The sequence below is a fragment of the Variovorax sp. MSC1_012 genome, assembly GCF_023667525.1.
GTDB lineage: Bacteria > Pseudomonadota > Gammaproteobacteria > Burkholderiales > Burkholderiaceae_C > Variovorax > Variovorax beijingensis_B.
Map to the genome: position 1 here is coordinate 901,843 of NZ_JAMOZJ020000002.1, position 56,831 is coordinate 958,673.

General features: G+C 67.2%; 49 protein-coding genes and 2 pseudogenes (2 of these 51 only partly in view). 20 read left to right on the top strand and 31 right to left on the bottom strand.

The genetic code is table 11. The features are described 5' to 3' along the window. On the top strand, window positions 1–823 hold the 3' portion of the coding sequence (locus L1081_RS29730; protein ID WP_489417075.1) for a hypothetical protein. 260 nt of this gene lie to the left of the window's left edge; only the last 823 of its 1,083 coding nucleotides appear in the window; its start codon lies off the left edge, out of view; its stop codon occupies window positions 821–823. 17 nt (window positions 824–840) lie between these two features. Here the strand turns inward: L1081_RS29730 and L1081_RS29735 are convergent, their stop codons facing one another. The 10 genes from L1081_RS29735 to L1081_RS29780 all read right to left on the bottom strand — a co-directional run bounded on the left by L1081_RS29735 (window position 841) and on the right by L1081_RS29780 (window position 15,354). After that, window positions 841–1,722: a CsgG/HfaB family protein gene (locus L1081_RS29735; protein ID WP_489418008.1), complete on the bottom strand. Its 882-nt coding sequence runs from the start codon at window positions 1,720–1,722 to the stop codon at window positions 841–843. A 193-nt stretch (window positions 1,723–1,915) separates the two neighbouring features. After that, window positions 1,916–3,085, bottom strand: a complete 1,170-nt coding sequence (locus L1081_RS29740; protein WP_489417076.1) for a cadherin-like domain-containing protein — start codon at window positions 3,083–3,085, stop codon at window positions 1,916–1,918. A 288-nt stretch (window positions 3,086–3,373) separates the two neighbouring features. After that, entirely contained in the window at window positions 3,374–5,197 is a 1,824-nt protein-coding gene (locus L1081_RS29745) for an ATP-binding protein (RefSeq protein ID WP_489417077.1), read from the bottom strand. 54 nt (window positions 5,198–5,251) lie between these two features. Next, on the bottom strand, window positions 5,252–5,965 hold the full coding sequence (locus L1081_RS29750; protein ID WP_489417078.1) for a response regulator: 714 nt from the start codon (window positions 5,963–5,965) through the stop codon (window positions 5,252–5,254). A 186-nt stretch (window positions 5,966–6,151) separates the two neighbouring features. Beyond that, a complete protein-coding gene (locus L1081_RS29755; protein WP_489417079.1) occupies window positions 6,152–7,999 on the bottom strand; it encodes an ATP-binding protein in 1,848 nt (615 codons plus the stop codon). Between the two features lie 230 nt (window positions 8,000–8,229). Beyond that, on the bottom strand, window positions 8,230–10,524 hold the full coding sequence (locus L1081_RS29760; protein WP_489417080.1) for a molybdopterin-dependent oxidoreductase: 2,295 nt from the start codon (window positions 10,522–10,524) through the stop codon (window positions 8,230–8,232). Between the two features lie 35 nt (window positions 10,525–10,559). Then, entirely contained in the window at window positions 10,560–11,429 is an 870-nt protein-coding gene (locus L1081_RS29765; protein ID WP_489417081.1) for a rhodanese-like domain-containing protein, read from the bottom strand. After that, window positions 11,426–12,430: a tripartite tricarboxylate transporter substrate-binding protein gene (locus L1081_RS29770; protein ID WP_489417082.1), complete on the bottom strand. Its 1,005-nt coding sequence runs from the start codon at window positions 12,428–12,430 to the stop codon at window positions 11,426–11,428. The genes L1081_RS29765 and L1081_RS29770 overlap by 4 nt, the downstream gene beginning before the upstream one ends. Before the next feature lie 71 nt (window positions 12,431–12,501). Then, on the bottom strand, window positions 12,502–13,860 hold the full coding sequence (gene purB, locus L1081_RS29775; RefSeq protein ID WP_489417083.1) for an adenylosuccinate lyase: 1,359 nt from the start codon (window positions 13,858–13,860) through the stop codon (window positions 12,502–12,504). A 15-nt stretch (window positions 13,861–13,875) separates the two neighbouring features. Continuing rightward, window positions 13,876–15,354: an FAD-linked oxidase C-terminal domain-containing protein gene (locus L1081_RS29780; protein ID WP_489417084.1), complete on the bottom strand. Its 1,479-nt coding sequence runs from the start codon at window positions 15,352–15,354 to the stop codon at window positions 13,876–13,878. Between the two features lie 173 nt (window positions 15,355–15,527). Here L1081_RS29780 and L1081_RS29785 point away from each other — a divergent pair, with 173 nt between their 5' ends. Next, a complete protein-coding gene (locus L1081_RS29785) occupies window positions 15,528–16,349 on the top strand; it encodes an IclR family transcriptional regulator domain-containing protein (protein WP_489417085.1) in 822 nt (273 codons plus the stop codon). Between the two features lie 12 nt (window positions 16,350–16,361). On the opposite strand, the gene L1081_RS29790 is transcribed toward L1081_RS29785, so the two are convergent. Next, the gene (locus L1081_RS29790) at window positions 16,362–17,234 is read right to left on the bottom strand and encodes an MBL fold metallo-hydrolase (RefSeq protein ID WP_489417086.1); all 873 of its coding nucleotides are present in this window, start codon (window positions 17,232–17,234) and stop codon (window positions 16,362–16,364) included. A gap of 74 nt (window positions 17,235–17,308) precedes the next feature. Here L1081_RS29790 and L1081_RS29795 point away from each other — a divergent pair, with 74 nt between their 5' ends. Further along, window positions 17,309–18,706 carry an MmgE/PrpD family protein gene (locus L1081_RS29795; protein ID WP_489417087.1) on the top strand — a complete coding sequence of 466 codons (1,398 nt, stop codon included), beginning with the start codon at window positions 17,309–17,311 and terminating at the stop codon, window positions 18,704–18,706. 137 nt (window positions 18,707–18,843) lie between these two features. Here L1081_RS29795 and L1081_RS29800 read toward each other — a convergent pair. The 7 genes and pseudogenes from L1081_RS29800 to L1081_RS29830 form a co-directional block, all read right to left on the bottom strand. Then, window positions 18,844–19,157 (bottom strand): annotated as a pseudogene (locus tag L1081_RS29800) (IS3 family transposase); the annotation flags it as partial. After that, entirely contained in the window at window positions 19,111–19,365 is a 255-nt protein-coding gene (locus L1081_RS29805; RefSeq protein ID WP_489417088.1) for a hypothetical protein, read from the bottom strand. The pseudogene L1081_RS29800 and the gene L1081_RS29805, both read right to left, overlap by 47 nt. A gap of 95 nt (window positions 19,366–19,460) precedes the next feature. Continuing rightward, the gene (locus tag L1081_RS29810; protein WP_489417089.1) at window positions 19,461–20,993 is read right to left on the bottom strand and encodes a GH25 family lysozyme; all 1,533 of its coding nucleotides are present in this window, start codon (window positions 20,991–20,993) and stop codon (window positions 19,461–19,463) included. Window positions 20,994–21,091: 98 nt separating this feature from the next. Next, window positions 21,092–21,460 carry a hypothetical protein gene (locus tag L1081_RS29815; protein ID WP_489417090.1) on the bottom strand — a complete coding sequence of 123 codons (369 nt, stop codon included), beginning with the start codon at window positions 21,458–21,460 and terminating at the stop codon, window positions 21,092–21,094. 174 nt (window positions 21,461–21,634) lie between these two features. After that, window positions 21,635–22,429, bottom strand: a complete 795-nt coding sequence (locus L1081_RS29820) for a hypothetical protein (protein ID WP_489417091.1) — start codon at window positions 22,427–22,429, stop codon at window positions 21,635–21,637. A 26-nt stretch (window positions 22,430–22,455) separates the two neighbouring features. After that, window positions 22,456–22,821: a hypothetical protein gene (locus tag L1081_RS29825; protein ID WP_489417092.1), complete on the bottom strand. Its 366-nt coding sequence runs from the start codon at window positions 22,819–22,821 to the stop codon at window positions 22,456–22,458. A 43-nt stretch (window positions 22,822–22,864) separates the two neighbouring features. Then, window positions 22,865–24,364: a hypothetical protein gene (locus L1081_RS29830; protein ID WP_489417093.1), complete on the bottom strand. Its 1,500-nt coding sequence runs from the start codon at window positions 24,362–24,364 to the stop codon at window positions 22,865–22,867. A 269-nt stretch (window positions 24,365–24,633) separates the two neighbouring features. Here L1081_RS29830 and L1081_RS29835 point away from each other — a divergent pair, with 269 nt between their 5' ends. After that, window positions 24,634–26,169: a metallophosphoesterase gene (locus L1081_RS29835; protein ID WP_489417094.1), complete on the top strand. Its 1,536-nt coding sequence runs from the start codon at window positions 24,634–24,636 to the stop codon at window positions 26,167–26,169. Then, window positions 26,166–29,921, top strand: a complete 3,756-nt coding sequence (locus L1081_RS29840) for an alpha/beta fold hydrolase (protein ID WP_489417095.1) — start codon at window positions 26,166–26,168, stop codon at window positions 29,919–29,921. The genes L1081_RS29835 and L1081_RS29840 overlap by 4 nt, the downstream gene beginning before the upstream one ends. On the opposite strand, the gene L1081_RS29845 is transcribed toward L1081_RS29840, so the two are convergent. Next, window positions 29,873–32,551, bottom strand: a complete 2,679-nt coding sequence (locus tag L1081_RS29845; RefSeq protein ID WP_489417096.1) for a winged helix-turn-helix domain-containing protein — start codon at window positions 32,549–32,551, stop codon at window positions 29,873–29,875. The two genes, L1081_RS29840 and L1081_RS29845, sit on opposite strands and share 49 nt — an antisense overlap. Before the next feature lie 339 nt (window positions 32,552–32,890). Here L1081_RS29845 and L1081_RS29850 point away from each other — a divergent pair. Together L1081_RS29850 and L1081_RS29855 are read left to right on the top strand one after the other, a co-directional pair. After that, window positions 32,891–33,080: pseudogene (locus L1081_RS29850) on the top strand (IS3 family transposase); the annotation flags it as partial. Window positions 33,081–33,639: 559 nt separating this feature from the next. Further along, window positions 33,640–33,858, top strand: a complete 219-nt coding sequence (locus L1081_RS29855) for a hypothetical protein (protein ID WP_489417097.1) — start codon at window positions 33,640–33,642, stop codon at window positions 33,856–33,858. Here the strand turns inward: L1081_RS29855 and L1081_RS29860 are convergent. Beyond that, window positions 33,799–34,740 carry a LysR substrate-binding domain-containing protein gene (locus L1081_RS29860; protein WP_489417098.1) on the bottom strand — a complete coding sequence of 314 codons (942 nt, stop codon included), beginning with the start codon at window positions 34,738–34,740 and terminating at the stop codon, window positions 33,799–33,801. The two genes, L1081_RS29855 and L1081_RS29860, sit on opposite strands and share 60 nt — an antisense overlap. A gap of 115 nt (window positions 34,741–34,855) precedes the next feature. On the opposite strand from L1081_RS29860, the gene L1081_RS29865 reads away from it, so the two are divergent. The 7 genes from L1081_RS29865 (at window position 34,856) to L1081_RS29895 (ending at window position 41,505) form a co-directional block, all read left to right on the top strand. Further along, window positions 34,856–35,830 (top strand): tripartite tricarboxylate transporter substrate-binding protein, encoded by a 975-nt coding sequence (locus L1081_RS29865; RefSeq protein WP_489417099.1) that lies wholly within the window; start codon window positions 34,856–34,858, stop codon window positions 35,828–35,830. 5 nt (window positions 35,831–35,835) lie between these two features. Then, window positions 35,836–37,080 carry a hypothetical protein gene (locus tag L1081_RS29870; RefSeq protein ID WP_489417100.1) on the top strand — a complete coding sequence of 415 codons (1,245 nt, stop codon included), beginning with the start codon at window positions 35,836–35,838 and terminating at the stop codon, window positions 37,078–37,080. Beyond that, a complete protein-coding gene (locus L1081_RS29875) occupies window positions 37,077–38,003 on the top strand; it encodes a hypothetical protein (protein WP_489417101.1) in 927 nt (308 codons plus the stop codon). The genes L1081_RS29870 and L1081_RS29875 overlap by 4 nt, the downstream gene beginning before the upstream one ends. Window positions 38,004–38,129: 126 nt before the next feature. Further along, window positions 38,130–39,098: a LysR substrate-binding domain-containing protein gene (locus tag L1081_RS29880; protein ID WP_489417102.1), complete on the top strand. Its 969-nt coding sequence runs from the start codon at window positions 38,130–38,132 to the stop codon at window positions 39,096–39,098. Window positions 39,099–39,215: 117 nt separating this feature from the next. Then, complete coding sequence (locus L1081_RS29885; protein ID WP_489417103.1) at window positions 39,216–40,094, top strand: alpha/beta fold hydrolase; 879 nt, start codon at window positions 39,216–39,218, stop codon at window positions 40,092–40,094. A gap of 26 nt (window positions 40,095–40,120) precedes the next feature. After that, the gene (locus tag L1081_RS29890) at window positions 40,121–40,696 is read left to right on the top strand and encodes a carboxymuconolactone decarboxylase family protein (RefSeq protein ID WP_489417104.1); all 576 of its coding nucleotides are present in this window, start codon (window positions 40,121–40,123) and stop codon (window positions 40,694–40,696) included. Further along, complete coding sequence (locus tag L1081_RS29895; RefSeq protein WP_489417105.1) at window positions 40,693–41,505, top strand: amidohydrolase family protein; 813 nt, start codon at window positions 40,693–40,695, stop codon at window positions 41,503–41,505. The genes L1081_RS29890 and L1081_RS29895 overlap by 4 nt, the downstream gene beginning before the upstream one ends. A 21-nt stretch (window positions 41,506–41,526) precedes the next feature. On the opposite strand, the gene L1081_RS29900 is transcribed toward L1081_RS29895, so the two are convergent. Together L1081_RS29900 and L1081_RS29905 are read right to left on the bottom strand one after the other, a co-directional pair. After that, window positions 41,527–42,144, bottom strand: coding sequence for a glutathione S-transferase N-terminal domain-containing protein (locus L1081_RS29900; protein WP_489417106.1), 618 nt, complete (start codon window positions 42,142–42,144; stop codon window positions 41,527–41,529). Next, the gene (locus L1081_RS29905; protein WP_489417107.1) at window positions 42,144–43,373 is read right to left on the bottom strand and encodes a CoA transferase; all 1,230 of its coding nucleotides are present in this window, start codon (window positions 43,371–43,373) and stop codon (window positions 42,144–42,146) included. The genes L1081_RS29900 and L1081_RS29905 overlap by 1 nt, the downstream gene beginning before the upstream one ends. A 201-nt stretch (window positions 43,374–43,574) precedes the next feature. Between L1081_RS29905 and L1081_RS29910 the strand changes: the two genes are divergently transcribed. Then, a complete protein-coding gene (locus L1081_RS29910) occupies window positions 43,575–44,543 on the top strand; it encodes a tripartite tricarboxylate transporter substrate-binding protein (protein WP_489417108.1) in 969 nt (322 codons plus the stop codon). A gap of 25 nt (window positions 44,544–44,568) precedes the next feature. On the opposite strand, the gene L1081_RS29915 is transcribed toward L1081_RS29910, so the two are convergent. From L1081_RS29915 to L1081_RS29925, 3 genes are all read right to left on the bottom strand, one after another. After that, window positions 44,569–45,801 (bottom strand): acyl-CoA dehydrogenase family protein, encoded by a 1,233-nt coding sequence (locus L1081_RS29915; RefSeq protein ID WP_489417109.1) that lies wholly within the window; start codon window positions 45,799–45,801, stop codon window positions 44,569–44,571. A gap of 148 nt (window positions 45,802–45,949) precedes the next feature. Next, the gene (locus tag L1081_RS29920; protein WP_489417110.1) at window positions 45,950–46,726 is read right to left on the bottom strand and encodes an enoyl-CoA hydratase/isomerase family protein; all 777 of its coding nucleotides are present in this window, start codon (window positions 46,724–46,726) and stop codon (window positions 45,950–45,952) included. A gap of 162 nt (window positions 46,727–46,888) precedes the next feature. Next, window positions 46,889–48,751, bottom strand: a complete 1,863-nt coding sequence (locus L1081_RS29925) for a DUF1963 domain-containing protein (protein ID WP_489417111.1) — start codon at window positions 48,749–48,751, stop codon at window positions 46,889–46,891. An 88-nt stretch (window positions 48,752–48,839) separates the two neighbouring features. Here L1081_RS29925 and L1081_RS29930 point away from each other — a divergent pair, with 88 nt between their 5' ends. Continuing rightward, window positions 48,840–49,061 (top strand): antitoxin PaaA2 family protein, encoded by a 222-nt coding sequence (locus L1081_RS29930; RefSeq protein WP_489418009.1) that lies wholly within the window; start codon window positions 48,840–48,842, stop codon window positions 49,059–49,061. Window positions 49,062–49,092: 31 nt separating this feature from the next. Here L1081_RS29930 and L1081_RS29935 read toward each other — a convergent pair whose 3' ends face one another. From L1081_RS29935 to L1081_RS29955, 5 genes are read right to left on the bottom strand one after another with little or no spacing between them, the layout of a single operon-like run. Then, window positions 49,093–49,608 (bottom strand): hypothetical protein, encoded by a 516-nt coding sequence (locus L1081_RS29935; RefSeq protein ID WP_489417112.1) that lies wholly within the window; start codon window positions 49,606–49,608, stop codon window positions 49,093–49,095. Between the two features lie 14 nt (window positions 49,609–49,622). Further along, a complete protein-coding gene (locus L1081_RS29940) occupies window positions 49,623–50,156 on the bottom strand; it encodes a carboxymuconolactone decarboxylase family protein (protein ID WP_489417113.1) in 534 nt (177 codons plus the stop codon). Continuing rightward, window positions 50,153–51,109 (bottom strand): tripartite tricarboxylate transporter substrate-binding protein, encoded by a 957-nt coding sequence (locus L1081_RS29945; RefSeq protein WP_489417114.1) that lies wholly within the window; start codon window positions 51,107–51,109, stop codon window positions 50,153–50,155. Before L1081_RS29945 ends, L1081_RS29940 begins: the two co-directional genes overlap by 4 nt. 33 nt (window positions 51,110–51,142) lie before the next feature. After that, complete coding sequence (locus L1081_RS29950; RefSeq protein ID WP_489417115.1) at window positions 51,143–51,943, bottom strand: SDR family oxidoreductase; 801 nt, start codon at window positions 51,941–51,943, stop codon at window positions 51,143–51,145. Continuing rightward, a complete protein-coding gene (locus L1081_RS29955) occupies window positions 51,940–52,779 on the bottom strand; it encodes an amidohydrolase family protein (RefSeq protein WP_489417116.1) in 840 nt (279 codons plus the stop codon). The genes L1081_RS29950 and L1081_RS29955 overlap by 4 nt, the downstream gene beginning before the upstream one ends. Before the next feature lie 70 nt (window positions 52,780–52,849). Between L1081_RS29955 and L1081_RS29960 the strand changes: the two genes are divergently transcribed. From L1081_RS29960 to L1081_RS29970, 3 genes are all read left to right on the top strand, one after another. Then, complete coding sequence (locus L1081_RS29960) at window positions 52,850–53,743, top strand: LysR substrate-binding domain-containing protein (protein ID WP_489417117.1); 894 nt, start codon at window positions 52,850–52,852, stop codon at window positions 53,741–53,743. 69 nt (window positions 53,744–53,812) lie between these two features. After that, window positions 53,813–54,658 carry an alpha/beta fold hydrolase gene (locus L1081_RS29965; RefSeq protein ID WP_489417118.1) on the top strand — a complete coding sequence of 282 codons (846 nt, stop codon included), beginning with the start codon at window positions 53,813–53,815 and terminating at the stop codon, window positions 54,656–54,658. Between the two features lie 24 nt (window positions 54,659–54,682). Beyond that, window positions 54,683–55,663, top strand: a complete 981-nt coding sequence (locus L1081_RS29970; RefSeq protein WP_489417119.1) for a tripartite tricarboxylate transporter substrate-binding protein — start codon at window positions 54,683–54,685, stop codon at window positions 55,661–55,663. Here L1081_RS29970 and L1081_RS29975 read toward each other — a convergent pair. Further along, complete coding sequence (locus L1081_RS29975) at window positions 55,660–56,478, bottom strand: helix-turn-helix domain-containing protein (protein WP_489417120.1); 819 nt, start codon at window positions 56,476–56,478, stop codon at window positions 55,660–55,662. The two genes, L1081_RS29970 and L1081_RS29975, sit on opposite strands and share 4 nt — an antisense overlap. Window positions 56,479–56,648: 170 nt before the next feature. Here L1081_RS29975 and L1081_RS29980 point away from each other — a divergent pair, with 170 nt between their 5' ends. Further along, a protein-coding gene (locus tag L1081_RS29980) for a tripartite tricarboxylate transporter substrate-binding protein (RefSeq protein ID WP_489417121.1) crosses the window boundary here: on the top strand, window positions 56,649–56,831 show its start. 816 nt of this gene lie beyond the right edge of the window; the window shows 183 of its 999 coding nt (coding positions 1–183); its start codon is at window positions 56,649–56,651; its stop codon lies beyond the right edge, outside the window.

Here is a 56,831-nt window from a genome sequence, read left to right on the forward strand (position 1 = left end):
CGGTGTTTTCGGCGTCATGGCCTATGTCGTGGACCGCAACCAGCCGGAGCGCGCCTCGATGGCGCCGCGCACGATCCCGAGCGAGGGCCTGCGGCTCGAGGCGCGCCAGGTGCTGGCGGGCAGCGGCAGTCCGGCGCAGCCCTGGCTGCTGGTGACGGCGCGCAACGAGAGCGGCACCGCGATCGAGCGGCCGAAAGTCAATGCGATCTTCTACGACCGCGACAGCCGCATCGGCGAGCACAGCGAATCGCTGCCGATCGGCACGCTGATGCCCGGCGAGACGGCGCCTGTGCTGATCAAGCTGCCGAGCGACCAGGCCGTCACGCGCTACGAGCTGCGGGCCGACGCGCTGTCGACGCCGTTCTGGACGACCGAGGGTCCGCCGCTGCAGTTCACGCGCGTGCGCCTGGTGCAGCAGGCGGACGAGGTGTGGCTGTTCGGCCGCCTCGCCAACGCGCGCCACGACGCCATGGCGCTGACCATCGTCGAAGTGCTGGTCACGCTGTACGACGATGCCGGGGCGGTCATCGGTGTCGGGCGGGGCTTTTCGCAGGCCACCGAACTCAGGCCCGGCGAACGCAGCGCGGCGGAAGTGCGCATCGAGCGCCTTGGCAACCGCAAGGTGCCGATCGCGGCATGGGACTACCGCATCGACTACAGCCTGACCGAAGGCGCACAGCAGGCCAAGAAGCGCGTGCTGACGAGCAGCAGCCGCGTGATCCGCACGGCCGGCGCGCCCGAGATATTGCGCGCATCGCAGCGCCTGAGCAGCGCGGACATGCTGGCCGACAGCGGTGCCGAGCAGGCCGGCAAGGCGCGCTGAGGTCGCGGCGGGCCGGGCTACTTTCTCCTGCGGCCTGATGACGCCGGCTGCGCCGAGGTCTGCGAAGGCGCCGCGCCACCATCCACGCCCAGACGGCCGCCGCCGCCCAGGCCCTGGCCGCGCACCGTCTGCGCCTTGTAGCTGCGCAGCGAACGCACCATCTGGTTGAAAGCGTCCATGAAGGCCGCTGCGATCAGCTTGCCCTGCGGCGTGCGGGTGTAGCCGCCGACATTGCCGCCGCCGCGCAAGCCGCTCAGCTCGCCGAAGCCCGCGAAGTCGGTCTTGGAGGCGCTGCCTTCCGACGCTGCGACCTGCACGCCCGAACGGTTGTCGATGAGCGTCAGCAGGGCCGCGGCTTCCTTGGTCTGGAGGCTGGCGCCCAGGCTCGCGATGGCGCGGCCGCGGCCGCCGCCGACCAGCCCGCCAATGGTGCCGCCGAGCCCGCCCGCGTCGTTGTTGCTGAACACGATCTCGGGCGACAAGCCGTAGTCGGAAGCCACCATCTGGCCGCGGCCGAAGTTGCTGCCGCCGCGCATTTCACCCGACTGCATGAGCGCGCGCTCGCGCGTCATCGCGTTCATGCCCGAGGCGCCGCGCTCCACCACCACGAAGCAGTTCGACTGCTGCACCAGCAGGCGCAGCAGGTTGGCCGTGGGCGGCAGCTTGTATTCGCCGGTGAGCACGGTGTACCAGCCGGCATCGACGTTCTCGATCAGCGAGACGGTGCCCAGCGGCGAATCGCAGCGCTCGAGGGCGCTGCTCTCACCGGAGGTGGCCGAGCCCGCGGCGCTGCCCGTTGCGACTGTCTTGGCCGACTGGCTGCCCATCTGCATGTCGAGCGCGGGCATGTTCTGGCAGCCGGCAAGCGCCAGTAGCGTTGCCGCTGCTGCCGCGGCCATGGCCGATTTCGAAAGCGCGCGCTGCTGGCGTGGCTTGCCTGTGGACTTCTTCATGCGATCCTCCCCCGTTGGTTGCGAAAGGGCCGGAATGCGGCCCTGCGCAAATTTAGTGGGAAGGCAAGATTGCCCACAGTGTCTAAAGTCACTTCTTGCGCCGATGCGGGTTGTCCGGCCCGCAGCAGCCCGCGGGACCTCACTTGATGTCGAATACGCTGATCTTGGTGGGCTGCACCACCTGGCGGATCGTGGGTGCATTCGGGTACTGGGCCACAACCTCCGTGCGCAGTTCAAACCCACGATACGGGCCCTCCGCGGCGACCCAGCTGATCTTGTCGAAGGTCTGTGTCGTGGGCGAGGAGGTGATGGGAGTGTTCACCTGATGGGTGGTGAACTTGCAGACCGCGAAGGTTCCCACAGCACTCTGGAGGGTCTCGCGACCCACGTAGGTGTAGGACGTCGTCGTGGTACCTTCCTCGACGCGGTCGGCGTATTCGTTCCTCGTCGTGTACGTGAAATCGAAGGTCTGTCCGGGCTCCATGGCGATCGGTTGCCGATTCGGCGGGACGCTTATCTGACGGACATTGCTGCTGGTCATGCCGTAGTTCAGCAGGAAGCTGTCCTGAATGGCGCTGTATCCCATGTTGGTTCCTGCTTGGCTGCCGTCGTCTCCATAGAAATCTACCTTCGTTTCCATGGTCGCCGCGCCATTGAACTCCTTGGGCCCCGTGACGGTGCTCACGATGCGCCGAGGCGGCGTAGCGCCATCCCCGCTGACGGTCAATTCGAAGTCCATGGTTGTTCCGGTCCGGAGGAACCCTTCGTTGAAGCAGGGCGCCGAACTGGTGGCCGATGCCACCGTGACGGTGACCGTGATCGTAGCGGCCGCAGATGTGAGTTCGGTGGCATCGGACACGGTGTAGCTGACCACGGTCGGGCTGCCGGTGAAGCCGCTCGCGGGAGCGAACACCACGGTTCCCTCGCTGCCAACCTGCCAGCTTCCCTCGTTGGGCACCTGCAGGCTGCGTCCGTCGCCGGACAAGGTGGCGCCGGCTGGTGGCTGCACGAAGCGCACCGAGTTGCGGTCGAGGTTGCCGTCGGCATCCTGGTCGTTGTCGAGCACGTTGATGGTGATGCTGGCACCCGCCTGGCCGCTGGCACTGTCGTTGGTTGCCACTGGGGCGGTACCGGTGGGGCTGCTGCCTGTGCCGCCCGCGGGGTTGCCTGCGCCTGCGCCGGGAGTACCCGCGCCGGCAGGGAGCCCGCCTGCAAAGCCGCCACCGCCCGAGCCGCCCCCGCCGCATGCCACCATTGCCGCCGCGACGGCCGCAGCCACCGCACCCATTGCCCATGGATTCTTCTTCATACGATTCTCCCTGTTGAATTGTCAAAGGGCCGAGATCCGGCCCCGTGTCAATTTAGGGGAAGCGAAGACGGCGCCACAGTGTCCAAAGTCACTTCTTGCGCCGATGCAACGCCGGTTGCCCGGATCGCAGCGGCCCGCAGGATCTCGCTTGACATCAAAAACACTGATCTTGGTGGTTTGCAGCATCTGGCGGATCCTGGGGGCATTCGCATACGGCCCCACACTCCAGAGGTGCTCTCGACCTATGGAGGTGCAGGACATTGCCCGATGAGCCTGATCGCCTGAAGCTCAGAGAGCATCCGGACGAACGTCGAGATCCACGAGCTCGCCGATGGCCTGCATGAGCATTCCCGCGCTGACCGGTTTGAACAGCACGGGCACACCACACGCGCGCACACGCTGCAATCGGTCGGGCGCCGTCTCGCCGGTGATCAACAGCATTGGCGCATCGAGCCGGAAGCGCTCGCGCAGCCGCTGTCCGACCTGAAGTCCCTCGGCGCCTTCCGCCAGGCGGTAGTCGCACATCAGCAATGCCACGGGGTGCGCATCCGCGTCGGACTGCATGAGCACTTCCACCGCTTCGGCCTCCCCAGCCACCGCCACGACGTCGAATCCATAGGCACGCATGAGTTCGGTCATCGCCTCGCGGATGTCTTCCTCGTCGTCGATCAGCAGGACGCGTCCCTCCAGTTCCGGCACCCGGAAGTAGTGACGCACGGGCGATTCGAGTTCCTGCAAGGGAAGGCCGTCCTGCAATGCTTGCATTGGTTCGGCCAGCGGCATCGTCAGGCGAAAGCGCGTGCCGCGTCCGGGGCGGGATCGCAGTTCGATCGGATGATCGAGCAAGCGGCCCAGGCGCCGCACGATCGACAGGCCGATGCCCAGGCCGCGGGAACGGTCGCGTCCGGGGTTGTTCACCTGGTAGAACTCTTCGAATATCCGATCCGCCTGTTCCGGGGCGATGCCGATGCCGGTATCGCGGATTTCGATCCACACGCGTTCGCCGCGAGTGCGCGCGATCACGGTAACCCCGCCCTGCGGGGTGTACTTCAAGGCGTTTTCGACGAGGTTCGAGAGCATTCGGTACAGCAGTTGTGGATCGCTGCGCACCCACAAGCCGCTGGCCCGCACGCGCAACTGGAGCTTCTTGCGCTCAGCCTGCATCGCGAACGTGTTGTTGAGAAGAAGGAACAGCGCGTCGAGTTCCAGCGCGTGTGGCACAGGCTGCACGACGCCTGCGTCGAGGCGGGAGATGTCGAGCATGGCGTCCAACGAAGTCCCGAGGGCATCGACCGCACGCATCAGGCGCTCGACGTGCCTGGCCTCGGGGCGTCTGCGCAACGCATTTCCCAGCGCGGCACCGAACAGGGCGATGGCATGCATAGGCTGGCGCAGGTCATGGCTGGCCGCGGCCAGGAACCGGGTCTTTTCGGCGCTGGCACGCTCGGTGGCGGCGATCTGCTCGCGCAACCGGGCAGCGAGTGCTTCGTTCTCGAACTGCAGGATCAACGAAGCCGTGAGCCGCTTGTTCTGCTTGACGCCCTCACTCAGCGTCAGCACCAGGTTGACGAAGGCGAAGCCGGCCAGGAACCAGTTGAGCGCGCCGCCATACCAGGCCAGCGAGATGATCAGCCCACTCATCATGGGAATGCCGTAGCCGAACATCGCGGCCTTGAGGGGCCAGCGGGCTTGTACCGCACGGGTCCAACTGCCCATGATCACCACCGTCACGAATGTGGTCAGCATCGGGTTCTGGATGACGACGAGAAAGAGGCTGCAAGGCGCGGTCATCATGCTGATCAGGGTGCCGATCCGGGCGTATTTCCGTGCCCAAAAGGGGCTCTCGGAGACCGGCACCTGCGGTGTCCAGCGCGACGTGAGCAGGGCGTACAGGTCCACCAGGACGATCATCGCGATCAGTGCGACAACCAGCAGCCGATAGGCCGGGGCGATACTGAAATAGCCGAAGCATCCGATGCAGATCGCAAAGCCCATGTGCGCGACGACGGCCGTGGTGTACTCCGCGTACACCGAGGCCACGTGCTCGCGCAGCACCCGCATCCTGAGCGTGGCATCGACAGTCACCCGCCCCGGCGTGGTCGGGTCGTTCATTTCGTTTCCTCCCGCGGGCTGGCCTTGGGCTTCTGTTGCATGTTTCGGCGGGACTCAGCGCAAGCTGCTGATCAGCTGCGAGCGCGAACGCACGCCGAACTGCAGGAGAATACCTGCGACATAGTTCTTGACCGTGCCTTCGCTGAGTTCGGCCAGTACGGCAATTTCGTGATTGGTCTTTCCCTCCAGCAGCCAGTTGAGCACCTGCAGCTGCCGCCTTGTCATCTTGTGCTTGGCCTTGCTGGACAAGGGCGGTACAGCATCGCCCGGCGATGGCACGTGAAAGAGACGGCTGTTCACCGAAGCATCGCCGCCCAGCAGGCCGCAAGCCCGGATGAAGCTCACGACCTCCCTCAGTGTCGCGGACTTCGGCAAGAACGCGAGGGCGCCCAGGGTCATGGCTCCCTGGGCGAGCGTGTCCTGCGCAAGCGTCGTGCTCCCCGCTTCCGAGAGCACGACGACACGCGCGCCGGGATAGCGCGCTCGAAACTCCATGAGGCCGCTCAATCCCTTGGTGTCCGGCAGGGACAGGTCCAGCAGCACCAGTTCGATCGCGTCCTGGCTGCCCTCATAGATGGCCAGCGCTTCGGCAAGATCGCCGGCTTCGAGGACGTCGAAGGATGTCGCCGAAATGTTGGCCTGCAGCAGGGCGCACACACCCATCCTCACAAGATCGTGATCGTCCACGACCAGGATGGCGCGCGGCTTGGAGATGGCTTGCTGTGCTGCCTCGAAAGGCAAGGATGAAGTCCATTCGGTCCTGGTCATTTCCAGATGCTATGCAGCACGCGGGCCCCTCGGGAAGTGCATAAGGTCATTGCCCGCTCCCTCCCCCGTGCAAACGCGAATAAAACGGCACGACTTCAGGCTCCTTCCTGTTGTGTAGCACTTTCTTGCTATTGCCTGCTCACTGCCAGTGAACAGCTCATTCCCTCCAGGTGGCACGCAATGACCTTATGCACTGTTCTCGCATGCGTGCGTCCCGTACCTTCGCGAGGTCCGGCACGCGGTCAGTTCGGCGATGGCTTTCAGCAGCGCCGCGGCGCTCACCGGCTTGAACAGCATGGGCACTCCTGCAACCCGTGCGCGCCGCAGTCGCTCGGGCGCGGTTTCGCCGGTGATCAGCAACAAGGGCACGGCCGGGCCCAGGCGCTCGCGAAGACATAACCCGACCTCCAGTCCATCCTCACCGTCGGCCAGTCGAAAGTCGCACAGGAGCATCGAGAAGGGGCGCGACACGGCCTCGGGACGAGACAATACTTCCCAGGCCTCGGTCTCGCTGGCCACCGCCACCACATCGATCGAGTGGCCGTGCAGCAGTTCGATCATGGCCGCACGGATTTCTGCCTCGTCCTCGATCAGCAGGATGCGCTCCGGCAGATGGGGAGCGACGGCCGGCCGGCGCACGGACGGCAACAGGTCCTTGAGCAAGAGATCGGCCGGCGGCGTCACGACGGCCTCTGCCTTCTGCACCATCACCCGAAGTCGCGTTCCCCGGTTCGGGCGGGAGTCCACCAGCACCGGATGGCGCAGCAGGTGCGACAGGCGCTTGACGATCGACAAGCCAAGACCCAGGCCGCGTGCGCGGTCGCGGCCTGAATTGTTGATCTGATAGAACTCCTCGAAGATCTGCCCGAGCTGGTCGGGCGCAATGCCGATACCGGTATCGCGCACTTCCACCCGCACCGTATCGCCAAGGGCTCGCGCCCTCACGATCACGCCGCCTCGGCGGGTGTACTTCAAGGCGTTGTCAATCAAGTTGGAGAGCATGCGATGCAGAAGGTGCGCGTCGCTACGCACCCACAAACCGCTCGTGCGCACACGCAGCGCCAGCCCCTTTTGTTCAGCCTGAGGGGAGAACGTGCGATCCAGTGCCAGCAAGATCACGTCGAGTTCGAAGGCCTTGGCCTCGACGCTCATCGCCCCCGCATCCAGGCGCGAAACATCGAGCATGGCGTCGAGCGTCGAGCCCAGGGCGTCGACGGACCGCAACAGGTGCTCGGCATTCTTTTTCTCCGGTTGGCCGCTCAACGCCTGTTCCGTCACGGCGCCGAACAGCGCGATGGCATGCATGGGCTGGCGCAGGTCGTGGCTGGCAGCGGCAAGAAAACGGGTCTTCTCTTCGTTGGCGCGCCGAGTGGCCTCGATCTGCTCCTTCAGGCGGTTGGCAAGGAATTCGTTCTCGAACTGCAGGATCAGGGATTCGGTCAAACGCTTGTTTTGCTGAACCCCGGTGCGCAGAGTGAGCACGAGATTCACGGTGCAAAACGCCGCGAGGAGCCAGTGCAGGTCACCGCCGCGCCATGCAAGGGCAATGATCAGGCCGGACATCGTGGGAAGGCCGTAGCCAAGCATGGCCGCTCGGATGGGCCAGCGGGCCTGCGCCACGCGAGTCCAGCTTCCCATGATCACCACCGTCGCGACCGAGGTCACCACCGGGTCGTTCACCACCATGACAAGAAAGATTGCCGGAACATTCGTCACGCTCACGAGCGTCACGAGAACGGTGTACCTGCGCGCCCAGCGAGGGGTGTCGGCCAAAGGTACGTCGGGCGTCCAGCGCGGCGCGAGCAGCGCGTAGGCATCCACGACGGTCAGCAGGGCAAGCCACGGCAGCACCCACACCTGAAGGGCCGGCTCGACTCTCGGATAGCCGAACAGGACGATGGCAATGGACCAGACAAAGTGCGCGGAGATAGCCACGGTGTGGCTCGCGTAGACAGACGCCACACGCTCGCGCAACACGCGCACCTGCAGCACGGGATCGGTGCTCGGATCCTTCGGTGCGCTGTCGTCGTTCATAGCGATCGCTTTCTTGACCTTGATATGCAATTGCCGTGCGGTTCTCACGCGGCACTGACAACCCGGCGCTGGAGCATCACTTCACCACGGCCTTGTGGTCACAATTCCCGGAGCCGCCGATGACTGGCCCGCCAGGCCGCTTCGGTGGGCATTATTTCTCATGCCCAGGCGAACCGATGCGCACTATCGAAGGGGGAGTGCCACGCCGGGGTCCATATCGCGGATCGATTTCAGGCCGGCGGCTCGAACGCCCGGATCGGCGGCAGCGCGCCGTCGTAGCGTTCGACCTGCACCGTGGCGAGCTGCCCCGCGCAGCCTTGCGCGAGCGAGGAGGTCCCGATATCGCGCGTCAGCACGTTGGGGTTGCCGTGCACGCACATCGGGCGGCCCTGGTCGTCCGTCGCCGGGTCGTACCAGGCGCCGGTGGGCAGTTGCACCACGTCCTCGCGCATGTCGGCGCTCAGGTGCGCGCTGGCCAGGCAGGCGCCGATCTCGTTGAAGAGCCGCACGATGTCGCCCTCGCCGATGCCGCGCGGCGCGGCGGCCGCCGGGTGCAGCGTGCAGACCTCGCGGCCGCGGCGCTTGCTGGCCTGGCTGTGCGCGCCGAAGTCGAGCTGGCTGTGCAGCTTGGTGTGCGGCTGGTTGGCGACCAGCCACAGCGGATGCTCGGCGCTGGGCGCGAACTTCGGCGCGAGCCAGGCCGGATGGCCGGGGCAGTCGGCGTAGCCGAAGGCGGCGATCGTTGGCGAGCTGACCTGCACCTTGCCGCTCGGTGTGGGCAGCGGTGCGCCGGCGGGGTCGTTGCGGAAGGCGCGCAGCATGCCGCCGTCGTCGTCGCGCTGCGGCAGCATGAGTTCGCCGCGCTGCCAGAAGGTCTCGAAGTCCGGTGCTTCCAAGCCCAGCGCCTCGAGGCCGGTGCGGGTGCGCTCGTACAGGTGGGCCAGCCATTCGCGCGTCGTGCGGCCCTCGCTGAAGGCCTCGAGCGCGCCGAGCCGTTCGGCCAGCGCGCAGAAGATGTCGTAGTCGTCGCGCGCCAGGCCGCAGGGCTCGGCGATGCGGTGCATCGCCACCACCATCGGGTCGGTGGGCGTGGCGCCGATGTCCTCGCGCTCCAGCGTCATGCTGCTGGGCAGCACGATGTCGGCATGGCGCGCGGTCGCGGTCCAGGCGATCTCGTGCACGACGAAGGTGTCGAGGGTGCGGAAGGCCTCGGCCAGCCGCGCGAGGTCCTGGTGGTGATGGAACGGGTTGCCGCCTGCCCAGTAGGCCAGGCGGATGTGCGGATAGCTCAGGCGCTGGCCGTTGTAGTCGAAGGGCTGGCCCGGGTTGAGCAGCATGTCGCTGATGCGCGCGACCGGAATGAACTCCTTCACGCCGTTGCTGCCCTGCGGCAGCGCGGCCGCCGGCACGGCGTTGTTGCGCTTGCCGTAGTGCGCCAGCGTGCCCAGCGCGTAGTTGTAGCCGCCGCCGGGCAGGCCCAGCTGGCCCAGCGCCGCGGCCAGCACCGCACCCATCCAGACCGGCTGCTCGCCGTGCTCGGCGCGCTGCAGCGAGTGCGACACGACCACCAGCGTGCGCTTGCCGACGAGCGAGCGGGCGAGGTCGACGAGCTGCTGCGCGGGCAGGTCGCAGATCGGCGCGGCCCAGGCGCAGCTCTTGGGCACGCCGTCGCTGCGGCCCATCAGGTAGTCCTCGAACGTGGCCCAGCCGTCGCAGCAGCGGGCGATGAACTCGCGGTCGTGCGCACCGTCGCTGACGATCTGGTGCACCAGGGCCAGCATCAGCGCCGTGTCGGTGTTGGGCCTGGCGGCGAGCCATTCGAACTGCGCCTCCTCGGGCAGGTCGCTTTTGAGCGGGCTGATGCAGACGAAGCGGCAGCCGCGCGCCGCCGCCTCGCGCATGGAACTGCGCTCGACATGGCGGCTGATGCCGCCCGAAGCGACGCGCGAATTCTTCAGTGCCATGCCGCCGAAGGCCAGCACCACGTCGGTGTGCGCGACGATCTGCTCCCAGGTCACGTTGCGGCGCGCCACCTCTTCCATCGAGCCGAGGATGTGCGGCAGCATCGGACCCGAGGCGCCGGCGCTGTAGCTGTTGACCGAGCGCACGTAGCCGCCGAGCGTGGTGTTGAGGAAGCGGTGCACCTGGCTCTGCGCATGGTGGAAGCGCCCCGCGCTCGACCAGCCGTAGGAGCCGCCGAAGACCGCACCCGCGCCGTGCCGTTCCTTCACGCGCCGCAGTTCCGCGGCCAGCAGGTCGAGCACCTCTTCCCATGGCAGGGCCACGTACGCGTCTCGGCCGCGCATCGCATCGGGCCCGGGGCCGCGCTCCAGCCAGCCCTTGCGCACCATGGGCGTGGTCACGCGTGCCCGGTGGCGCAGCGCATCGGGAAAATTGTCGATCAGCGGGTTCGGGTCCGGATCGCCCGGGTGCGGCTTCACCGCGAGCGTGCGGCCGTCCCAGGCGGCGGAGAACACGCCCCAGTGGGCGCTGTGCGGATGGAAGATGGGCGTGTCGGTCGGCATGGTGCGGATGCGTGTGTCTCCTGCGGAGCCTCTGGTCAGGCCGCGGGGCCGGTGGCAATCGGTGCGCCGGGCTGCGCGCTCCATTCGCTCCACGAGCCGGGGTAGAGCGCCGCGCCCTTCAGGCCCGCGACTTCCATGGCCAGCAGGTTGTGGCAGGCGGTCACGCCCGAGCCGCACTGATTCACCAGTTCCGCGGCGGGCCGGCCGCCGGTGATGGCGTTGAACTCGGCGCGCAGCTGGCGGGCGGGCTTGAAGCGGCCGTCGGCCTCGAGGTTGTCCTTGAACAGGCGATTTCTCGCGCCGGGAATGTGGCCGCCGACCGGGTCCATCGTTTCGTTCTCGCCGCGGAAGCGGTCGGGTGCGCGGGCGTCGAGCACGAGCTTGTGCCGGCTCTCGATGTTGGCGCGCACCTCTTCATAGGACAGCGTCGTGACCAGCGGTTCGCGCAGCGCGAAGTTTCCGGGCGGCCGCGCGGGCGGCGCCTCGGTCGACACCGCATACCCCGCGGCTTTCCAGGCCGCGATGCCGCCGTCGAGCACGGCCACTGCGCGATGCCCGGCCCAGCGCAGCATCCACCACAGGCGCGCCGCGTACATGCCTGCAGCGTTGTCGCAGGCCACCACCTGGGTGTCGTTGCTCACGCCGATCGCGGCCATGGTGCGGGCGAAGGCTTCGCGCGTGGGCAGCGGGTGGCGGCCGTTGCGGCCGGTCTTCTCGGCCGAGAGCGCATGTTCCAGGTGCAGGTAGAACGCGCCGGGAATGTGGCCCGCGTCGTAGGCCTGCTGGCCGGCGCCGAGATTGGTCAGCTCGAAGCTGCAGTCCAGCACCAATGGCGGATGCGCGCTGCGCAGTGCGTCGGCCAGTTGCGCGGCGGAAATCAGGGTGTCGTGGGTCATGGGGCTCATTGGGTGATTTCCTTCATCAGCGCAGGTGTGATCGCCGCCTTGTAGCGGGCGATGTCGTCGACGACGAAGCTGCGAAAGCGCTCCATCGGCAGGTCGTGTTCGGTGGCGGCGTCCTTGCGGATGGCCTCGCGCACCTCGGGCGTCGCCAGCGCGCGGCTGAGGTGGTCGGACAGCAGCTTGACCACCGCCTGCGGCGTGCCGGCGGGCGCCACCAGGCCGTACCACTGCGTCACCGGCACGTTCACGCCAAGCTCCTTGAAGGTCGGCACCTCGGGGATCGCCGGGTTGCGCTTTTCGCCGGTGATCGCGAGCAGCCGCAGCTGGCCCTGGCGCACCTGGCCGACCAGCGGCGAGGCGGTGGCAAAGAAGCTGTCGACCTGGCCGCCCATCATGTCGGTGATGGCCGGGCCCGATCCCTTGTAGGGCACGTGCAGCATCTCCACGCCGGCCTTCTGCTTGACCATTTCCATGCCGATGTGCGCGGCACCGCCGGTGCCGGTGGAGGCGAAGCTCAGCTTCTGCGTCTTGGCGGCATCGAGCAGCTCGCGCGCCGTCTTGAAGCGCGAAGCCTGGCTGACGAACAGCCCGTGCGGCGCCTCCAGGATCAGCCCGATGGCGGCGAAGTCGTCCGGCACCTTGTAGGGAAGGCTCTGCGGTTTCATGGCGGGCGAAACCGCCAGGTTGCCACTCATGGCCAGCAGGATCGTGTAGCCGTCGGGCTTGGCCTTGGCGACGATGTCCGCGGCGATGTTGCCGCCGGCGCCGGCGCGGTTGTCGACGACCACGGTCTGCCCGAGCGTCTTGCCCATGGCGTTGGCGATCAGCCGGCCGTACAGGTCGCCGCCGCCGCCCGGCGGAAAACCGACCACGAGCTTGACGGGCTGCTCGGGGTAGGCCGCGTGCGCGGCGGGTGCGGCCAGGATCAACAGGCCGGTGGCCGCTGATGCGAGGGCGGCAAGGGCACGCAGATGGCGGCGGATCGGGGCGTTGGTGTGCTGCATGTCATGTCTCCTGTCTGTATTTGTTCGTGAAGCGGGAGCTGCCGTGCTGCGCACTCCCGCAGGGTCGCAATTCAGCCGAGCCAGGCCGACTGCGCGGCCACGACCCGGTCCACCGAGGCGCCGCACTGGCCCAGGTAGGCCGCGGGGTCCGTCATGTCGCGGATCTCGTCGTCGGCCAGCAGCTTGCCGAGGCCCGCGTGCTGGCGCATCGCATCGGCGAAGCTCAGCTTCTGCGTGATGCCGTGCATCGAGGCCTCGTAGATCCATTCGTGCGCGGTCTGCTTGCCGACGCGCTCCGACAGTTCCAGCATCACGCGTTCCGACAGCAGGTAGCCGCGCATCCGGTCGAGGTTGGCGGCCATGACGTCGGCATTCACCTTCAGGCCCGCGAGCAGGTTCCTGGCCTGGAACAGCATGGCGCCGGCGATCAGGCAGCACTCGGGCAGCGCCTTCCATTCCATCTTCCAGGCGATGCCGTCGCGCTCGCCTTCCTGCACCATGCCCTCGACCATCATCGCGGCGTTGTAGCGCAGCGGGCGCGAGAGGCCCGCGAGGTTCTCGGCCGAGGTCGGGTTGCGCTTGTGCGGCATGGTGGACGAGCCCAGCTTGCCCTCGGAGAAACCTTCCTCGACCTCGCCGAACTCGTTGCGCTGCATGTTGAAGAGCTCGTTGCCGATCTTCGACAGCGTGCTGCCCAGCATGGCGAGCAGGCCCGTGTATTCGGTGAAGCGGTCGCGCGCCGGTGCCCAGCTGATCGTGGGCACGCCCAGGCCGAGCTTCTTCAGCATCAGCGCCTCGAGTTCGATGGCCTTCGGGCCCAGCGAAGCCTGGCTGCCCACGGCGCCGGCCAGCATGCCGACCAGCACGCGCGGCGCGGCCTGCACCAGGCGCTCGTGGTGGCGGCCGAGCTCGTCGAGCCACACGGCGCACTTGTGGCCGAAGGTGATCGGCAGCGCCTGCACGCCGTGCGTGCGGCCCGCCATGGGCGTGTCGCGGTGGGCCACCGCCAGGCGGGCGAGTTCCTTGGCCACGGCCTGCAGGTCGCGCATTGCCACGGCATGGAATTCCTTGAGCTGCAGCGCAACGCCGGTGTCGACCACGTCCTGCGTGGTGGCGCCGTAGTGCACCCATTCGCCGTTCTCCTTGGAACAGGCGGCCTGCAATTGCTTCAACGCCGGCACCAGCGAATGCTTGATGCGGCGGATCTCGGCCGACATCGCGGCGATGTCGATGTTCTCGACCCTGGCCTTGCTCGCGATCTCCTTCGCGGCGGCGGCCGGAATGAGGCCCAACTCGGCCTGCGCGGACGCCAGCGCGGCCTCGAAGTCGAGCCACTTCTGGATGCGGTTCTCCTCGCCGAAGATGGCGCGCAGTTCATCGGTGCCCCAGAGGTGCTGGAGCGATTGCATGTCGAAGACGGAAACGGGCATGGTTGTCCTGGTGAATTAGCGAGAGGTGAAGGAGTCCAGGAACGCGCGCGGCAGCATGCGGCCCGGATTGAAGGTGTTGGCCGGGTCCAGCGCGCGCTTGATCTGCGCCATGGCGGCCAGCGCGACCGGGTTCTTGTAGTGCATGAAGGCCGCCTGCTTCTGCCGCCCGATGCCGTGCTCCGCGGAGATGGAGCCGCCCAGCCGCGCGGCTGTGGCGTGCACGACGCCATGCACCGCCTCCTCGTGCGAACGGAAATCGGCATCGGCCATGCCGGCGGGCTTGCCCTGGTTGTAGTGCAGGTTGCCATCGCCCACATGGCCGAAGCAGACGATGCGGATGCCGGGCATCAGCTGCTGCAGCGCCTCGCCGGCCTGGTCGATGAAGTCGGGAATGCGCGAGATGGCGACGGCGATCTCGTGCTTGATCGACGGGCCTTCGAGCCGCTGGGCCTCGGGGATGTGCTCGCGCAGCGCCCAGAAGGCATGGGCCTGGCTGTCGGAGGCGGCGAGCGCCGCATCCAGCACCAGGCCATCCTCCATCGCCGCACCGAGCACCTCCTCCACCGCGGGCTGCAGGTCCAGGCTCGCGGAGACCTCGGACACGTCGAGCAGCACCGACCAGGGCGTCGCGCTGCCGAGCGGCGCGCGCATGCCGGGCGTGCCATGCCGCAGCACCAGGTCCAGCGCCCCCTCGCCGATCAGCTCGAATGCGGTCACGCGCTCGCCCACCGCATCGATCAGGCGCGACAGCAGCGCCACCGCGGCCTGCGGATCGCGCACCGCGACCCAGGCCGTGACCACTTGGCGCGGCCTTGCAAAGAGCTTGAAGGTGGCGGCGGTCACGATGCCCAGCGTGCCTTCGCCGCCGATGAAGAGCTGCTTCAGGTCGTAGCCGGTGTTGTCCTTGCGCAGCGCGCCCAGCAGGTCGAGCACGCGGCCATCGGCCAGCACCACTTCCAGGCCCAGCACCAGCTCGCGCGTGTTGCCGTAGCGCAGCACCTGCTCGCCACCCGCATTGGTGGAGACCACGCCGCCCACCGTGGCGCTGCCTTCGGAGGCCAGCGAGAGCGGGAACAGTCGGCCCGCGGCCTCGGCCGCGGCCTGCGCCTCGAGCACGGTGCAGCCGGCCTCGAGCGTGAGCGTGTTGTCGAGAGGATCCGCGCGGCGCACGGCGCGCATGCGGTCGAGGCTCAGCACCACCTCGGCCCCCGAATCGTCGGGCGTGGAACCGCCGACGAGGCCGGTGTTGCCGCCCTGCGGCACGACGGGCACGCCCGCGGCCGCACAGGCGGCGACCACGCGCGACACCTCATCGGTGCTGGCCGGGCGCACCACGGCGCGCGCGGCGCCAGGGAAGGTGCGGCGCCACTCGGCCTCGTAGCGGGCCATGTCGGCGGCGGCCGTCAGCACGTGGGCGGCGCCCACGATGCCGGACAGCGTCTCGGCGAGCGCGTCGATGGCTGGAGCGGCGGGAATGTCGATGGTCACGGTCATGCAGAAGGCGGTGAGCTTCTCGGCAAGCTGGCACGAGAGCAGGAATGGCGCTTTGCTGATTTGCAGTATTTCATTGATTGAAATACAGTTCAGTAAACAAAATTCTAGGTGGGCGCGCACCGCACTGTCAACCGGGCTCGTCCCGACGCGGCAATCGCACACAATCTGCACCCATGAGATCTACCCCTGCTTCGAAGAAGACATCGGACCCGAGCCCGGCCCGCAAGACGGCACGGCGCGCACCGGACGCCGCCTCGCCCGTGAAGGCGATGGCGTCCGAGGTGGAGGCCAGTGCGCCGCAGCCGCCCTCCGGCGTGCTTGAGCGCGGCCTGTCGATCCTCGAATGCTTCACCGAGGACCGGCTGCGCCTGAAGCTGCGCGAGCTGGCCGATTGCACGGGCCTGGACAAGGCCACGCTGCTGCGGCTGCTCGGCGTGCTGGTGCGCGCCCGCATGGTCCACCGCTTCGACGACGGCGCCTACGCGCCCGGCCCGGCGCTGCTGCACATGGGCATGCTCTACCGGCGCACCTTCGACATCGGCACGCGGCTGCAGCCCGTCCTGCAGGAAGTGATGCGGCAGACCGGCGAGACGGTGGCCTTCTACGTGCGCGATGGCGACGAGCGCGTCTGCCTCTACCGCGAGAACAGCAGCAACGAGGTGCGCCACCATGTGGAAGTGGGCGCGCGGCTCAAGCTCTCGGCCGGGGGCTCGTCGTCGCACGTGCTGCGCTATTTCACGGGCGGCAGCACGCCGCATGCGCAGGCCATTGCAAGCGACGGCTTCGCCATCACCCGGGAGGAGCGGGTGCCGCAGATCGCGTCGGTGGCCGTGCCGGTGTTCGACAGCGACGGCGCCTTCCAGGGCGCGCTGGTGGTGATCGGCCTCGCGCAGCGGCAGAGCGCCACGGCCCAGCGCAAGGCCGTGCAGGTGGCACAGAAGGCGCTGGTGCAGCAGGGCTTCAGCAGCCGTCCGCCGCGCGACTGGCGCCGGTAGCACCCGCGGGGCTCACAGCCGGTCGACGGGAATCTTCAGATAGGCGGTGCCATTGGCCTCGGGCGGCGGCATGCGGCCTGCGCGCATGTTGACCTGCACCGCCGGCAGCATCAGTGCCGGCAGCGCCAGCGTGGCGTCGCGCGCCTGGCGTCGCGCGACGAAGTCGGCTTCGGGCACGCCGTCGCGCACATGGATGTTGTCCGCGCGCTGCGCAGCAACGGTGGTGCTGCACGCGGCCTCTCGCCCCGCGGGCGGGTAGTCGTGGCAGAGGTAGAGCACGGTCTGCGGCGGCAGCGCGAGCAGCCGGCGGATCGAGCGGAACAGGGTGGGGGCATCGCCGCCCGGGAAATCGCAGCGGGCGGTGCCCAGGTCGGGCATGAACAGCGTGTCGCCGACGAACACCGCGTCCGGGCCGCCCGCCGGATCGGCGATGCGGTAGGCCACGTCCGCCGGCGTGTGGCCGGGCACGTGCAGCGCCTGCGCCTGCAGCCGGCCGATGGCGAAGGCCTCGCCATCGGCGAACAGCCGGTTGAACTGCGAACCGTCCACGGCCATGTCGGCGGCATTGAAGACGCCGCGGAATTCACGCTGCACGGCGGTGATGCCCGCACCGATCGCCAGCGTGCCGCCGAAGCGCTGCTGCAGCCAGGGCGCGCCGGACAGGTGATCCGCATGCGCGTGCGTCTCCAGCAGCCATTGCACCCGCAACCCCTGCGCCTCGATGTGCGCGGCCACCGCCTCGGCCGGACGCGCATCGGTGCGGCCGGAATGCGCGTCGAAGCCCAGCACCGGGTCGATGACCGCGCAGACGCCGGCGCCGTCATCGACCACATGGGAGAAGGTGAAAGTGGCCGCGTCGAAGAAGGAACGGATGGACAGGCTCATGGGGCAGATTCCTCGCAAGTCGAGTCATTTTATATAATGACACCAATTTCATTCAATAAAACCAGAAGACTGCAGTGGCCGCACCTTCCATCTCCACCGACTTGCCCGAATCCACGCTGGTGGCGCATCTGTTCCATCAGTCAACCCAGCCATTGACGTCCGCCACGCGCGCACGGCTCGCGCAGGCGCTGCTGGACTGGTTCACGGCCGGCGGGTCGGCGCAGGACATGTCCGCTGCCGCCACGCTGCGCGGCCTGGGACAGGCGCTGATGCCCGGCGCAGGCAAGGCGGCGCTGTTCGGCGGCAAGCCCGAAGGCGCCACGCCGCTGGCTGCCGGCTTCGTCAACGCGGGCATCACGCATCTTCGCGAGATCGACGACGCGCACCGCGCGGCAATGCTGCATCCGGGCGTGGTCGCCATCACGCCGGTGCTCGCGCTGGCATCCTCGCTCGGGCTGACGCACGAGCGCGTCGCACGCGCCATCGTGGCCGGCTACGAAGTCGCGCTGCGCCTGGGCGAAGCCCTCGGCGCGCGCCATGCGGGCCTGTTCCACGCCACCGCCACGGCCGGTGCCGTAGGCGCAGCCGCCGCGGCCGGCATGGCGATGGGGCTCGACGCACCGCGGCTGCACCATGCGCTGGGCATCGCCGCGACGCAGGCGACGGGCCTCTGGCAGCTGGTGGACGACGACGCGCACGAATCCAAGTCGCTGCATCCCGCGTTCGCCGTACGCAACGGCATGACGGCAGCCTTTGCTGCCCGCGCCGGCCTGCCGGGCGCACGCGCCTTCTTCACCGGCCGGCGCGGCATGTACGCCGCGCTGGCCGGCGAAGGGCCATTGGCGGCCGTCGACGGAACACTGGAGGCGCCCGAGCGGCTGCACACCACCACCATCAAGGCCTGGCCGGCCTGCGCGATGCTGTTCACGCCGCTCGACGCGACGCGCGCGCTGATCGAGGAGCACCGCATCGGCGCTGCCGACGTGCAGGCGATGGAGATCGAGATCTTTCCGCATGCGCTGAAGATCGCGGGCGTGCATTGGCCGACCAAGCCGGCCGAGGCCAGCTTCTGCCTGCGCTACCTGCTGGCAGTGCTGCTGGAGAAGGGCGCGCTCGGTATTGCAGACACGGAGACCCCCGACCTCGACAGCCCCCGGCTGCACGCCCTGGCCGCGCGCATGCAGGTGCTGCCGAACGAGGAGTTCCAGCGCGCGTTTCCGCAGCGCCGCCCGAGCCGCGTGACGATCGGGCTACGCGATGGACGGCAGCTCACGGCCTACCGCGATCTGCGCCGCGGCGACCCCGAAGATCCCTACACCTGGGTCGGCCTGCAGCAGCGCATGCGCACCTTTGTGCCCGCCATGGGCGATGCGCAGGCCGCCGCACTGGTGACGTGGTGCGAGGGGTTCACCGACGCGGCGCAGGACGCTTTGCCCTGTGTGCCTGCCGACGCGCTTTTCGGCGCAGCCTAGCGTTGCCCTAACCAAACAACGCCACGAAAAAAATTTGCCGAGCCTGTTGACGCAAGAGTAAAGACTATTTTCAGTTCATCCCACTCGCGGATTTGCCCGCACGGATTTCATTCACACCGACGCAAGCAGGAATCAGCAACTAACTCGATGGACTGCTCAATGGTCGTGGCCTTCCAGTCCCGAGGTAGAACATTTCCGTTTTCAGCCGTCCGAAGAATCCTTCACATGCGGCGTTGTCGGGTGAGCATCCCTTGCGGGACATCGATCGGATGAGCTTCGCTTCTACGATTCGCGACGGCCAGCCTGGCCAACGATAGTGGGCGCCACGATCAGAGTGGACGACGGGCCGGTCGTTGGTATCGACAACCATCTCGATGGCCGCATCCAGCATCGTGTTGACGAGCTCAGCGTCTGGATGCGTCCCGATGGACCAGCTGATGACCAGGCCATCCGATCGTCAATACGGGATAGATCGGGCTGTCCGAGTTGTTGCGAATGGCGACGGTCTTTGGCTTGACGATCGTCGGATTGCCGTTGAGGTCCTGGCACGCCAGACCCTTGACCTCCTCAGGAGGAGGCACCTGCGGAAAGATCAGCGCATTGGGATTCGAGTCATTGCCGCCTCCGCCGCAGGCGCTCAAAGCGAGCACAAGCAACAATGCACCGGCACATGACGCGGCCGCAGCAGCACGGCGCTCCGTCTTTTCTGGAATGAATGAAGTCTTTGGATGTCCTTGAAGTTGATGGGTCTCGATCAGCGCGTCAGATCCTTGTGGTGGCCGATGAACCAGTCGAGGTCCATGGCCAGCCTGTTGTCGTTGGGGGGCAGGTAGTGATCGGTGCGTTGCCAGAAGCGAAAGCCTTGCTGCGCCCAGGTCGCAGGCAGACGCGGCGCATTGCGTTGCGACCAGTCCGCGATCCATAGCGGGTAGCGCGCGAAACGCTCGTCATCGAGCCATTTCGTTCCGATGTCCCAGTTGGTATAGATCATGGGAACGCGACCTCCCTGCCGCTCCAGCGCTTGCAACGCGCGCAGCAGATCGGCCTGCACCTTCTCCTTCGGTGGCGGCGCACCGGGTGGGAAGCTTTCCGCTTCGAAATCGAGCGCGGGGGCGATGTCGCCTTTCTCGGACGCGCCGCCCAGCATGCGAAGGTAGAACTGCGCTTGCTGGTCGGCGTCGATATCGACGCGGTAGAAGTGGTAGCTGCCCCGCACCAGACCGTTACCGCGAACCGCGGTCCAGTGGCGATCGAAGGTGGGATCGGCGGTCAGGCCATCGCTGGCGCGAACGAAGACGAAGCTGATGCCCGCCAGCGATCCTTTCAGATGGTCCACCCAATTCCCGTTCCATTTGGACACGTCCAGGCCGTACAGAGGGCCCGCAGGTGCCGATGCGGGCGTGACCGTGGACGTGGGGGCAGGCGTGGGCGCGGCGGCAGGCGGCGTCGGTGCGCTGACGGAAGCCGCCGATCCATGCGTGACAGGCAAATCTTGCTGCATGGACACAGGCGCCGTGCGCACTGCGGCGACAGGCGTGGGGTCAGGCCCGGCCGTGCGTTCGCCAGGACGGACTGCGCCACCCAGCTGGATTCCCGCAATGGCGACGCACACCAGCAGGGTCAGCCAGGTCATCACATTCAGACGAAGCATGGTCCGCGCAACGGCGGCGATGGTGCGAGACCCGCCGCCTGGCGCTTTGGCATGCACTGCTTCCACCGGGGCGCAAACAGGGGCAGGTTGCGGTGCTGGACGCACGAGTGCCAGCAGTTCTTCCAGCGCGAGAGACGCATGCAGCGTCCCGCGTGCCCATTCGCGGGCCAGCGTGAAAGCATCGCCTTCAAGGCGCAGCCCCTCATACGCAACTTGGCCGTGGGCACTGAGCACCTGGTGCGGCTCGCAGCTGTAGTCGCCTTGCGCGTTGAGCACGACGCGCGAGCGCTCGGGGCGCACGGCATCGAAGGCCTCGCCGACCACCAGCAGGGGTGGCGGCACGTCGCCCTCGTCGTGTTCGACCGCGACATAGCCTTCGCGTCGCAGCCACGCCAGCAGGAGCAGCAGCGCCATCAGCGAACGCCGCTCGTCCCGGGCCGCATCGGCTGTGGCCAGATGTGCGGGCCGCACGTAGCAATAGCCGAAGTGGCCGCGTGGCTGAAGGATCAATGCGCGTCCGGCAGCGCGGCTGAAATGCAGGCGTGCCAGAAAGGCCGGGGCCGAGATGGGTCCGATGCGTGCCACCAGCACCAGGCACTCCAGCCAAGCGATTTCCTGCGGGTCGAAGCGACGCATGCTGTGTCTCCTGTTGCCGGGCTCCGAGTCACTCGAGGGAACGCGCAGCGCCTGGCCGATGGAGCATCAAGCCGTGGACGCTGGCGTTCCTGCCGGGCTCAGGACAGCACGACGTGGAAATTGAACATGAAGGCGTTCCAGTTGATCAACGTGACGTTGGCCTGGTTGGGATGCGCCGGGTCCGGCCCGCGAAAGCCGTAGGACCAGTTGCCGGTGGGGCCGCCGGGATGCGTCTGGCACCAGATCCGCAGGTTGTTGGCCTGGTTCGCCGGCAGCGAGTAGTTGCCGGCGGGGTCCGTTCCGCAGTTGAAGAGCGTCTGGCCGGCCTGGATGCTGCAGGTGACCGGCACGACGCCGTTGTTGGTGGTGTTGACGTTGATGGTGCCCACGTGGGGCGGGTTCTGGTCGTACGCGGCGAATGCGGCGTTGATGCAGTCCTGCATGGAGGCGAGGGTGATCTGGGGCATGGCTTGCTTTCGAATGGGTGGTGGAAAGAAAAGGTGGGCGGCTGTCGGCCCACCCGAGGAGCCGCGCGCGCACTCCGGGAATCGCTGCGCTTCACGCGGAAAACTGAAGCGAGTGCTCCTGTGCGGTCGTCTGGTTGCGCCTCACGGGCAGGTGGCCCTGCCGGTGGCTCCCACTCAGAGCGCGCAGCTCTGCGTGCTGCTGGGCCCCGCACCCGGCGGCGCGTCGATGGGACTCGGGCTCGCGCCCAGCAAGTGGTAGTGCTTGCTGCCGAAGTTCCAGTGCGCCCCGTCCCACCAGAGGAAGTTGGTGATCACGCGCTGGTTCATCGGCATCGCCGGCGGCGGCAGTGCGAACGGGTAGTTGTTGGGGTTGTAGTTGCGGACGATGGGCGCTGCGGCCCAGGCGGGCGGTACCGGCCCCGGCTGCACGGCGTCGACATAGGCCGCAAAGTGAATGACGTAGTTGCCCGCGTGCAGCGCCGCCAGGCTGCGGTGCGAGGGGTCGTGCAACACGCGCCAGTGGCCGGCCGCCAAGGCTGGTGCGGCCGGGTCGACGGCGCTGGCCACGAAGAGGGCGCACCCGTTCATGCCGGTGGTGAACAGCAGGTGCGCGTCGGCCGGGCCGGGCGCGATAGGGATGTCCACATAGGGCAACGCGTTCAACGCCACGCCGCCAATGCCGGCATGGCAGTAGTACGCGTCGAGCGTGGCGAGCGGCGCCAGGGGCGGCTGCGGCACCACGCCACCCGCGGGCACGGCGGCCGGCTGCATGCGCAGCCGCGGCAGGCTGCCAGGCGCCGGCGCTACACCGGGTGCGCCGGTGCTCAGGGTGAAGCGCGAGCGCTGGTTGTTCACCGGCGCGAAGGCCCCGCCCGGCATGTTCTGCCCGATCTGGTCCAACACGATCGGTGACCCGGCGATGAAGGTCAGGGGGTTGGCGAGGAAGGTCGCCGCATTGTCGATGGCCATGGCATTCTCCTTGTTGATGGGGCCGCTCAGGGCACGGAGCCCGTGACGTTCCAGATGGTGCCGCTGTCGAGGCTCTGGTTCAGCGCCGAGATGGCGGCGGCGGCTCCGCCCCTCTGGTTGGCGGCGTCGCCCATCGCCTGGATCGACCCGGCGACGAGTGCGCACGCGGCCGTGCTGTTGCCGATCTGCACCTGCAGGTTCGCGACGCCCGCGGCGTTGTGCCCCTGCATGTCGAGGCGGGCCACGCCCACGGTATGGAGCGTGCCCGGCCCGCGTCCCAGGTCCGCGAACACGAGTTGGGCGATCACGTCCTGGCAGGCGCTTCGCTGGGCGGCATTGGGAACGATGATGCCGGCGATGGGGTTGCCGCTGTTGGCTTTGACGATGGGCATGATTTGTCCTTTCTGGTCGACTGATGAAATGGGGGATAGGCGCTCAGGCTGTCGCCGCCTCGGGCGCCGGCGCGGGCGCGGGCGCGGCGCCAGACGCAGCCGGCGTCGAGTCGTCGCCGGCGATCGCGAGGTAGCGGCCGGGGAAGTACTTGGCGACCCACATCTGCGCGAGCTGCACGCGCGTGATCGGCTTGGTGTAGTACATGATCGGCACGCCGATGTTGCCGGCCAGGGCCTTGTTCACGTAGTCCTCGAAGGCGACCATCATCGAGTTGGTGTCGATGATGTTGTTCTGCGAGTTGTCGATGTCGTTCAGGGCCGACAGCGCCGCGGTCACCTTGGCGTTCTGCATCGCCACGAACTGGCCGCCGGTGCGGGCCGCATTGGCCGAGGCATCGACCGAGTCCTGGTCCGCGGCCGTGGCGTTCTGCAGCTTGGCCAGCGCGGCCATGCTGCTGGCGCCGTCGCTGTCGACGAAGCCCTTGACGCTCATCTGCACCTGGTTGGACTTGATCGAAGGGATCGAGCCCATCGCGACCAGGGTGCAATGCGACGTGATGTTCTGCGCGCTCAGCAGGTTCTTCGCATCGTTGGAGAAGCTGTTCTCCACGCCGAAGCCGCCCTGTTCGTCGGCGAACCAGCCGCCGATCTTGAACGAGGTCTGCAACTTGCTGGCGACCGAGTACATGTCCTCGCTGGAGTCGGTGGTGGTGGTGTTGAGCACGTGCACCATGCCGACGAAGCAGGAGCCGTAGACGGCGCCCGAGAGCAGGGTCAGGCACTTGTCCTGGTCTTTTTCCACCTGCTTGGCGATGGTGGCCAGCGCCGAGGCCGTGGAGGTGTCGATGAAGAGATCCGGGTGGCAGACATTCCAGACCCGGATGGCCTTGTCGACGTCGATGATGAAGGGCGCCAGCAGCTGCGCGTTCTTGTGGGTGCAGGTGGCGCTGATCACCAGCGTGCCGACGATGTCGTGACGCTGGTGCTGGCTGTTGGTCTGGCTCTGCGCGGCCGTGCTCGCGGCGCCGGAGATGGAGTCGCCGAGCCACGATGTTTCGTCGCTGACGAAAGAGGCGATGGTCGCAGCATGGGTCTGGCTGCTCTGCGCATTCTTGTCGAACGCGAAGTACTGGACGTTCATCTTCATCGAGTCGGCCGAAATCGGCAGCGACTTGATCTGCGTGCGGTTGTAGTCGATCGGGCTCTCGGGCCCCGAGCCCACTGCCTTGATCTTGCGCTTGAGCGGCAGGATGTCCTGCTCGGCCTGGATCTTGGCCTTGCTGTATTCCACCGCGGCGGCCGTGATCTGCTTGTTGACATCGCCGCGCTGCTTGGCCATGTCGGAGGTGTCCACGTCCATGTCCATCAGCTCCTGGATGGTCATGTCGAAGCTGCGGCGCAGGGTGATCAGGTCATTGAGGTGATCCTCGGCGTCGTCCGCCGGGCTTTGCTTGGCCGCAATCTGCGAAAGCAGATCGAGTCGCTCCTGCGTCACGAGGTTGCCGAGTGCGAGCGTCGGGTCGTAGGGAATGGTGGAAGGCATGGCTTTCTCCTGTTCGTCGAGGGTTGGTCGAGCACTGCGCTCGGTGGTTGGGAATCGATGGGCTGTTCGTGAAGTCATCGTAGGAACGCAGCGCCCTAAACGGTTTAAAGTCTTCCTAAACGTTCCTAAAGGGTTCGCACCTGCATTCCCGAATGCGGCTGTGCTCGTGACGAAACCCATTCGATGGATCGGGCAGGGAGTCGTCTTTTCGCTGTCAGCCAGGTCGCCTCGCCAGGGGCGCCAAGGGGCGACCGCACCAGGAGCTTTCGATGGCCGCCTTGCGTCACATCTGCATTTCCGATCTGCACCTGGGTGCCGGCTACAGCCTGCTCACCGGGATCGATGGCGCGGGTCATGTGGCACCGGGAGCGCGTTGCGAAACCCTGGTGGCGCTGATGGATGCGCTGGCTTCCACCCTCGCGCCGCTGTGCGACGACGAGCCTCCGACGCTGGTATTGCTCGGCGATGTGCTCGACATGGGCCTGTCGCCGATGAACACGGTGTCGCAGGCGTTCCGCATGTTCCTGCGCGAACTGGCGCGACTGCGCAGCCAGGGACTGCGCCTGTCGCCGCGAATACGGGTGGTGCCGGGCAATCACGACCATCACCTGTGGCGCATGGCGCAGGATCAGAGCTTCGTGAGCCGTGCGCGATCCGGCGCGGTGGATGCCGACATGCCGCAGATGACGACGCTGACGGATGCGCCTGGTCGCTCCTGGCCGAGCTGCGAGTTGCTGGCCGCGCTGGCGGAGACCGAGCCGGGGCTGGGCGACCTCAGTTTCGAGTTGGCCTATCCGAACTTCGGGTTGGTCGATGCGGCGCGCCGTCGTGCGGTGGTGCTGCACCATGGCCACTATGTGGACCCGATGTACCGCGCGATGTCGATCCTGGTCGAGCACCAGACGCCGCGGCCGCCCCATGCACCGCCGCGGCCGTTGACCGTGGAGCAGATCGAGGCCCGCAACGGCGCGTGGGTGGATTTCCTCTGGTCCGACCTCGGCAACGCCGGCGCCGTGGGACCGGAGTCCGAGAAGCTCTATGAAATCATGCGCGACGCGGGCGCATCACAGCGCTGGTCGCAGCATCTCGCACGATGGATCACCGAGCGCCTCGGCGAGACCCTGGACGTTGCCGCCGTGATGCCCTTGATCCAGGGCGTCACCGTGCAGCAGGCCGTCAGCGGGGTGGTGGACGCCACACTGGTCCGTGGCGCCGAAACCCAGCGCGGAGACTACCGACGCCTGGTCACGCCCGACGACGCCGCTCATCTGCGGTGGTACCTCGCGGGAGCGGTGACGACGCAGTTGAAGAGCGAGGGCATCGATCCGCAGGACATGGACCTGCGCTTCGTCTACGGCCACACGCACAAGCCCTTCGAGGACGAGCTGCCCGTGCCCGGGTTGGCGCGTCCGGTGAAGGTCTACAACACGGGCGGTTGGGTGATGGATCAACCCACGATGACGAGCCCGCAGGGCGCGGCCATCGTGCTGATCGATGGCGATCTCAACCTCGCGTCGCTGCGGCTGTTCAATGATCCGGTGCATGGTGCCAGCCCTGCCGTTCACGCTGCCGGCACGGGGACCCCCAGCGACCGTGACAACCCCTTGGTGCTTGCGCTCGATCAGGCCCTGGCGCATCACGCCGGCGATTGGGAGCACTTCACCCGTTGCGTGGTGGCCGCTGCACAGCGCCACGCGCGTGAATTGCTGGACGAGTTCTTCGACCCGTCGGCGGGCGGTGGTGATATCGGCCCGTCGCGACACCACGCGCGACCGCCGATGGCGGTGAACGGAGGCTGCGCATGAACGGTTACCAGACCATCTCGCGTCCGCTCGCCGAGATCGGCGACAGCTATGACGTGGTCGTCGTGGGCTCCGGCTATGGGGGCGCCATTGCGGCGTCTCGAATGGCGCGTGCGGGCCGGACCGTCTGCGTCCTGGAGCGTGGACGCGAGATCGCGCCCGGGGAGTACCCCAACGACCTGCACAGTGCACAGGCCGATCTGCAGGTGGATGGGCAGCGCGGCAGGCTGGGGCCGCGCGATGGCCTGTTCGATCTGCGCATGAACGACGACATGTTGGCGATGGTGGGCTGCGGACTGGGGGGTACCTCGCTCATCAATGCCAATGTCGCGCTGGAAATGGACCCGCGGCTGTTCGACGACCCGGCATGGCCCGCGTCGTTCCGCACCGAACCTGGCGTGCTGGAGCCCTTTGCGCAGCGCGTGCGCTCCGTGCTCGATGTGCAACCCTACCCCGAAAAGGCACCCGTTCTCAACAAGATGCGGGCCTTGCAACATTCAGCGCGTGCGCTGCGGCGTCCGTTCCGCCGTGCGCCTCTCGCGGTCAATTTCAAGGATCAGCTGAATCCCTTCGGGGTGGCACAGCCGGCGTGCAACAACTGTGGCGACTGCACCAGCGGCTGCAACGTCGGCGCGAAGAACACGACCTTGATGAACTACCTGCCCGACGCGTGCCGCCACGGCGCGCAGGTGTTCACCGGCGCGCTCATCACGCACCTGGAGCGAGAGGGCACGCGCTGGCGTGTGCATTTCGAGGCGATCCCCCTGCGCACGGCACGCGCGGGACTGCCATCCGAGCCCGCCTCGGCCGGCAGCGTCCTGGCCGACATCGTGATGCTGGGAGCGGGGGCGCTGGGTTCGACGGAGATCCTGTTGCGATCCAAGGCGCGTGGGCTTGCGTTGTCGGATCGCGTCGGCCGCTCTTTCTCGGGCAACGGCGACGTGCTCGCGCTCGGGTACGACAACTTCTGGCGCACCGGCGAACCCGGTCCGAATGGCGAATGTCAACCCGTCCCGGTCTACGGCATCGGCGCCGGCAGCAACAAGCTGCAGCCCGAGCAAATGCCCGGCCCCTGCATCACCGGCGTGATCGACGCGCGCGGCGAAAAGAATCCGCGCGAGGGCCTGGTGATCGAGGAAGGGGTGATTCCCGGTGCGCTGGCGTCGCTGATGCCGCCCTTGCTTTTCGCGGCCAGCGCCATGGTCGGGGGCGAGACGCAATACGGCGCCAGCGAGGCCGCCACGCGTCTCGAAAGTGCGCAGGCACTGGGCGACGTGGTGCAGAACCATCCCGCCTCCCTCACCGAGCAATCCTACATCGGCCCGGTCGCCCGCACGCAGACCTATCTGGTGATGAGCGTGGATGACGCCGCCGGCGAGCTCAAGCTGGTCGATGACCGTCTTCGCATTCACTGGCCGGATGCCGGCATGAGTTCCACCATCGCCAACGACCATCGTTGGCTGGCCGAGGCCAACGAAGCGGTGAAGGGTGTGCTCCTGCCCAACCCGCTGTGGAGCGGTGCCCTGGGCCACAAGCTCATTACGGTTCACCCGCTGGGTGGCTGTGGAATGGCGGACGATGCGCAACGCGGTGTGACCAACGCGGACGGCCAGGTCTATGCCGGCATCAGTGGCAGCGATGTGCACGAGGGGCTTTATGTTTGCGATGGCTCCTTGCTGCCCGCGGCCGCGGGTGTGAACCCGCTGCTGACCATCGGCGCCCTGGCGGAGCGCTGCTGCCAGCGCCTGTGCGACATGCGCGGCTGGACGCTGGATCTCACGCTGCCCGCTGCCCAGCCACTGCCTCGCGCGACCGATGAAACGGTGGCGCCGGAGAGCGCCACATCCCTGCGGGTGCAATTGGACGCGGGTGCCGAGGATCTGCTGAGGGCGGCATTGCAGCACTTGGAAGAAGGTGCGATCGACACGGCGCGCAAGCTGTTGTCGAACTTGATCTCCGAGCACCCGGAATACCTCAGCCCGGGCTTTCAGTTCACCGAGCGCATGCAGGGGTTCGTGAGCCTGGAATGCGAAGGCGGCCCGGGCGAGGGCCTGTCGCCCAGGCTGGTCAGCCGCTACGAGCTGTCGGCCGCCTGGGGGCGCGCTGCCGGCCAGGCGATGGACTTCGAGCTCACCATTCGCACCGAGGACCTCTACCGCATGCTCAGCGATTCTTCGCACGAGGCGCAGATCACCGGACAGGTGACGTGCGCGGCGCTGAGTCCCGCGCCCATGCAAGTGCAAAGCGGCCATTTCCGACTGCTGCCTCCTGCGCCGGAAACGGTGGAGACCTGGACCATGCGCTACGAGATGGCGCTTGTGCGGCCGAACGCCGCGCCGCTGCGCTTTGCAGGCTCCAAATGGCTGCACCAGCAGCCCGGATCCTCGCCGTGGACCGATCTCACCACGCTTTTCGTGGACATCGATGAAGCGGGCCCCGCGCCGCGCCGGATCGCGCAGGGCATTCTTTCGCTGGGCCTGGAGGATCTCGTCTGGCAAGCCAACACGCTGTCGACGAGCCCCCCGCGCGATCTCGGTGGGTACCTCGAGAATCTGCTTCCGGAAGCCAGATCGGCCATCGATCGCGCCTACCTGGCCAAGTTCGCCGGATTCTTCGGCCGCACCGTGTTTCGCGCTTACGGCGGGTTGTTGTCGGATCTGGCGGCGGCCACGACAGCCTCGACATCGCCCGCACCCCCGATCTCTCCGCGACGTATCCCCAGGCTTCCGGCCGCGCAGGTGTTTCCGCTGGACCTGGCCCGTGGCGTGGTGCTGCGGCTCACCCGCTACCAGGCGGGCGTCAAGGGGCCGGTGATCCTCGCTGCCGGCGTGGCGATGCGGGCCTCATCCTGGACGGTCACGACGACATCGGAAAGCCTGGCCGAGGCGCTGTGTGTCCAGGGCTACGACGTCTGGCTTTTCGACTACCGTGGCAGCCCCGATGCCGTGGGCTCGCAACAAAGCTTCTGCATTGACGACATCGCGCGCACCGACTGGCCGGCAGCGGTGGACTTCGTGCGCCGTGCGACCCGTGCGGACACGGTGCAGGTGGTGGGGCATTGCGTGGGTTCGATGAGCGTTCTGATGGCACTGCTGGACGGACTGCAGGGCGTGCGCTCGGTGGTTTCTTCGCAAGTCACGCTGCACCCGTTGACCTATTGGCTCAACCAGGCCAAGGCCGACATCGGCCTGGCGCGCTTGCTGGAGCACGGCCGGCAGCTTGGCGGCCTCTTCTCCCCGATGCCGGGCACGACGCAGGCAGACCGCGAGGTGGATGTCATGGCCTGGAGCGTGCCGGTGCCGCGGGGGCAGACCTGCAAGAGCCCGGTGTGCAAACGGATCAATGCGTTCTTCGGGCCGGTGGTCCTGCATGAACATCTGAATGAGGGAACGCATGTCGCCATGGGCGAGATGTTCGGCCCCATCTCCCTGTCCGTCTTCGACCAGCTCGCGCTGATCATGCGGCGCGGACGGGTGGTCGACGCGCAGGGCGGCGACACCTATCTCACGGCCGACAAGGCGCGCCGCATGGCCCTGCCCATCAGCTTCATGTCCGGTGGGTTCAATACCTTGTTCAACCCCGAATCGTCGCTTCGCACCGAGGCCTGGCTTGCGCAGCACAACGGGCCGCAGTGGTACCGGCGCCGTGTGATGGAGCGCTACGGCCACCTGGACAATTTCGTCGGGCGCCACGCCGCGCGCGATGTCTACCCCTGGGTGCTGGCGGAACTGGAGCGAGGAGACGCGTCGCCTTGACGTGCCCGGGCGAGCAACATGCGCAGCGCGTTGCCGGCATCGCCTGCGACTTGCTCGCCGTGTGCCAGCGATGCAATGGCGGCCTCATCCAGTCGCGCGCCATCGGCATACCAGGAAGCCAGCTCGGTCTGGGTGTGGAATTCAAGCACGCGGTCGCGGACGGCCGACGCCACTTTCTGTTCCAGCCATGGCGTTGCTTCGCCGCGGTGCTTGCGGCCCGCGATATCGGCACCCTGCAGCATGGCGGCGTCACGCAGGCGCCCCTGTCCCGCCGCGAGGTAAGCCAGGGTGCCGGCGAACTGGCGTGCGCCAGTTGCGCGACGCATGAGCGGCAAGGCTTCTCGCAGGCGCTCCGTCGCGCGGTCCACCGCCCCGCGCTCCACGTCCAGTCGGATCAGGTACGAATGCGCAAAGGCCTCCGAGGCCGCCGTCCTGAACTTGGCGCGTGCCTCGTGTGAATCCAGGAATGAGAGCAGGCAGCGCTCGGCGTCCTCGAGCTGGCCTGCCAGATGAAGGGCGACACCGCGGTTGGTGAGCAGGTAGGCCTCTGTACGCGAGTCGCCTGCCGCTTGCGCGAGCGGTATGGCACGTTCAATGCACGCCAACGCCGAGGCCGCATCGCCCTGACCCAGATGGACAACCGCCGATGGAAAAAGCCAGCGCGCACGCATGGCACCGAGCGCAGGAAACTGGACAAACAACGGCTCGCACGCATCGAGGTGCTGCTGCGCCTTGGCATATTGCCCGGCGACCGCGCTGATGAAAGCTGTCAGGCAATGCACCGCGACGAGTTTGTCGACCTGGCTGTGCTGCTTGAATACGGCGCCGGCCGAATTCAGCAGCGCCATGCGCTCGTCGTAGGGCAATGCATAAAGCCCGACGACGGCCAGGCCGAACTCGAAGTTGGCGCGTGCGGCCTCGGGCGTGGCCGGACCGAGCAGCGAGCGCCCGACCTGGAACCACTGGAGGCATTCGCTGAAGCGGCCCAGCTGGTACATCAGCGGTGCTGCCATTGCCAACAGGTCGAGCGCCAGCGACGGGTCGCCATCCGGTCCGCTGGTCCATTCGATGGCTGCACGCAGGTTGTCCACTTCGGGGGCGAAGGTCATCGTCCACTCGTCTTGCGTGATGCGCTCGGCCCCCTGTAGCGAGAGATGGCTTCGAAGGGCCCGTAGCAGGCCTTTCGCGTGCCGGGTGCGCATCGCGGCCAGCTGGTCGTCCTCGGAGAGCTTCTCCAGAGCATAGGCACGGGCACTTTCGAGCAGACGGAAGCGCGGTCGTGCGTCGCCTTCGACGACCACCAGCGAGCGGTCGACCAGCGCCCCCAGCGCATCGAGCCAGGCGTCGGCGTCCGCCTCCGCCGGCTGCTCGGCAACCTGTTCCGCCAACTCGAGGCCAAAGCCTCCCACCATCACACCCAGTCTGCGGAAGGTACTTTGTTCGCTTTCCGAGAGCAGCGCATAGCTCCAGTCGAGCGTCGCGCGCAGCGTTCGGTGACGCGCGTCGCGGTGGCGTTGCGCGCTGGTCAGAAGGCGAAAGCGCCTCGCAAGCTGGCGATGCACCCCGGCCACCCCCAACAGACCCACGCGACCGGCCGCCAATTCGATGGCCAAAGGCAAGCCGTCCAGTTCGCGGCAGATCTTGATGGCGGTGGCGACATTGCTGTCGTCGATGTCGAAGCGGGAGTTGCCGGCGCGCACGCGATCGCGAAACATGGCGATGGCGCTGGCTCCGCAGGCTTCATCGGCGCGTGTTCCGCTGGCCGGGACCTGAAGTGCACCGACTCGCAGCACGTGCTCGACGTCCAGTCGCAGCGGCTCCTGGCTGGTGGCGAGCACGTGCACAACGCGCGTGCCGCTCAGCAAGGCCTCCGCGAAGATGGCGGCCTCGTCGATCACATGCTCGCAGTTGTCCAGTACCAGGCAAACCGACTGGTCGCGCAGGCGCTCGGACAACTCCTCGATGGCCGGGCGAGTGCCTGCCAGTTGGATACCCAGCACTTGGGCGGCTTGGCTGGCCAGGTCGGCCGGCGGGCGCAAGCCCACAAGTTCGATAAGCCAAACGCCGTCGGCGAATGAAGCCGACAGCGCGGGGGCGGTCGCGATCGCCAATCGGGTCTTGCCAATACCACCAGGACCCACGACGGTGGTGAGCCGATGCTTCGTAGCGGCTTGGATCAGCTCAGCCAGTTCTCTGTCGCGGCCCAGCAGCGGTGCGCGAACGTTCGCGATGGCGGCGGACCCGCGCCATGCGGATGGTGGCTTCGGCATGGGTGGGGCTGTTGCGTCCGGCGTGACGACGGGTGCGGGACGGGCGGCGTCGGGCACCGCCACACGATCGACCTGCGCGCTGAGGCGATAGCCCCGCCCGGGGATGGTCGCAATCAATTTGGCGCCGAGCACTTTGCGCAGTGCGCTGACCTGAACGGACAAGTTGTTTTCTTCGACCACCAACCCGGGCCAGACGCGATCAAGCAACTCCTGCTTTGTCAGCAGTTGATCGCGGTACTGAATAAGTACCAGCAGCAGGTCGAAGGCGCGGGTGCCGAGAGCGACCTCCTCACCGTCAAGGAATACCGTACGTTCGGTGGGGCGCACCTCGGCGAGACCGATTCGATAAATCTCTTGCATGGGCGGGTCGGCTGAGAATTGAATCCGTGCGCAGTCCTGGCAAGGGCTCCGCGCAGAACGCGGATGACGTTCGGCGCGAATCAAGATTGGCACGAATCTTAAGGGAGCCTCTCACCAACCGCGCATTTCCCGCACGATACAGACGGACGTAGAAACGATCGCCTCGGGAGTACCAGTCTTTTAGACGAGTGCGAAATTTTTTGAACGTGGCTATAGCAACACCGAAGCACTGCAGGCATTCAAGCCGCAGCAAAACTCGGACATAGCCTCAGGCTTTTCGAGCTTGGGTCACATTCAGGTGGGATGCTGACAAAAACTTGGGCTACCAGGAGGTGGTTCATGTATTCATACGAGGACAGGATTCGAGCGGTCGAGCTGTACCAAGCTCGGCAAACGCATCAGGGCGACCATTCATCAGCTGGGTTCCTCAACCAAGAATGCCCTGAAAGGCTGGTCCCGCGAATACGAGCAGCGGCTCGATGTGCATGAGTGGTTGGCGAGGCGCCTGCCGAAGGGGTCTCTGCTGCAATGACGATCCTTGTCGGACAGAGAGATATCTTTGCATCTTGGAGCGCTTCTTTTTGAAGCGCTTTTTTTTGATCAAAGAGGACCATGGTTCGCCGGTGTCGAAGGCGGTCGATTAACCGCTCGCGAATGCTGAATTGACGCCTTACACGGCCTTCGATGCTGATCGCCGAGGAACTTGAAACCTCGCTCGCTCGCGTCGGGCTTGCGCATGCGCTGCCCGATGCTTCCCGCTATGGCAACCCTCGCGCCGGCGGTGCGCAGAGCACGGGGGGGCTCCAACTCGGTTCAGGGTGCCTGGGAGCCGCTTCGAACGGCAGGCGCCATGGCGCGGGTCATGCTCATCGAGGCGGCGACACAGGAATGGCGCGTCGCGGCAGCCGAGTGCCGCGCGCAGGACGGCGTCGTGATTCACGCATCCAGCGGTCGGCACCTCAGCTACGGGCAACTGAGCCAGCGAGCGGCCGACTTGCCGTTGCCCAGGCAGGTTGCGCTCAAGGCACCCGAAGCGTTCAAGCTCATCGGGCGTCCGCTCAAGCGCCTCGATGCGGCCGAGAAGGTCGATGGCCGTGCGCCAGGTGGTTCGCATCGACAACACCGTGGCGGTGATCGGCGACCACTCTTGGGCGGCGAAGCAGGGGCTCGCCGTGTTGAAGATCGTCTGGGACGACGGGCCGGCGGCGAGCATGTCGACGGCCGGCATCCGCAAGAAGCTGAGGATGCTAAACCGTGAGCTCGTGAACGACAGCGTGCAGCAGCTTTATCACCGGATCACCGGCTGACGCGGCTCGGTAGACAAGCGCGACCGGCACTCGAGAAGGCGTCATCTCGACGCGAAGAACCGCGATCCGCCCCAGGCGGTGTTCTGCCGTGGCCATGGTCCGTGGCACTGCGGCCAGCCCCGCCCCGGCTGCCACCAGTTGCACGTTGGTGGCTGGGTTGTTCGAGACGATGCACGGTGCCGGTACTGCGACACCCGCCCGCAGGAACTGGCTCTCAAGCGCCTGGCGGCTCAGCAGCGCCGGCTCCGGCATGATCCATTGGCCATCCACAAGCGCATCCCATCCGACGCTTCTTTTTCTTGCCAAGGGATGCGTGGGCGGGGCGATCACCACGTACTCGTGCTCTGCGCAACGCTTGTAGACCAGGCGCGTGGCTCGCTTGGCGGCAAACGCTGCTTGATTGAACGAGGTCAACAAGGCATCGAGTTCTCCCTGCAACAGGGCCTCGAACAACTGCGGTACGGCCTGCTCGCGCAGCCGAACGACGACGCGTTCACTGCGAGCCTGCAGCAATGCCAGCACAGCGGGCAGTGCGCCGCCGGCCGCCACGGCGGGTGGTGCGCCGAGATGCAACACCGCAACGGGTTCTTCGCTCGAGGCGTGTGCCGCCTCGCTCAGATGCCCGAGCGCCGCCAGCAGCGTTGCCGCGCCCTGCACGATCACCTCGCCGCGTGTCGTGGGTGCCAAGCCGCGAGCGCCGCGCCGGAACAACGAAAACCCGAAGGCCTCCTCGACCTCCTTGAGCGTCTTGCTCAACGCGGGCTGAGACAGATGCAGCGTGGCGGCGGCCTTGCTCAGGGTGCCGCAGCGATGCAGTTCCACCAGCAATCGAAGATGCCGGAAGCGCAGGCGCGACACCAGGCTGTCGAGCTCGTCTGACATGGCAAGCCATTCCATTAAGTTATGACTGATTGAAAATATATCACTGTTCTCATAAGTGCCATGCGACCTATGCTGTGTCAACGGCGCTCCCGCGCCAACAATGGAGACAGGCCTGATGAGACGATGTCTTGCCGCGCTGCTTGCCGCCTTCCTGGCGCTGCCAGCGACGAGTGCAACCGCAGCCGATTTCCCGACGGGCGGCAAGGCAATCCGCCTCGTCGTCGGTCTTGCCCCAGGTGGGCCGACGGACCAGCAGGCGCGCTTCCTGGCCGAGCAGCTGCGCAAGGAACTGGGTACCACGGTGGTCGTTGAAAACCGCCCCGGCGCGAGCATGAACATGGCCACTGCAGAAGTCGCCCGCGCCGCGGCGGACGGCTACACGCTGCTCTACAGCCCCTTGAGTCCCTTCGCCCAGAATCCGCACTCGTTCGCCAAGCTGCCATTCGACCCTTTCAAGGACTTCACGCCGCTGTCGCTTGCCAGCGTCGGTCCACTCGTGCTGGTCGCCCACAAGTCAGTGCCGGCGGAGAATCTGAAGGAACTCGTGGCCTATGCCCGGGACAACCCCGGCAAGCTGAACTACGCCTCGTTCGGCAAGGGCAGTTCATCGCACCTCTTCGGCCAGTGGATGGCCAGGCACTACGGCCTCGACATGGTGCACATTCCCTACAAGGGTGCCGGTGACGTGCAGAAGGATCTGGTCGGCGGTCGCGTGCAGATCATGTTCGCCGCGGCGGGCGGTGCCCTGCAGTTTGTACGGACCGGCAACGTCAGGATGATCGGCGTCGCGGCGCCGCAGCGCTCGCGGCTGCTGCCTGGCGTGCCGACACTGGTGGAGCAAGGTGGCACGGGCCTGGACATCGACGGCTGGGTCGGCGTCTTTGCGCCAGCGAACCTGCCGCCGCCCATCACGGCACGCCTGAACGCAGCGCTTGTCAAGGTGCTTGCGACACCTGAACTGAAGCGAGAGTTCGAGAAAGGTGGGTACGAGGCGGCCTCCTCGACGCCCTCGGAATTTGCGGCGATGGTCCGTGAAGCGTACGAACGCTGGGGAAAGATTGCCGCATCCTTGGGTGTGCAGAAGGAGTGATTCGCATGGATGAAGAGATCGATGCGCTGACCCGCGCCCTGGCGGCTGACATGGTTCGACATGCCGCTTTCGGAGACAAGATCTCGGGGGGCCCCGGCGACGCGGCGACCACGCAGTGGATCGCGGGCCGCCTCGCCGCGTCGGGCTATGACGTTGAGCATCAGGGCATCGATGTGCCTTTCTTCGATCCGATCGACTGCCGCCTGGTCGCGGGCGAGGCCGCGGCGCCGGTGTACTGGCAGTCGCCCGTCACTGCAACCGGGATGCAAGGCCTGCGCGCACCGTTGGCGGTGGTGCGCGCGCCGTATGAGGCGATGGATGCGGCCGGCCGTATTGCGCTGCTGGTCTTGCCGCATGCGCGCCATGCCTCGGTCGATTCACCTCTCGTTGCGCCCCTGATTGCGGCTGCGTTGGCAGCGGGCGCCGTCGCTCTGATCATCGTGCCGGTCGGCCCTACCGGCGAGGTGGTGGCATTGAATGCCGGTATCGGGGCACCCGTTGCACCGGTGCCCGTCGCGGTTCTCGCGCCGGCGCTTGCCGAACCATTCCTGCGCGCAGCGCGCAGCGGATTGCCCGCCACGCTGTTTCTGCATGGCCAGGCGAGCGTGCGGCAGACCTCGAATCTGCAAGCCACGCTGCGGCGCGGCCCGCGATGGCTGTGCCTGTCCACGCCGCGCACCGGCTGGTTTGGCTGCGTTGCCGAGCGCGGCACGGGAACGGCGGCATTTCTGGCAATGGCGGCGTGGGCCGTCGAGCGCTTTCCGGACCTTTCCCTGTTCCTGCTGAATACAGGGGCGCACGAGTACCGGTTTGCCGGCGCGCACCGCGCGCTGGCACAAGCCCCCGCGCCTGCCGACACCTTGGCATGGGTTCATCTGGGCGCCGCGCTCGCGGTGCGCGACCGGCTCGAATTCCGCGGCGAGCTCTTCGACCTTCCTTCGGCCGACGCGAACCGCATGACGATGGCGACCGAATCGCTGCAAGACGCCGCGCGGGCGGCCTTTCGCGGCCTTCCCGGGCTGGAGCGAGTCACGACACCCATGTCTGGCGTCAGCGAGCTTGGCGCGATCGTGGAGCGCGGCTACGGCCGCGCAATGGCGGTATTGGGCATGCCGCGAGCCTTTCACACGCGCGCAGACGATCTTGGCGAGGTCGATGCCCGTCTGCTGGCACCGGTCGTCCGCGCGCACATGGAGGTGGTGGAAACCGTCCATCGCCAGGCCAGCCCGGCTTCGGAGGGCGTCCCATGATGCGCGCGCAGCGCTGCCTGTCGCAGCCACTGATACATGCGGGACTCGACGCCTCGCTCGGCAACAACATCAATGGCCCATCGCTGATTCGGGTGCCCGATTGGCTGCCCAACCCGCTCGGGCGCTACTACCTGTATTTCGCGCACCATCAGGGCCGACACATCCGGCTCGCCTATGCCAATGATTTGCTGGGCCCGTGGACCGTCCATGCACCGGGCGTATTGCCGGTTGCAGAGTCGCGTTGCTCCGATCACGTGGCCTCGCCCGACGTGCATGTGGATCACGCTGCGCGAAAGATACGCATGTACTTTCACGGTGTGGCGTTCGCTGCAGGCCAGACGGACGGTCACGAAACGCAGTTCGGGGAAGCAGCGCGCTGGATCGGCAACCAACGCACCAAGCTGGCCATTTCAGATGACGGCCTGCATTTTTCGGCCCAACCACAGGTGCTGGGAGCCTCCTACTTCCGCGTGTTCGAGTGGCAAGGGCGCCAGCACGCGCTGGCAATGCCCGGGGCGTTCTATCGCATGGACGAACACGGCGGCTTCGAGCTTGGCCCGGTGCCATTCGAGCCCAGCTTTCGGCATTGCGCGGTACGTGTGGCTGGCCCGCTGCTGCACGTCTATTTCACGCGAGTGGGCGACACGCCGGAACGCATCCTTCACACCACCGTCGATCTCAGACCCGACTGGGCCACCTGGAGGCACGGGGATGTCACCACGCTGTTGCAGCCAGAACTGGCCTGGGAGGGCGCTGCAATGCCTGACGCGCCATCACGCCGCGGCCCTGTCTTCGAGTTGGTGCAGCAGTTGCGCGATCCTGCGGTGTTCGTCGACGAGGGCAAGGAGTATTTGCTGTATGCCGCGGGCGGCGAGCAGGCCATCGGTTTGGTTCAGTTGGTATGTACGGGCACACCCTTTTGAACCAAGGCCGCTATTCACCTTGAGGGCACTCTGGGCGAGCGGCAGTCTTCGACCCGCCTGCTGCAAACCCGCTACCGAGGAAGGGGGCTGCCAATACACAATCGGTACCTCCAAGTGGTGCCCGACATGCAGCCCGCCAAAGCCACCAAGCTCCAACTCGATCTCACCTCCGACCTGCAGAAATGGCGCGCCTTTCTGGCCATTGCCGAACTCGGCAGCCTGACGCGCGCAGCCCTCTTTCTCGACAGCAACCAGTCGTTGCTGAGCCGGCACCTGAATGCCCTCGAGCGCGAATGCAACGCGCGCCTGTTCAACCGCACCGGCCGTGGTGTGGCGCTGTCCGATGTGGGCCAGAGAATCTTTCCGCACGTCAAGGCGCTGCTTGCGGACGCCGAACAACTCGAGCTCGAGATTCGCGGCGAGGCGCGCGAACCGACGGGGCGCGTCACCATCGGTTCGCTGCCTTCGATCACGAATCCGATCGTCGGGCGCCTCTTCAAGCAGCTGCGCGCGCGCCACCCGGGCGTCCAGCTCAAGATCCTTGAAGGCTCGAGCGGACAGGTGGAAGAATGGCTGGCCGACGAACGCGTGGACATTGCCATCCTCTATCGCTACGGCAACTCCCTGCCGCAGCAGGAACAGGCGCTGGCCACGGTCGACAGCTACCTGATCGGCGCCGCCGGCGACCGCCTGACTGCCGCGGCCGAAGTACCGTTCAGCGCCCTGCATGAACTGCCCTTCATCCTGCCGGGCGCGCCCAACGGCCTGCGCACGGCGCTCGACGGCATCGCGCGGCAGGAGCGCATCACGCTGGCACCGGCGATGGAAGCTGATTCGCTGCCGCTGATGCGCTCCACCGTGGCCGAGGCTCGCCTGTACACGGTGCTGCCGATCCACGCCGTATGGGCCGAGGTGCAGGAAGGCCGCCTGCAGGCCGCCAAGATCGTCTCGCCCGGCGTGCAGCGCATTGTTTCCATGGCATTGGCCCGCACCAAGGGGCCGGCCAAGGCTGTGTCGACGGTGGCCGCGGAGATCGTCGACATCGTCAACGACAACGCCCGCAGCGGCATGTGGCGCCCGATCGAGGCGACCTAGCGTTGCGGTCGGCTGCATAGCAGCATTGCGCCGCGCGGGCAGTCGCGGCCCCCGGCCCGCGCCTATGCTCATCCACCCCAGCGGCCCTCCTCGAGGCCACTGGTGACGGAGACATGCATGCCCCTGAGATGGTTCGATCGACAGCTTCGCAAGGCCGCCATCGGCGCGGCCGCGCTGTCGCTGCTGGCGTGTACCAGCTTCGTCCCCGCCGACGCCCCGGCACGCCAGCGCGTGCTGCTGATCGAGGGCCCGGCCCGCATCGACGTGATCGTCGAAGGCCGGGGGCCCGCGGTTGTGCTGCTGCCCTCGTCGCAGCGCGATTCGGAAGACTTCGACGATGTGGCGGCGCGCATCGCCGCCGCCGGCTTCAAGGTCCTGCGACCGCAGCCGCGCGGCATGGGCGGCTCGACCGGGCCGATGCAGGCATTGAGCCTGCACGTGCTGGCCGCCGACGTGGCGGCCACGGTGCGGCAGCTGGGCGGCGGACGCGCCGTGCTGGTGGGCCATGCCTTCGGACATTTCGTGGCGCGCGTGGCCGACCTCGACCATCCGCAACTGGTGCGCGGCGTCGTGGTCGCCGGCGGCGCGGCGCGCACATTTCCGGCCGGCATGGCCGAATCACTGGCCATCGCCTCCGACCCTGCGCAGCCGCGCGAGGCACGCTTGCGCGGTCTGCGCCACGCATTCTTCGCGCCCGGAAACAACCCCGAGCCCTGGCTTTCCGGCTGGCACCCGGAGCTGCGCCAGGCCTACCGACAGGCCGGCGCGGTGCCGGCCAAGGAACTGTGGTGGCCGGTGAGCCATGCGCCGCTGCTCGACCTGCAGGGTGCCGACGACCCCTGGCGCCCGCCCGCTTCGCGCAACGAACTGAAAGACGTGCTCGGCGACAAGGTCACGGTGCAGGTGATCCCGAATGCCAGCCATGCGCTGATTCCCGAACAACCCGCGGCGGTGGCACAGGCTATCGTGGCGTGGATCGGCACGCTGCCGCCCTGAACCGGACACCTTCAAGAAGCCACCTCATGCCACGCATACCCCTCTTTCCGACGGACACCATGAGCCCCGAGCAGTGCGCGGTCCACGACAGGATCGTCTCCGGCCCGCGCGGCAGGATCCAGGGTCCGCTGCGGGCCGCCCTGCACAACCCGGAACTGGCCGACAAATGGCAGGCGCTCGGCGCGCTGCTGCGCTACGGCACGAGCTTGCCACCGCGGCTGTCGGAGATCGCGATCCTGGTCACCGGCCGCGCCTGCAACTCGCCTTTCGAGTGGTATGCGCATCGCGCAGAGGCCGAAAAGGCGGGCATCGAGCAGCCCGTCATCGAGGCGATCCTGGCCGGCTCCGAGCCGCCCGGCCTGTCGGCGGACGATGCCGCCGTCTACCGCTATGCCATCGAACTCAATCGCCACAAGTCGGTCTCCGACGCCACGTACGGCGTGGCGCTGGCGCGCTTTGGCGCGCGTACCGTGGTGGAGCTCACGGCGCTGATCGGCTACTACACCATGGTCGCGATGACGCTCAACTGCCACGAGATTCCCCTGCCTGAAGGCGTGGCAACGGCCTTTGCCCTGCCGCAGCACGCGGGGCTTGCGTCATGAACGCCGTGGCCGGATGGGACTGCCACGCCCACCTGTTCGGCCCCTACGACCGCTTTCCGCTGGCCCCGGAGCGCAGCTACACGCCGCCCGAGGCCGTTGCGTCGCAGTACCTGGCGCTGCTGGCGCGGCTCGGCTTGTGCAACGGCGTGCTGGTGCATCCCAGTGCCTATGGCAAAGACCACGCGCTGCTGCTGCATGCGCTGGCGGCCCATTCCGGCCTGCGCGGCGTGGTCGTCGTGCAGCGGGGCAGCCGATTGGCACTGGCCGGCTTGCACGGCCAAGGGGTGCGCGGCGCGCGCTTCAGCCACCGAAGCGGCGCCGGCACCAACTTTGCGGGAAGTGCCTCCTTCGATGACCTGCGTGCGCTGGCCCCGGCACTGGCCGACGCGGGATTGCACGCCGAACTGTGGACCGACTGCCAGGCCTTGCCCGGCATTGCCGCCGAGCTCAAGGCACTGCCGGTGCCGGTCGTGATCGATCACATGGGCGGCTTCGATGTCGAAGCGGGCGTCGACGCACCCGGCTTTCGCGTGCTGCTCGACCTGCTGGCCTCGGGCCGGGTGTGGGTCAAGCTGTGCGCCTACCGCAATCTGTTGAACGCGCCCGACTGGCAAGCCGGCCGTGCGTTCCAGCAGAAGATGATCGAGGCCAACCCGGAGCGCCTAGTGTGGGGCAGCGACTGGCCGCACCTGCGCGTGGCGCCGAGCCCGGACGCGGCATCGCTGCTCGCGATGTTCAAGGCATGGGCCGGCAGCGACGAACTCGCTCAGCGGGTGCTCGTGGCCAATCCGGAAATGCTCTATCGCTGACCTGGAGGCCGGTCTGCGGACTCAGCCATCGATCGGCGCCGTCGCGGCGAAAGAGGGACGGGCGCGCAGCGTCTCGAACCAGGCCGCAAGGGCAGGGGCCGATGGGCGCCATCCGAGCGTGTCGAAACGATAGTCGAGGTAGCCAAGCGCGCAGCCGAGTGCCACGTGGCCTATCGAGAACGGCGCATGGCGCAAGGCCTGCGCTTCGTGGTCGAGCATGTGCAGCGAGGCGCGGGTCTTGAGCTCGAACGCGGCGAGCAGGGCTTGCAGCGGCACCTCGCGCTCGCGCTCGTTGCGCCAGAGAATCAGCGCGTCGAGGAGCCCGTCGCCGAAAGCGTGCCAGCGCAGCGCCTGCCAGCGCGCCTCGCCCTGCGGCGGGAACAACGCGCCGCCGGACAGGTCATTCAGGTATTCGCAGATCACGATCGAATCGAACAGCGTCGAGCCGTCCTCGCGCACCAGGGTCGGGATCTTCGACAGAGGGTTGTCCGCCATGAGGGCCGGATTGGGCTTGCGCATCGCGGCGACCGAGCGAACCAGCTCGAGCCGGGGCAGCAGGTCGAGTTCGTAGGCGCAGATCATCACCTTGCGCACATAGGGCGACTTGGGCGACCAGTGCAGCTTCATTGCCTGGGCCATCAGATCGCTCCGGCTTCCCGCAACGCATGGATGCCCGCCGTGCTGTATCCCAGTTCGGACAGGATGTCGTCGCTGTGCTGGCCCAGCAGTGGCGGCGCGGTCTGAGTTTGCAGCGGGGAATCCGCAAAACGCATCGGACTCGCGACCTGCGGTGCGTCGACGCCGCTCGGATGAGGCACATGGCGGAGCATCTCGCGCGCCTTGACCTGCGGCTCCTCGAACACCTCGGCGACCGTGTTGATGGGCCCGCAGGGCACGCCGGCCTTGTCGAGCGCAGCAATCAGCTTCTCGCGCTCCCACCGGGCGAACGCGTCGCGCAGCATGGCGGACAGCTCATCGATGTTGCGGACCCGCTGGGCGTTGGTCGCGAAGCGCTCGTCCGCGATCCATTCAGTGCGGGCCAAGACTTCGCAGAGCCTGGCGAACTGGGCGTCGTTTCCGACCACGAGGATCACGTCGCCATCGGCGCAGCCGTACACGTCCTGCGGCTGGATATTCGGATGCGCGTTGCCGTTGCGCTGCGGCACCTTGCCCGACACCAGGTAGTTCATCGCCTGGTTGGAAAGCGTCGCGACCTGTACATCGAGCATCGCGATGTCGATGGCGTCGCCGACGCCGGTTTCATTGCGGCGCGCCAATGCAGCAAGCACCGAGACGGCGGTGTACATGCCGGTCATCAGATCGACGATCGGGATGCCGACTTTCTGCGGACCGCCGCCGGGGCGGTCGTTCTTTTCCCCGGTGACGCTCATCAGGCCTCCCATTGCCTGGATCAGGAAGTCGTAGGCCGGCTGGTCGCGCCGGGGCCCCGTCTGGCCGAAGCCCGTGACCGAGCAGTAGATGAGCCGCGGGTTGAGCTTGCGCAGCGATGCCTCGTCCAGGCCATAGCGCGCCAGTGTGCCAGCCTTGTAGTTCTCGAGCACGATGTCGGCTCGCCTGGCGAGTTCCTTGATGATCTTCTGGCCCTCCGGCTTCTCGAGGCTGACAGTGATCGAGCGTTTGCCGCGGTTGACGGCCAGGTAGTAGCCCGCTTCCTTCGTATCCTTGCCTTCGGCATCTTTCAGGAACGGAGGTCCCCAGGTTCGTGTGTCGTCGCCCATGCCGGGCCGCTCGACCTTGATCACCTCCGCGCCAAGGTCGGCGAGGATCTGGCTTGCCCAGGGCGCGGCGAGGATGCGGCTGAGGTCCAGCACCTTGACATGGGCCAGCGGCCCCTTGTTCGTGGTCATTCGAATTCTCCTTGTGTTGGGTGAATTCTGGAATCCGGACCCGTCCCGGGCTACTGGCGAGCCCGCAAGACTGTGATGCGCAGCGGCGCATAACGGCAGGCCTCGCGTGGCCGGCATCGCATAGCAGCTATGCGCCGGAGCGCGGTGGCACAGGACGCCGCCCTGCCTAAAGTTCGATCACGACAATCGGAGACATCGACCATGAATGGACTTTTCAAATCCGCAGCTGCACTCGCCCTTGCGCTGGCCGCAGCCTCGGGATGGGCGCAGGCCTACCCCTCCAAGCCGATCCGCGTGGTCGTTCCCTTTCCTGCCGGCGGACCGGTGGACCAGACAGCGCGCGCACTTGGCGCCAAGCTGAGCACGTCTCTGGGTCAATCCATCATCATCGACAACAAGGGCGGCGCCGGCGGCCTGCTCGGTGCCGACGCGGTCGCCAAGTCAACGGCCGACGGCTACACATTGCTGTTCTCCTCGGCGGGGGCGCTGGCCATCGTGCCGCACATTGCGCCATCGATGCCTTACAACCCCCAGAAGGACCTGGCTGCCGTGACCCAGGCGCTGAAGGTGCCGGCGGTGCTGGTGGTGGCCGCGGATTCAAGATTCAAGACCTTCGCGGACCTGAAGGCTGCGGCCACCGGCGACGCCAGCAAGGTCAACTATGCCTCCGCCGGCAGCGGCACCACGCCGCACCTCCAGGCCGAGCTGCTCAAGCGCGAGGCCAGGCTGAACATCAACCACATTCCCTACCGCGGCGCGGCACCGGCACTGACCGACCTGATGGGCGGGCAGGTGGACATGATGATGGTCGACATTCCCGTGGTCCTGCCGTTCATCCAGTCGGGCAAGGTCCGCCCCCTGGCCGTGACCAGTGCCAGGCGCATTCCTGTCCTCAAGGATGTGCCGACCGTCGGCGAGCTCGGAATGCCGAAGGCGGAGGCCTACAACTGGTATGGAATGCTGGCTCCCGCGCGAACGCCGGCCGAAATCATCGACAGGATGTACGGTGCTGTTGGAGCCGCATTGCGCTCGCCCGACCTGAAGCAGCAGTTCGAGCAGCAGGGCGTGGAAGTCGTCGGCAGCAGCCCTGCGGAGTTCGGACGGTTCATTTCCACGGAGTCGGAACGCTGGGGCTCGCTGGCCAAGGCGGTGGGCGCGAAGCTCGATTGAACCTGGGCGCTGCGCCTCGGCGGTTTCAGGCGCGCGCCGGCGTGGCGCGCTTGGCCAGTTCCAGCTTGGCGATGGCGTTGCGATGCACTTCGTCGGGCCCGTCGACGATGCGCACCGTGCGCTGGTGCGCATAGGCTTCGGCCAGCCAGAAGTCCTGGCTGACGCCGGCGGCGCCGTGCGCCTGGATCGCCCAGTCGACCACCTTGCACGACATGTTGGGCGCCACCACCTTGATCATCGCGATCTCGGCGCGCGCTTCCTTGTTGCCCACGGTGTCCATCTTGTAGGCCGCATTGAGCGTGAGCAGGCGGGCTTGGTCGATGAGGCAGCGCGACTCGGCGATGCGCTCGTGCCAGATCGACTGCTCCGCGAGCGGGCGGCCAAAGGCCACGCGGCTGCGGAGGCGATCGCACATCAGTTCGAGCGCGCGCTCGGCGGCGCCGATGGAACGCATGCAATGGTGGATGCGCCCCGGGCCGAGCCGCCCCTGCGCAATCTCGAAGCCACGCCCTTCGCCCAGCAGGATGTTCGCCGCGGGAACGCGCACATCTTCCAGCAGCACTTCCATGTGGCCATGCGGTGCATCGTCGTAGCCGAACACCGAGAGATGGCGCAGCACCGTGATGCCCTTGGTGTCGCGCGGCACCAGCACCATCGACTGCTGCGCATGGCGCGGCGCGTCGGGGTCGGTCTTGCCCATCACGATGAAGATCTTGCAGCGCGGGCTGCCCGCGCCCGAAGAGAACCACTTGCGGCCGTTGATCACGTACTCGTCGCCCTCGCGGCGGATGGTGCACTGGATGTTGGTGGCGTCAGACGACGCGACGGCCGGCTCGGTCATCAGGAAGCCCGAGCGGATCTCGCCCGCGAGCAGCGGCGCCAGCCATTCGTCCTTCTGCGCCTCGGTGCCGTAGCGCTCGATGGTTTCCATGTTGCCGGTGTCGGGCGCCGAGCAGTTGAATACCTCGCCTGACCAAGACACGCGGCCCATCACCTCGCACAGCGGCGCATAGTCGAGATTGGAGATGGCCGGCACGTCGCGGTGCGGATGGGGCAGGAACATGTTCCAGAGGCCGGCCGCGCGCGCAACGGGCTTCAGTTCCTCGACGAGCGGCGACACCTGCCAGGCATTGCCCTGGCGGCGGAAGGCGTCCATCTCGTGGTGGTAGCGCGCTTCGTTCGGATAGATGTGCTGGTCGAAGAACTTGTTGAGGCGTTCGAGCAGATCGCGGGTCTTGGGGGAGGGTTCGGCAAACATGGGAGCGTCCTTTCATGGTTGCGAGCAACCTGGCCAGACCGCTCGCGTGCAAAAGATTTGAACATCGCGCGCCGTCGAATGCCGTCCCGCAAGCGACGGCGAACGCCGCGCTTCACGACGGTTGCCCACCTGGCGGAGTCCGAGCGTATCAACGCCCCGTGAAAACCGGCGCGCGCTTCTCGGCAAAGGCGCGCTGGGCTTCCTTCGCATCGTCGGTCTTCGCGATCTGCGCCGTCATGTCCTGCTCGTAGCGGTAGCCGTCCCGCAGGCTCATGTCCTCGATCACGTTGAGGGTGTGCTTGCCCATCCGGGTGGACACGGGGCTCTTGGATGCGATGGTGGCCGCGATCTCGCGCGCCGTGGGCATCAGGTCCTCGGGTGCCGTGCAGGCCTCCACGATGCCGAGGCGGTACAACTCGGCCCCCGGCACACGCATGCCCGTGAGCATCATGCGGCGCAGGCGCGAATGGCTGAACAGGCGCATGGCATGGCGGCAGCCGCCGAGCAGGCCGACGTCGACCTCGGGCAGCCCGAGCGAGGCCTTCTCCGAGGCGATGAGGATGTCGCTCGAAGCCGCCATGGCAAGGCCGGAACCGAGCGCGGCACCGTTGATCGCGCAGATCACGGGCTTGGCGCATTCGCGGATCGCGTGGAAGCATTCGCGCGTGCGGCGCGAGTGGGCCATCAGATCGCCGGGTCCCTTGATCACCTCGGCCCGTCCCTTCAGGTCGGCCCCGGCGCAGAACACCTTGCCTTCGCCGGTAAGGATCACGACGCGCACGTCGTCCATCTCGGAGATCTGGTCCAGGGCCCGGGTCAGCTCGTCATTGAGCACGCGCGTCAGCGCATTGACGGGCGGTGCGTCCAACGTCAGCGTGGCCACGTGATCGGCGATGGCCACCCTGAGCTGAGAGAAGTTGTCCATGATGTCTCCTGATGCCATCGGCCGGCATGTGGAGGACGAGTCTACGGGCCGCTCGCGCGGGCGCCGAGCGCCATCGCGGCACAGCAGCTATGCCTTGGGAGACATAGCGTCACGGCGGCAGTCCGATAGCCTGCCGTTCGGCCGCTCAAGAACGGCACGCCTTCAACTGCTCTCGAGGCTCCAATGCACGCGGGAAAAGTCGCCCGAGGCCAAATCCTTCTCGTGGATGCTGAAGGTGAAGGTACCGGCATCCCAGAAGCAGAACCCCGGGTTGTCGTCGGAGTCGAGCATCAGCAAATTGATCCACTCCGCCGGCAGGCCGCCTCTGTCGCGCGAAGCCTGTTCCTGCGGATTTTCATGCTGGGTGAAAACGTGGGCGTTCATCAGGTGCGCACCGTGCCCGCGGTCACCTTCGTCGGTCAATTCGGTTTCGAGTGCCCAGTAGGCCTGCTGCAGCGTGTCGTCCTCGGCAATCTCGAGCAGTACCGCGTCCTCCCCGATCAAACGCTTGCCGGCGTTGTAGAGACTGGGCAACGACACGGTGGCGTCGACCCGGACCTTGTAGCCTTCGTACGCATCAGCCACGTTGGAGCCATCGACAAACTCCGCATCCTCCGGCCAGGCGTAGGTCCGCAGCGCAGTTGCCGGCGCATTGGAATGCACAACGCTTACGCCGTCACCGTGCTCTTGCCCTTCGCCGAAGAAATAGAGCCTGCCCGTGCGCGGCAGCCACGACTGCAGCGGCGCGATCTCTGCCAGATCGATCTGGGCGTAGAAGTGCCAGTGCTTTCCCTCGGTCATCGGATAGCCGACGTCGGATGGCAGGTCCGGGGCGCCGCCGATCCGCGTGCTGCCCGGAATTGCGTAGTCCTCGAGGGCCGTCGTGCGCAGGCGCAGCGCCTGGCGCGCATGGCGTTGAAGCGCGGTTTCATAGCGCTCGAGCTTGTGCCGCGCCAGGGCCTCGCCCAGCCGCGTCGTATGCCAAGGACTGCTGCGGGCCATGAAGGCCTCTCGGTCGACAGTCACCTGGACATCGGGGCGGTAGCGGATATCTCGGAACAGAGCTTCGTTCTTCTTCTCGACGTTGACCTTCTTGATATTCTTCAGTGAGCCCGGCAGCGATTCGAAGGGATTGCCCTTGATGCTCAACACCTCGAGGGCGGGCAAGTCACCTACCGATGCGGGCAATGTCCTGAGTCGATTTCCATCGAGCAACAGCCGCTGCAGGCGCGTGAGCTGCGCGACGCTGTCGGGCAGTGCGTCGAGTTGTCCGTGTTGAACCGACAGCACTTCCAGCTGGTTGAGCGCACCCAATCGCTCCGGCAGGCGGGCGAGAACAGGGCTGCGCAGGTACAGCTCACGCAGATGGGTCAATGTGCAAAGGGATTCGGGGAACGCAGTGGCGGCCTTCGCCGGGTCGCTGTTCCACAAATGCTGCAACGACAGGAACTCGAGCTGGGTGAAGCGCAGCAGTTCGTCGCGCCATTGCCCATCCCATTCGCTCTCGAGCAGCCGCCGTACGCGTTCCGGTGGCGCGCCCATTGCCTCCTCCAGGCTGCCATAGGTGTGCGGGCGCAGTTGCACATTCCCTGGCGGGCCGTGCCAGACCACATGCACGGGCGTTCCCTGTTCGTCCGTCTCGTAGTCATGCCGCAACAGGCCGTGCAGCTCGATTCGGTCGGGGCGCAGATCGATCTCACCGAAGAAGCGCGTGCCGAAATCGAAGCCCTTCTCGAAAAAATGGAAGTCGTGGGTCATCGGCCGGCGCTCGGGATACTGGATCCGGCGCCGCGGCGTGTCATGGTTGTCGTAGAAATAGAAGGTCGAGGCCCAGAACGAAGGGGCGATCTGCCCCACCGCAGGGTTGTCAAGGCCTTCCGGATCGAAGGGCGGCGAGTGCAGTGCCTTGTCATATGCTATCGGCAGCGCCTTGAGATCGAAGGACATGCCACCGTCCTCGAAAACGACCTTCGATTCAGGGTCTGGCTGAAATGCGCACTTGCCGATCTGGAACTGGTTGGGCATGAGAGCGACGGTCTCCAATCAGAAACGAGCGCTCAAGCCTATCAGGTGGCAGGCGCACAGAGCACCCGGGGTCAGCACAGGCTGGCCGCTGGACGGTTGTGCTTCCGCTGAGGTGAAGGAGCGCGCCACCGCGGTGCTCGACAACATCGGCCTGACCGTCGATGCTGCCGCGCACGACGCCTGGTTCCGAGCCAAGGTGCAGGAGGCCGTGGGGGATCCGCGCCCGGTTGTCCCGCACGAGAAAGTTGAAGCGCATTTCGCCAAGCGCCGGGCAGCTGCGCTGCTCAAAGCGGGTCAAGGCAAGGCGTGAGGCTGAAACGGTTGCCGTTGGCGATGGATGATCAAAGCGGCGAGACGAACATGGTCCGCCTCGTATTGCGGAATGCAGGCCGCACGCGCGAACTCCAGGCTGTGGCGCGCACGGCCAGCCACGCGGGGCTGCCCAGGGCTTGGGGATCCGCGAGGTCGTAGCAGGCGTAGTAGCGCGGTGAACCGATGGGGTCGATGTAGCGCGCGGCCCCGACGGTCCCCGGCACGGCGGCGAGGCCGGGCAGGTGTTCCTGCGCATACCAGGCATTGAGCTCGTCCTCGAACTCGGGCAGCACGTCCGTCTCCACGACGTAGTGGTGCGTTGCGGCCCGGCCGGCCGAGGCACCCGGCACTTCCTGCAGGCAGGCGAGCCGCCGCCATTCGCCCGTGCCGCCTTCGGCAGGCGGCGTGGGGCCGGGCACGTAGAAGTAAGCCAGGTGCCCGTCCACGGCCTGCCACGATCGCGCTTCGCGCAACCACGCGCGGCTCGACTCCGCCAGCGGGCCCGCCACGGATGCGTCGTGCCTGAGAAGCCAGAGGTCTTGCATGCGGGGTGCCTCGTTCAATGCGCGACATTCAGCGCGACAAGCAGGCGCGACACCATGTTGTAGGCCGCCACGGTCGCCACGACTTCCACCACGCCCTTGGCGTCGAAGTGCTGCTGCACGCGGCCCATGAGTTCGTCCGGCACCAAGATCTGGCGGGTCATGGCATCGGTCAGCTCCAGCACCAGGCGCTCGGGCGGCGCGAACACGCCGGACAGCATGTCCTGGCGCACCGCGTCGATCTTCTCGGCGCTCACGCCCGCCTTCTGCGCATGGGGCACGTGCGCGTCGTACTCGAAGCTTGCGCCGTTGAGCACCGCGACCCGCAGGATCATCAGCTCGCGCAGATCGGCCGCAATACCGGTCTGGTTGCGCACCGCCGTGAGCATGCGCTCCCAGCCCGAGGCGATCGGCCCGCTGTTCAGCAGCACCTGGTAGAGCAGCGACACGCGGCCGCGCTCGGCCATGATGCGCGACTCGATCTCGGCCAGCTCCGGATGCGTGCCGGGCTGCACGAGGGGTACGCGGATGGATGTGCTCGTCGTCATCATTCGGCCCTGATGTTCTTGGCGCGGATCAGTTTCGCCCACTTCTCGGTGTCGCGCTTCTGGATGGCTGCGAGTTCCTGCGGGGTGGAGCCCACCGGCTCGGTGCCGGTCTTCAGCAGTTTCTCGCGCACCGCCGGGTCGGCCAGCGTGCTGCGCAGTGCCTTGTTGATGGCCGCGACGACATCGGGCGGCGTCTTCGCAGGCGCGAACAGCGCATACCAGTTGTTGGTGTCGACGCCCTTGATGCCTTGCTCTTCCAGCGTCTTGACGTCGGGCAGCGAAGGATGCCGCTTGCCCGACGCCACGCCGAGCGCCTTGAGCCGCCCGCCCTGCAGGTGCCCGAGCAGCCCGGGCACATCGCCGAAGAAGCCGCTGATCTGGCCGCCCATCAGGTCCGTGATGGCGGGAGCGGCGCCCTTGTAGGGCACATGAAGCAGCCTGGCGCCGCTCGCATCGGCCAGCTGTTCGATCGCCAGGTGCGGAATGCTCCCGGTGCCGGAGGAGCCCATCGGCGTCGGCTCGGCGCGCTTCTTTGTCGCCGCCACGAACTCGGCCGCGTCCCGGGCCGGGTTGTCCTGCTGGGCCACCAGCAGCTCGACGTTGTCGACCACCAGCGAGACCGGCACGAAGTCGCGCTGCATGTCGTAGGGGAGCTTCTCGTACAGCGAGGAATTGATGGCTGCCGCACCCACGCTGGTGAACCACAGCGTGCTGCCGTCCGGCGCCGATTTCATGACATCGACGGCGCCGATCGCGCCATTGGCGCCCGGCTTGTTGTCGATGATGACCGTGCGGCCCAGCTCCTTGCCGAGCTGTTCGGACAGGGTCCGCGCGACCGCGTCGACAGGGCCGCCCGATGTGAACGAAACGACGATCCGCGTCGTCTTCGGTTGTGCGTGCACGGCGGGCATCAGCAGCGCGGCGAATGCGGCCGCGAGAAGGTAGCGCTTGATCATGGATGTCTCCGTCTTTTTGTATGGACTCGAATCTCAGTCGCAGCGCGCGGTCATGCCGCCGTCGACGATCAGTTCGGTGCCGGTGATGAACCGGGCCTCGTCGCTCGCCAGGAAAAGCACCGCGCTTGCCGTGTCGCGGCCGTCGCCCATGAAGCCGAGCGGAATGCGCTTCTGCCGCTGGGCCAGCAACGCATCGACGTTGCCGCCGGCGCGCTGCTTCGCCAGCCGCGTCTCGACCATCGGCGTGTGCAGCTGGCCCGGCACGACGCTGTTGACCCGCACGCCTTGCGCGGCGTGCTGGACCGCGATCACGCGCGACATCTGGATGACGCCGGCCTTGGTCGCGGCGTAAGCCACCTGCGCATTGCCGGTCCAGCGCAGGCCCGAGGTGGACGAGATGTTGACGATCGCACCCGCGCCCTTCGCGAGCATGGTGGGGAGCACCTGCTTGCAGGTGAGGAACACGCTCTTGAGGTTCACGTCGACCTGCAGGTTCCATGTCTCCTCGGCCAGCTCCACCGGCCCGCCCGCAGCCGATCCGCCCACGTTGTTGACGAGGATGTCGATGGTTCCGTAGGTGTCCAGGCAGGCGGCCGCCATGGCCGCGACGCTCTCGCTGCTCGTGACGTCGCACAGCCACGGCGTGATCGATGCGCGGGCGTCGCCGGCCAGCTCGAGCGTCTCCTCGAGCCGGGCGCGGTCGCGGTCCACCGCCAGGACCTTGGCGCCTTCCTCGGCCAGGCGCACGGCAATCGCGCGGCCATTTCCCCAACCGGCGCCGACGCACCCGGCGCCGGTCACGATGGCCACCTTGTTCTCGAACCGCGGGCTCATGGCTGGTCTCCAAATTGGTAAAGGCGTTGCGGGTTGTCGACCAGCAGCGCTTGGCGCGCGGATTCGCTCGGCGCAATCTCGGCAATGAGATCGACGAGCTGCTGCTCGTCGGGCATCGGTCCCGCATGGTTGGGATGCGGCCAGTCGTTGCCCCACACCACCCGGTCGCCGAATTCCGCGACCAGCTTTCGCGCGAAGGGCTGGGCGTCGGCATAGGGCGGCCCCTGCCGCGTGATGCGGTCCATGCCGCTCACCTTGACCCAGAAGCGCTCGTGCGCCATCAGCCCGAGCAGCGCGCGGAAGTCGGGCTGGTCCAGGCCCCGCGAGGCATCGATGCGCCCGATGTGGTCGATCACCACCGGCGTCGGCGAGCGGCGCAGCGCGGGCGCCAGGTCCGAGAGCAGGGCCGGATCGCCGTGGATCTGCAGATGCCAGCCAAGCGGCGCCAAGCGGCCCGCGAGCGACAGCACCTCCTCGATGGGGGTGTGCCGGCCCAGGTGGCCCATGAAGTTGAAACGGACACCGCGAAAGCCCATGGCGTCCAGGCGCCGGAGCTCCGCGTCGCCGACGTGGGTCGGCAGTAGCGCGATGCCGCGGTAGCTCGAAGGCCGCGACGCAACGGCATCCTCGGCGGCCCGGTTGTCGAAGCCGTGGCAGGCCGACTGCACGACCACGCAGCGCTGCAGCCCGAGCCGGTCGTTCAGCGCGTAGAGGGATTCCTTCGGCGCATCGGCCTCGGGAACGAAGCTGGCGCCGTCGGCGTAGGGAAAGCGCGTGCGGGGCCCGAACACATGGCAATGGGCATTGCAGGCCCCGGAGGGGAGGGTGGAGGTCATGCATGCAGTTTCCCGGCTGCGGGCGGCATCCGTAAGGACACCGTCCCTATATCAGCTATGCTGGCTGGCTATGGAACTTCGCCAGCTTCAGTACTTCGTCGCGGTGGTCGATGCCGGGAGCTTCAGCCGCGCGGCCGTGGTGCTCGACCTGGCGCAGCCCAGCCTGAGCAGGCAGATCGCGCTGCTGGAGGCGGACCTCGGGCAGCGCCTGCTGGTGAGAACCGGGCGCGGCGTGACCACCACGGATGCGGGCGAAGCCCTGCTCGTCCACGCGCGCGCCATGCTCGAGAGCTCCCGCCGCGCGCGCGACGAACTGGGCGAGATGGAGGAAAGCCCGGGCGGCCGGATCGTGGTCGGGATGCCGCCGCGGGTGGCCCTGGGCTTGAGCGCGCCCCTCATCCGACGCTTCAGGCAGAGGTTCCCGCGCGCCGTCATCACCGTGCTCGAAGGCCTGAGCGTCGCGCTGCGCGAATCGCTCGTCGCAGGGCGGCTGGACCTGGCGCTGCTCTTCGATCCCGCGCCCTCGGCCCAGCTTTCGTTCCAGCCGCTGATGCGCGAGAAGCTCCTGCTGGTGGCGCCGCCCAAAAGCAAGCTGCCGGCCCGCGTCGGCTTGCCGGCGCTCGCCAACTACCCCATGGTGCTGCCCAGTGCGCCGAATGCGATCCGGCACTTGCTCGACTCGGTGCTGGGCCCGCGCGGCATCGAGCTCCAGGTGCTTGCGGAGGTGGGGGCGGTGCGCACCGTCCTGGCGCTCGTCGCGACCGGCGTCGGGTGCACGATCCTTCCGGAGAGCGCATTGAGCGCCATCGACGACGAGGCACTGCCGCGCGCACCGATCGGGCCGCCCGCCATCTGGAATGCGCTGGTCCTCGCGACGCCGACGGTGCGCCCGGCCACCCGGCTCGTGCGCGGTACGGCGCAGCTTCTCCAGGAACTGGATTTTCGTCGCCCCAACGTCGAATAGCCAACAGGCATAGCTGATATAGCGCGGGATTCCTTACGGGCTGCGACAGGCCCGCCGAGACTCCCGGCCATGCCCACCGACATCCCACCCAACCCCGCCAGGCGCGAGCCCCCGGCGGGCAAGCTGCTCTCGTACCGGCCCCGAAACTCGAACGAGACGGTCCAGATCGAGTTCCACGACCAGGGCACCGGCCCGGTCATCTGCATCCTGCCTTCGCTCGCGCGGTCGGGGCGGGACTACGACGTGGTCGCGAAGCTGTTGTGCGAGGCCGGCTTCCGCGTGCTGCGGCCCGAGCCGAGGGGCGTCGGCCGCAGCCGCGGGCCGATGGAGAACCTGGACATGCACGATTTCGCGGGCGACGTGGCGGCCGTTCTCGACCACGAGCAAACCGGGCCCGTCGTCATCGTCGGCCATGCCTGGGGCAGCCAGCCGGCGCGCGCGCTGGCCGCCGACCGCCCGGACCTGGTGCGCGGCATCGTCATGGCCGCGGCGTCGGCGGGCAAGCTCCCGCCCGGGTCGACCGAGAAGCCGTACAGCCGCCTGCGCGACGCGATCGATGGCGCGGGGGATCCGTCCCTGTCGCAGGCCGAACGCCTCGAGTGCCTGCGCAAGGCTTTCTTTGCGCCAGGGCACGACCCCAGCGTGTGGCTCGACGGCTGGTTCCCGGCCGCGCACGAGGCGCAGGGCCGTGCGCGCGAGAACACGCCGATCGACGACTACTTCTCGGGTGGAAAGACGGCGCCGATCCTGGACCTGCAGGCCGAGCACGACGCGGTTGTCATTCCCGATGTGATGCAGCCCCTGTTGGGCGAGCGGGTCACGGTCCGGGTCATCCGCGATGCGGGGCATGCGATGGCGCCCGAGCAGCCGCACGCCATGAGTGCGGCGATCGCCGAGTTCGCGCGCGGCATCTAGAAATCCAAAAGAAGAAGACACAACGTGCTGAAAAAGATCATTTCGCTGTCCAGGTTCGCCCTGCTGGGAGCTGCCGTCGCGGGCGCCCAGGTCTGCAGTGCGGACGACTATCCGAGCAAGCCCATCCGGATGGTCATTCCCTACACGCCCGGAGGCTCCATCGACACCGTGGGCCGCATGGTGGCCGACCAGCTGCAGCGGCAGCTGGGCCAGCCGATCGTCATCGAGAACACGCCGGGCGCCTCCGGGGTGCTCGGGTCGCTGAACGTCAGGAAGGCCAATGCCGATGGCTACACCCTGCTGTTCAATGCATCGAGCCAGGTGTACCTGCCGCTCGTCCTCGCCAAGAATAGCTATGACGCGGAGAAGGACTTCACCCCCGTGGGACAGATCGGCTATGTGCCACTGGTGGTGGCGGTCAACAACGATGTTCCGGCGAAGAACCTGGCCGAGTTCGCGGCGCTCGCCAAGGCGAACCCCGACAAGTACACCTGGGCGACGTCGGGCCTCGGGACCACGAGCCACCTCAGCGAGGAAATGATCAATCGCGCGCTGAAGCTCAGGATGGAGATCATTGCGTACAAGGGCGCCGTGCCGCAGCTGACCGACGTCGTCGGCGGGCACGTCTCGGCTGCGGTGTCTCCGATGCCCGGCGTCCATCCGTTCGTGCAGGCCGGCCGCCTGCGCGCACTGGCCGTCACGAGCAAGACGCGGGTGCCGAGCATGCCCGAGGTTCCGACGGTCGCGGAAAGCGGCATCCCGGGCTTCGAACTCCTCTCGTGGTACGGCATCTGGGGGCCGGCCGGCATGCCGGCGGCAGTGACCGACCGGTTGAACGCGGAAATTGCCAAGGCGGTGGACGCGCCTGCACTCAAGGCCAGGTTTGCCGAGCTGTCCTTCATTCCGGCCAAGTCCGATCCGGCGCAGTTTCGCCAGCTGATCCGCGAGGACTTGTCGAAGATCGGCAAGGCGGTCAGGGAAGCCAACATCCGGATCGACTTCTAGCCGGCGCGCGAGGGCGGCGGCTCGGCTGCGAGCAGGACCGCCCTTGCCCGGTCGCGCAGGGCCAGCAGCGGGCCCTTCAACTCCGCTTCGGTGTCCTGGATGCTGGCTGCCGTGGTGACGCTGACATTGAAGACATAGATGGGCCGCTGCGCCATGACAAGCGGCGCCGCCATGGCGACGACTTCCGGCTGCCATGAGGCCACGCAGTAGCCGTGCTGTTCGACACTCGAGATCGCGGCCCTGATCTCGTCGCGTATGCGGCCCCACTCGGAGCGCCGCGCCGCCTTGAACCTTGCCAGCAGTGCGCGGCGTTCTTCCTGCGGTGCCACGGCCAGGTAGGCCCTGCCGAGCGAGGTGAGTTCCATCGGCACGCGCTGGCCCGCGACCACGTTGCGCAGTGCGACTTTCCGGTTGTAGCGCACGGACTCCAGGTAGACCATCTCGTCCCGGTCCGGCGCGGCCAGGCCGACGTTGATGCGCATCTTTTCCGCCAGCGCCCGCATCAGCGGCGCCACCGCATTCAGCACGGGCGAGCCCGAGCGCATGGCGTGGCCCAGGCTCAGCACCGGTGCTGCCAGCCGGTAGGCCCGGCGGCTGCGGTCGTGTTCGAGCAGCCCGGTCTCGACCAGCGTTTGCGCGAGGCGGCTGACCGTCGCGCGCGAGAGGCCGGTGCGCTCCGCGATCTCGCCGTTGCCCAGCAGGTCGGCACCGGGCCGGAAGGCCCTCAGGATCTCGATGCCCCGGACCAGGGACCGGTTCAGCAGCGGGTCTTCGTGGTGCTGGCGCCGTGGCGCGGGGTCTGCAGGAGCGTGCATGGAAAGGTGGTGAAGGGATGCCGGCGAAGCCTATCCCAAATTCCATGCAATGGAAATATGGGGATGCGCGGCGGAGCCCGTGTCCCTAAGCTTGGACCCGTCGATGAGAAGAGCCGCAGCGCCGCCCTCGATGCCTGCTTTCTCACATTCCTTTTTGACGGAGACAAACCATGCAGAACCCCATAACGCTGGCACGCGCCGGGCATGCCATTCTTTTTTCGCTGGCCTGCATGGTCGGCGGTCTCGTCGCGATGCCGGCGCGCGCGGCCTTTCCCGACAAGCCGATCAAGCTCGTGGTGCCGTTCGCGCCCGGCGGCGGCACCGACCTGGTGGCCCGCACCATGGCCATCACG

Bases quoted from the DNA above. Each gene is read 5' to 3' on its own strand.
- L1081_RS29910 (WP_489417108.1), top strand. From the start codon at position 43,575: ATGAATGGACTTTTCAAATCCGCAGCTGCACTCGCCCTTGCGCTGGCC.
- L1081_RS29875 (WP_489417101.1), top strand. From the start codon at position 37,077: ATGATGCGCGCGCAGCGCTGCCTGTCGCAGCCACTGATACATGCGGGA.
- L1081_RS29840 (WP_489417095.1), top strand. From the start codon at position 26,166: ATGAACGGTTACCAGACCATCTCGCGTCCGCTCGCCGAGATCGGCGAC.
- L1081_RS29860 (WP_489417098.1), bottom strand. From the start codon at position 34,740: ATGTCAGACGAGCTCGACAGCCTGGTGTCGCGCCTGCGCTTCCGGCAT.
- L1081_RS29925 (WP_489417111.1), bottom strand. From the start codon at position 48,751: ATGCCCAACCAGTTCCAGATCGGCAAGTGCGCATTTCAGCCAGACCCT.
- L1081_RS29960 (WP_489417117.1), top strand. From the start codon at position 52,850: ATGGAACTTCGCCAGCTTCAGTACTTCGTCGCGGTGGTCGATGCCGGG.
- L1081_RS29870 (WP_489417100.1), top strand. From the start codon at position 35,836: ATGGATGAAGAGATCGATGCGCTGACCCGCGCCCTGGCGGCTGACATG.
- L1081_RS29810 (WP_489417089.1), bottom strand. From the start codon at position 20,993: ATGCGTCGCTTCGACCCGCAGGAAATCGCTTGGCTGGAGTGCCTGGTG.
- L1081_RS29855 (WP_489417097.1), top strand. From the start codon at position 33,640: ATGGCCGTGCGCCAGGTGGTTCGCATCGACAACACCGTGGCGGTGATC.
- L1081_RS29975 (WP_489417120.1), bottom strand. From the start codon at position 56,478: ATGCACGCTCCTGCAGACCCCGCGCCACGGCGCCAGCACCACGAAGAC.
- L1081_RS29950 (WP_489417115.1), bottom strand. From the start codon at position 51,943: ATGAGCCCGCGGTTCGAGAACAAGGTGGCCATCGTGACCGGCGCCGGG.
- L1081_RS29890 (WP_489417104.1), top strand. From the start codon at position 40,121: ATGCCACGCATACCCCTCTTTCCGACGGACACCATGAGCCCCGAGCAG.
- L1081_RS29825 (WP_489417092.1), bottom strand. From the start codon at position 22,821: ATGCCCATCGTCAAAGCCAACAGCGGCAACCCCATCGCCGGCATCATC.
- L1081_RS29790 (WP_489417086.1), bottom strand. From the start codon at position 17,234: ATGAGCCTGTCCATCCGTTCCTTCTTCGACGCGGCCACTTTCACCTTC.
- L1081_RS29785 (WP_489417085.1), top strand. From the start codon at position 15,528: ATGAGATCTACCCCTGCTTCGAAGAAGACATCGGACCCGAGCCCGGCC.
- L1081_RS29750 (WP_489417078.1), bottom strand. From the start codon at position 5,965: ATGACCAGGACCGAATGGACTTCATCCTTGCCTTTCGAGGCAGCACAG.
- L1081_RS29835 (WP_489417094.1), top strand. From the start codon at position 24,634: ATGGCCGCCTTGCGTCACATCTGCATTTCCGATCTGCACCTGGGTGCC.
- L1081_RS29945 (WP_489417114.1), bottom strand. From the start codon at position 51,109: ATGATCAAGCGCTACCTTCTCGCGGCCGCATTCGCCGCGCTGCTGATG.
- L1081_RS29820 (WP_489417091.1), bottom strand. From the start codon at position 22,429: ATGGCCATCGACAATGCGGCGACCTTCCTCGCCAACCCCCTGACCTTC.
- L1081_RS29885 (WP_489417103.1), top strand. From the start codon at position 39,216: ATGCCCCTGAGATGGTTCGATCGACAGCTTCGCAAGGCCGCCATCGGC.
- L1081_RS29755 (WP_489417079.1), bottom strand. From the start codon at position 7,999: ATGAACGACGACAGCGCACCGAAGGATCCGAGCACCGATCCCGTGCTG.
- L1081_RS29770 (WP_489417082.1), bottom strand. From the start codon at position 12,430: ATGCAGCACACCAACGCCCCGATCCGCCGCCATCTGCGTGCCCTTGCC.
- L1081_RS29905 (WP_489417107.1), bottom strand. From the start codon at position 43,373: ATGACCACGAACAAGGGGCCGCTGGCCCATGTCAAGGTGCTGGACCTC.
- L1081_RS29815 (WP_489417090.1), bottom strand. From the start codon at position 21,460: ATGCCCCAGATCACCCTCGCCTCCATGCAGGACTGCATCAACGCCGCA.
- L1081_RS29940 (WP_489417113.1), bottom strand. From the start codon at position 50,156: ATGATGACGACGAGCACATCCATCCGCGTACCCCTCGTGCAGCCCGGC.
- L1081_RS29955 (WP_489417116.1), bottom strand. From the start codon at position 52,779: ATGACCTCCACCCTCCCCTCCGGGGCCTGCAATGCCCATTGCCATGTG.
- L1081_RS29935 (WP_489417112.1), bottom strand. From the start codon at position 49,608: ATGCAAGACCTCTGGCTTCTCAGGCACGACGCATCCGTGGCGGGCCCG.
- L1081_RS29965 (WP_489417118.1), top strand. From the start codon at position 53,813: ATGCCCACCGACATCCCACCCAACCCCGCCAGGCGCGAGCCCCCGGCG.
- L1081_RS29900 (WP_489417106.1), bottom strand. From the start codon at position 42,144: ATGGCCCAGGCAATGAAGCTGCACTGGTCGCCCAAGTCGCCCTATGTG.
- L1081_RS29865 (WP_489417099.1), top strand. From the start codon at position 34,856: ATGAGACGATGTCTTGCCGCGCTGCTTGCCGCCTTCCTGGCGCTGCCA.
- L1081_RS29765 (WP_489417081.1), bottom strand. From the start codon at position 11,429: ATGAGCCCCATGACCCACGACACCCTGATTTCCGCCGCGCAACTGGCC.
- L1081_RS29895 (WP_489417105.1), top strand. From the start codon at position 40,693: ATGAACGCCGTGGCCGGATGGGACTGCCACGCCCACCTGTTCGGCCCC.
- L1081_RS29830 (WP_489417093.1), bottom strand. From the start codon at position 24,364: ATGCCTTCCACCATTCCCTACGACCCGACGCTCGCACTCGGCAACCTC.
- L1081_RS29780 (WP_489417084.1), bottom strand. From the start codon at position 15,354: ATGACCGTGACCATCGACATTCCCGCCGCTCCAGCCATCGACGCGCTC.
- L1081_RS29745 (WP_489417077.1), bottom strand. From the start codon at position 5,197: ATGAACGACCCGACCACGCCGGGGCGGGTGACTGTCGATGCCACGCTC.
- L1081_RS29845 (WP_489417096.1), bottom strand. From the start codon at position 32,551: ATGCAAGAGATTTATCGAATCGGTCTCGCCGAGGTGCGCCCCACCGAA.
- L1081_RS29735 (WP_489418008.1), bottom strand. From the start codon at position 1,722: ATGGCCGCGGCAGCAGCGGCAACGCTACTGGCGCTTGCCGGCTGCCAG.
- L1081_RS29760 (WP_489417080.1), bottom strand. From the start codon at position 10,524: ATGCCGACCGACACGCCCATCTTCCATCCGCACAGCGCCCACTGGGGC.
- L1081_RS29880 (WP_489417102.1), top strand. From the start codon at position 38,130: ATGCAGCCCGCCAAAGCCACCAAGCTCCAACTCGATCTCACCTCCGAC.
- L1081_RS29920 (WP_489417110.1), bottom strand. From the start codon at position 46,726: ATGGACAACTTCTCTCAGCTCAGGGTGGCCATCGCCGATCACGTGGCC.
- L1081_RS29740 (WP_489417076.1), bottom strand. From the start codon at position 3,085: ATGAAGAAGAATCCATGGGCAATGGGTGCGGTGGCTGCGGCCGTCGCG.
- L1081_RS29915 (WP_489417109.1), bottom strand. From the start codon at position 45,801: ATGTTTGCCGAACCCTCCCCCAAGACCCGCGATCTGCTCGAACGCCTC.
- purB (WP_489417083.1), bottom strand. From the start codon at position 13,860: ATGCCCGTTTCCGTCTTCGACATGCAATCGCTCCAGCACCTCTGGGGC.